The sequence below is a fragment of the Pseudomonas sp. LBUM1645 genome (assembly GCF_059716185.1).
In genome coordinates, this window is record NZ_CP166811.1 from 3,397,513 (window position 1) to 3,455,183 (window position 57,671).

General features: G+C 57.7%; 39 protein-coding genes and 2 pseudogenes (2 of these 41 only partly in view). 24 read left to right on the forward strand and 17 right to left on the reverse strand.

Annotated elements, in window-relative coordinates:
* Nucleotides 1–515: the 3' portion of a transporter suffix domain-containing protein gene (locus ACA079_RS15270; protein ID WP_497704172.1), read on the forward strand. The gene continues 10 nt to the left of window position 1, outside the view; only the last 515 of its 525 coding nucleotides appear in the window; its start codon lies off the left edge, out of view; it ends in the stop codon at nucleotides 513–515.
* An 82-nt stretch (nucleotides 516–597) separates the two neighbouring features.
* Here ACA079_RS15270 and ACA079_RS15275 read toward each other — a convergent pair whose 3' ends face one another.
* The gene (locus ACA079_RS15275) at nucleotides 598–1,233 is read right to left on the reverse strand and encodes a response regulator (RefSeq protein ID WP_497704173.1); all 636 of its coding nucleotides are present in this window, start codon (nucleotides 1,231–1,233) and stop codon (nucleotides 598–600) included.
* Nucleotides 1,234–1,403: 170 nt separating this feature from the next.
* Here ACA079_RS15275 and ACA079_RS15280 point away from each other — a divergent pair, with 170 nt between their 5' ends.
* Nucleotides 1,404–1,985: an OmpA family protein gene (locus tag ACA079_RS15280; RefSeq protein ID WP_497704174.1), complete on the forward strand. Its 582-nt coding sequence runs from the start codon at nucleotides 1,404–1,406 to the stop codon at nucleotides 1,983–1,985.
* Between the two features lie 30 nt (nucleotides 1,986–2,015).
* The gene (locus ACA079_RS15285; protein ID WP_497704175.1) at nucleotides 2,016–2,393 is read left to right on the forward strand and encodes a DUF4280 domain-containing protein; all 378 of its coding nucleotides are present in this window, start codon (nucleotides 2,016–2,018) and stop codon (nucleotides 2,391–2,393) included.
* 18 nt (nucleotides 2,394–2,411) lie between these two features.
* On the opposite strand, the gene ACA079_RS15290 is transcribed toward ACA079_RS15285, so the two are convergent.
* From ACA079_RS15290 to tssF, 6 genes are read right to left on the reverse strand one after another with little or no spacing between them, the layout of a single operon-like run.
* Nucleotides 2,412–3,911: a hypothetical protein gene (locus tag ACA079_RS15290; RefSeq protein ID WP_497704176.1), complete on the reverse strand. Its 1,500-nt coding sequence runs from the start codon at nucleotides 3,909–3,911 to the stop codon at nucleotides 2,412–2,414.
* 8 nt (nucleotides 3,912–3,919) lie between these two features.
* Entirely contained in the window at nucleotides 3,920–4,459 is a 540-nt protein-coding gene (locus tag ACA079_RS15295) for a DUF4123 domain-containing protein (protein WP_497704177.1), read from the reverse strand.
* An 11-nt stretch (nucleotides 4,460–4,470) separates the two neighbouring features.
* The gene (locus tag ACA079_RS15300) at nucleotides 4,471–6,627 is read right to left on the reverse strand and encodes a type VI secretion system Vgr family protein (RefSeq protein WP_497704178.1); all 2,157 of its coding nucleotides are present in this window, start codon (nucleotides 6,625–6,627) and stop codon (nucleotides 4,471–4,473) included.
* Nucleotides 6,628–6,643: 16 nt separating this feature from the next.
* Entirely contained in the window at nucleotides 6,644–9,295 is a 2,652-nt protein-coding gene (gene tssH / locus ACA079_RS15305; RefSeq protein WP_497704331.1) for a type VI secretion system ATPase TssH, read from the reverse strand.
* Nucleotides 9,292–10,302: a type VI secretion system baseplate subunit TssG gene (gene tssG, locus ACA079_RS15310; RefSeq protein ID WP_497704179.1), complete on the reverse strand. Its 1,011-nt coding sequence runs from the start codon at nucleotides 10,300–10,302 to the stop codon at nucleotides 9,292–9,294. Before tssG ends, tssH begins: the two co-directional genes overlap by 4 nt.
* 4 nt (nucleotides 10,303–10,306) lie before the next feature.
* Nucleotides 10,307–12,142, reverse strand: coding sequence for a type VI secretion system baseplate subunit TssF (gene tssF / locus ACA079_RS15315; protein ID WP_497704180.1), 1,836 nt, complete (start codon nucleotides 12,140–12,142; stop codon nucleotides 10,307–10,309).
* A gap of 416 nt (nucleotides 12,143–12,558) precedes the next feature.
* Between tssF and ACA079_RS15320 the strand changes: the two genes are divergently transcribed.
* The 8 genes from ACA079_RS15320 (at nucleotide 12,559) to ACA079_RS15355 (ending at nucleotide 19,787) form a co-directional block, all read left to right on the forward strand.
* Entirely contained in the window at nucleotides 12,559–14,442 is a 1,884-nt protein-coding gene (locus ACA079_RS15320; protein ID WP_497704181.1) for an ATP-binding response regulator, read from the forward strand.
* Nucleotides 14,443–14,594: 152 nt separating this feature from the next.
* Nucleotides 14,595–15,119 carry a type VI secretion system contractile sheath small subunit gene (gene tssB / locus ACA079_RS15325; RefSeq protein WP_497704182.1) on the forward strand — a complete coding sequence of 175 codons (525 nt, stop codon included), beginning with the start codon at nucleotides 14,595–14,597 and terminating at the stop codon, nucleotides 15,117–15,119.
* Nucleotides 15,120–15,169: 50 nt separating this feature from the next.
* On the forward strand, nucleotides 15,170–16,660 hold the full coding sequence (tssC, locus tag ACA079_RS15330) for a type VI secretion system contractile sheath large subunit (protein ID WP_497704183.1): 1,491 nt from the start codon (nucleotides 15,170–15,172) through the stop codon (nucleotides 16,658–16,660).
* Between the two features lie 22 nt (nucleotides 16,661–16,682).
* Nucleotides 16,683–17,183, forward strand: coding sequence for an Hcp family type VI secretion system effector (locus tag ACA079_RS15335; protein WP_497704184.1), 501 nt, complete (start codon nucleotides 16,683–16,685; stop codon nucleotides 17,181–17,183).
* A gap of 135 nt (nucleotides 17,184–17,318) precedes the next feature.
* The gene (tssE, locus tag ACA079_RS15340) at nucleotides 17,319–17,759 is read left to right on the forward strand and encodes a type VI secretion system baseplate subunit TssE (protein ID WP_497704185.1); all 441 of its coding nucleotides are present in this window, start codon (nucleotides 17,319–17,321) and stop codon (nucleotides 17,757–17,759) included.
* Nucleotides 17,760–18,079: 320 nt separating this feature from the next.
* Nucleotides 18,080–18,541: a papain-like cysteine protease family protein gene (locus tag ACA079_RS15345; protein WP_497704186.1), complete on the forward strand. Its 462-nt coding sequence runs from the start codon at nucleotides 18,080–18,082 to the stop codon at nucleotides 18,539–18,541.
* A gap of 121 nt (nucleotides 18,542–18,662) precedes the next feature.
* Nucleotides 18,663–19,136, forward strand: coding sequence for a M23 family metallopeptidase (locus ACA079_RS15350; RefSeq protein WP_497704187.1), 474 nt, complete (start codon nucleotides 18,663–18,665; stop codon nucleotides 19,134–19,136).
* A 129-nt stretch (nucleotides 19,137–19,265) separates the two neighbouring features.
* Nucleotides 19,266–19,787 carry a hypothetical protein gene (locus tag ACA079_RS15355; RefSeq protein WP_497704188.1) on the forward strand — a complete coding sequence of 174 codons (522 nt, stop codon included), beginning with the start codon at nucleotides 19,266–19,268 and terminating at the stop codon, nucleotides 19,785–19,787.
* Nucleotides 19,788–19,849: 62 nt separating this feature from the next.
* Here ACA079_RS15355 and tssA read toward each other — a convergent pair whose 3' ends face one another.
* Genes tssA through ACA079_RS15380 form a run of 5 tightly spaced genes read right to left on the reverse strand, consistent with a single transcriptional unit; the run spans nucleotide 19,850 to nucleotide 28,293 of the window.
* A complete protein-coding gene (tssA, locus tag ACA079_RS15360) occupies nucleotides 19,850–20,941 on the reverse strand; it encodes a type VI secretion system protein TssA (RefSeq protein ID WP_497704189.1) in 1,092 nt (363 codons plus the stop codon).
* 6 nt (nucleotides 20,942–20,947) lie between these two features.
* A complete protein-coding gene (locus ACA079_RS15365) occupies nucleotides 20,948–24,508 on the reverse strand; it encodes a type VI secretion protein IcmF/TssM N-terminal domain-containing protein (RefSeq protein ID WP_497704190.1) in 3,561 nt (1,186 codons plus the stop codon).
* Between the two features lie 7 nt (nucleotides 24,509–24,515).
* On the reverse strand, nucleotides 24,516–25,859 hold the full coding sequence (locus tag ACA079_RS15370) for a DotU family type IV/VI secretion system protein (protein WP_497704191.1): 1,344 nt from the start codon (nucleotides 25,857–25,859) through the stop codon (nucleotides 24,516–24,518).
* A gap of 2 nt (nucleotides 25,860–25,861) precedes the next feature.
* Nucleotides 25,862–27,292 (reverse strand): type VI secretion system baseplate subunit TssK, encoded by a 1,431-nt coding sequence (gene tssK, locus ACA079_RS15375; protein WP_497704192.1) that lies wholly within the window; start codon nucleotides 27,290–27,292, stop codon nucleotides 25,862–25,864.
* A 14-nt stretch (nucleotides 27,293–27,306) separates the two neighbouring features.
* Nucleotides 27,307–28,293 (reverse strand): TraB/GumN family protein, encoded by a 987-nt coding sequence (locus tag ACA079_RS15380; RefSeq protein WP_497704193.1) that lies wholly within the window; start codon nucleotides 28,291–28,293, stop codon nucleotides 27,307–27,309.
* Between the two features lie 149 nt (nucleotides 28,294–28,442).
* Here ACA079_RS15380 and ACA079_RS15385 point away from each other — a divergent pair, with 149 nt between their 5' ends.
* From ACA079_RS15385 to ACA079_RS15425, 9 genes are all read left to right on the forward strand, one after another.
* Complete coding sequence (locus ACA079_RS15385; RefSeq protein ID WP_497704194.1) at nucleotides 28,443–29,102, forward strand: LuxR C-terminal-related transcriptional regulator; 660 nt, start codon at nucleotides 28,443–28,445, stop codon at nucleotides 29,100–29,102.
* A 172-nt stretch (nucleotides 29,103–29,274) separates the two neighbouring features.
* Nucleotides 29,275–31,383, forward strand: a complete 2,109-nt coding sequence (locus tag ACA079_RS15390; protein WP_497704195.1) for a CHAT domain-containing protein — start codon at nucleotides 29,275–29,277, stop codon at nucleotides 31,381–31,383.
* A gap of 1 nt (nucleotide 31,384) precedes the next feature.
* Nucleotides 31,385–33,142, forward strand: a complete 1,758-nt coding sequence (locus ACA079_RS15395) for a ShlB/FhaC/HecB family hemolysin secretion/activation protein (RefSeq protein WP_497704196.1) — start codon at nucleotides 31,385–31,387, stop codon at nucleotides 33,140–33,142.
* A gap of 14 nt (nucleotides 33,143–33,156) precedes the next feature.
* Nucleotides 33,157–38,121: a beta strand repeat-containing protein gene (locus ACA079_RS15400; protein WP_497704197.1), complete on the forward strand. Its 4,965-nt coding sequence runs from the start codon at nucleotides 33,157–33,159 to the stop codon at nucleotides 38,119–38,121.
* A 589-nt stretch (nucleotides 38,122–38,710) separates the two neighbouring features.
* Entirely contained in the window at nucleotides 38,711–39,235 is a 525-nt protein-coding gene (locus ACA079_RS15405; RefSeq protein WP_497704198.1) for a cupin domain-containing protein, read from the forward strand.
* 695 nt (nucleotides 39,236–39,930) lie between these two features.
* Entirely contained in the window at nucleotides 39,931–40,548 is a 618-nt protein-coding gene (locus tag ACA079_RS15410; RefSeq protein ID WP_497704199.1) for a hypothetical protein, read from the forward strand.
* Complete coding sequence (locus tag ACA079_RS15415) at nucleotides 40,545–42,554, forward strand: hypothetical protein (protein ID WP_497704200.1); 2,010 nt, start codon at nucleotides 40,545–40,547, stop codon at nucleotides 42,552–42,554. The genes ACA079_RS15410 and ACA079_RS15415 overlap by 4 nt, the downstream gene beginning before the upstream one ends.
* On the forward strand, nucleotides 42,551–43,522 hold the full coding sequence (locus ACA079_RS15420; RefSeq protein WP_497704201.1) for an ATP-binding protein: 972 nt from the start codon (nucleotides 42,551–42,553) through the stop codon (nucleotides 43,520–43,522). The genes ACA079_RS15415 and ACA079_RS15420 overlap by 4 nt, the downstream gene beginning before the upstream one ends.
* On the forward strand, nucleotides 43,519–44,970 hold the full coding sequence (locus ACA079_RS15425; RefSeq protein WP_497704202.1) for a hypothetical protein: 1,452 nt from the start codon (nucleotides 43,519–43,521) through the stop codon (nucleotides 44,968–44,970). The genes ACA079_RS15420 and ACA079_RS15425 overlap by 4 nt, the downstream gene beginning before the upstream one ends.
* A gap of 416 nt (nucleotides 44,971–45,386) precedes the next feature.
* Here ACA079_RS15425 and ACA079_RS15430 read toward each other — a convergent pair whose 3' ends face one another.
* The gene (locus ACA079_RS15430) at nucleotides 45,387–45,824 is read right to left on the reverse strand and encodes a hypothetical protein (protein WP_497704203.1); all 438 of its coding nucleotides are present in this window, start codon (nucleotides 45,822–45,824) and stop codon (nucleotides 45,387–45,389) included.
* Nucleotides 45,825–45,910: 86 nt separating this feature from the next.
* Between ACA079_RS15430 and ACA079_RS15435 the strand changes: the two genes are divergently transcribed.
* Nucleotides 45,911–46,186, forward strand: coding sequence for a helix-turn-helix domain-containing protein (locus ACA079_RS15435; protein ID WP_259503049.1), 276 nt, complete (start codon nucleotides 45,911–45,913; stop codon nucleotides 46,184–46,186).
* A 251-nt stretch (nucleotides 46,187–46,437) separates the two neighbouring features.
* On the opposite strand, the gene ACA079_RS15440 is transcribed toward ACA079_RS15435, so the two are convergent.
* Nucleotides 46,438–47,586 carry a site-specific integrase gene (locus tag ACA079_RS15440; protein WP_497704204.1) on the reverse strand — a complete coding sequence of 383 codons (1,149 nt, stop codon included), beginning with the start codon at nucleotides 47,584–47,586 and terminating at the stop codon, nucleotides 46,438–46,440.
* A 78-nt stretch (nucleotides 47,587–47,664) separates the two neighbouring features.
* Here ACA079_RS15440 and ACA079_RS15445 point away from each other — a divergent pair, with 78 nt between their 5' ends.
* Nucleotides 47,665–48,537 carry a DNA-binding protein gene (locus ACA079_RS15445; RefSeq protein ID WP_497704205.1) on the forward strand — a complete coding sequence of 291 codons (873 nt, stop codon included), beginning with the start codon at nucleotides 47,665–47,667 and terminating at the stop codon, nucleotides 48,535–48,537.
* Nucleotides 48,538–48,890: 353 nt separating this feature from the next.
* On the opposite strand, the pseudogene ACA079_RS15450 reads toward ACA079_RS15445, so the two are convergent.
* Nucleotides 48,891–50,313: pseudogene (locus ACA079_RS15450) on the reverse strand (IS1182 family transposase).
* Nucleotides 50,314–50,635: 322 nt separating this feature from the next.
* On the opposite strand from ACA079_RS15450, the gene ACA079_RS15455 reads away from it, so the two are divergent.
* Nucleotides 50,636–50,881: a hypothetical protein gene (locus tag ACA079_RS15455; protein WP_497704206.1), complete on the forward strand. Its 246-nt coding sequence runs from the start codon at nucleotides 50,636–50,638 to the stop codon at nucleotides 50,879–50,881.
* Between the two features lie 1,056 nt (nucleotides 50,882–51,937).
* A pseudogene (locus tag ACA079_RS15460) lies at nucleotides 51,938–52,075 on the forward strand (carbon-nitrogen hydrolase); the annotation flags it as partial.
* Between the two features lie 511 nt (nucleotides 52,076–52,586).
* Here the strand turns inward: ACA079_RS15460 and ACA079_RS15465 are convergent.
* Nucleotides 52,587–53,312: a Crp/Fnr family transcriptional regulator gene (locus ACA079_RS15465; protein ID WP_497704207.1), complete on the reverse strand. Its 726-nt coding sequence runs from the start codon at nucleotides 53,310–53,312 to the stop codon at nucleotides 52,587–52,589.
* A gap of 76 nt (nucleotides 53,313–53,388) precedes the next feature.
* On the reverse strand, nucleotides 53,389–57,671 hold the end of the coding sequence (locus tag ACA079_RS15470) for a GH36-type glycosyl hydrolase domain-containing protein (RefSeq protein WP_497704208.1). The gene runs 4,366 nt beyond the window's last position; 4,283 of the gene's 8,649 nt are visible here — the last part of the coding sequence; its start codon lies off the right edge, out of view; it ends in the stop codon at nucleotides 53,389–53,391.

Consider the following 57,671-nt stretch of genomic DNA (forward strand, 5'->3'; position numbering starts at 1 on the left):
CCCCAGGTGTTGTTGAACCCCATTCAGCCGGTTGGCGCTTCAAGGCGGGAATAGTCATTATCTGCTTGATGCTGGGTTCCTGGCTGTTAGTGCCTCTCGCGGCGGCAGCCGATGTGTCTGGATCAAAGATCGCTGCACTGACTGGCGTGCTGTTCATCAGCAATAAAATCCTGCTGATTCTGGCCATTGCCATCATGGGCAAGTCCGGATTCCAACAGTTAAAGCGCAGCCTGTTCGGTTATGTGTCCTCACTTGCACCCAGCACGGAGGTAGAAGTGGGCCCATTGCGCCATAGAATTGGCATCGTGATGTTCTTTGTGCCGCTGATTTCCTCCTTTCTTGAACCCTACATCGACAGCATTTGGCCGGGGCTCAGACCCAACCTCTGGCAAGCTCAAGCGCTGGGTGACCTCATGCTGATCGGTAGCTTTTTCGTATTAGGGGGGAATTTCTGGGAGAAAGTGCGCGCCTTGTTTATTCGCACCGCTCGTGTCGCAAACACAAGTGCGGCGTGAATAACAATAATGGGCGAGGGTAGTGAGTGCACTTGGCACTCCGGCAGCGTAGGGGATAGGGGGGCAGGGTTGCTTGAGCCTTTCAAAGTCGCAGCCTGCTGGCCAACAGACAGGCGCGTAATTTGGCGGGTGCCAAGGGGCGGAGCAGGCGCGTAGGCTCGACGGCTTCAGGGGCGCAGACCACCGAGAGCATCTCGACAACGATCGGTAGTGCCTTGGGCTGCAAGCGATGCACCTGCTCCAGTAGCGAAAGCAATAAACGTTGATCCTGGTGATACAGGTCACAGAGCACCACTTCGTAACGGTGGTTACTGTTCAGCAATGCCGACGCTTCACCGGCTGGCGCTGCACCCTGCGCCTCACATCCCCATGCCTGCAAGAGCCTGACCGTGGATTGCACCGCCTCAGGGTTATCACTGACGACCAGGCAGTTCATGCCAAGCAGCCCCAGTGGAGGTAGATTCGATGGCAATCTGGCAACTTTCACGGGCGTGTCATTCAAATCATTAAGCAGGGTTCCAAGGCTCAGTACGCTGTCTTGCAGATAACTGAGCACGGGCTTTTGCATGATCGTCGCACGGGCTTGCAGGCTGTCCAGGTATAACCCCATGGCATGCAGAATCTGGCGCATTTCCTGGGGGGCACGCTGAGACGTTTCCGCATCATCGGGGTGAGCGGCGTAACGCTGTGGCGGCGCGAGTGGGGGGGCTGGTTTCATGGCGAAAATGTAGATAACGCTGCTGGTGCATGTCGATACCCCGTAGGTTCTATGCGCGCCACCCGATAGTCTGAAGCCTGTGCGACCGGACTATGCCCTATGGTGTATCGCCAAGTACGTCCTTCGCGCTCAGTATCATCGATCAGGAAGCTCTAACAGGAGTCTTGATCATGTTTGCATTTTTGATATCTCGTGAGCGGGTGCTGGTGATGTTGGGCTCACTCATGGGGCTACTCATCGCCAGCAGTGCCTGGAGCCAGAATGCCAACAGTTTTTCGGTCGACGAGATGGTGCAACAGCTGAAGGGCGAGGGTGGCAGCGACGTGGGCGACACGCGCACCCGCTCATTGCGCCCGGGGGCTGCCGCCAAGGCGACTACGCTGCCCACCACGGCCAATGAAGATCCGGCAGGAGGCTTGTTGTCGTTGCAGGTGCAATTCGATTTTGGTTCGGCGCAACTGTCCCAATCGTCCTATGCGGTCTTGCAGAAGCTGGCTAAGGCACTGGCTTCCGGCGAGCTGAAAAACTACTCGTTCAGTGTGGTCGGACATACTGATGCAGTAGGCTCCGCGGACTACAACCTGGCGCTTTCCAGGCAACGGGCTGGTTCAGTCAAGGCGTACCTGGTCAACCAGGGCGTGCAGGCTTCGCGGATCACGTCGGATGGAAAGGGGTTCAGCCAGTTACTGGATGCCAACAGTCCGAAAAATCCAATCAACCGTCGCGTTGAAGTAACCGCCAAACCTTCGTGAGTGCAGGCGGCGCTCAAGAGAGGTTCGACCATGTCTTTACAGGTGGTTCACGGGGCCTTGTTGCGCTGCCCCTTTGCTCTGCCACCCGGGATGACCAGCCTCGTCGTCCTGCCGACCCAGCGGCTGTCGTCATCAGGTGTACCGGTGGCAACGATTCTGGATCACAAGCCGCTGTTGAACATTCCCAGTTTCGGCATGTGCTCCAGCCCTTCGAACCCGGGGGTGATTGCGGCCCTGGGCTCACCGGTGCCGTGCCTGCCGATTACGCCTGCGCCCTGGGTGCCGGGTTCTCCAACCGTGTTACTGACCAATATCCCCCAGCTCAACGATTGCAGCTGCTGCACCTGTGTGAACGGCGGCGTAATCAGCATTGTCTATGCAGGACAATGCACCGTACAGATCCCCTGAACTACTGCAAAAAGCCATTCACGGGGTGGACAATGTCGCCAGCAGCGCTGCGGATTCGCGCAGGTTCCGACTCAGCAAGCTAGCGCAACGATGAAAAGCCTCCCCTGCATTCGAGGGCTGTGCTTGCGCGGGCTCAAACGTCTGCAAGAGTTGAATCAGCGACTGCAATGACTGCTGCACATCGTCCAGAGTATTGGCCAGTGTCGGTTCTGGCTCGTCGCTTTGATCCAGCTCCACAATCAATCTGTTCAGCGTGGCGATGTGTTCGTCCAGTTGCAACATGGCATTTGTCAGTGCATTGCCAGACTGATTCAGGGTAGGCGAAGGGGGATGGCCAGGGCCGGGCCGCGCCGCGATCTGCTCGATCAGTGCTTCAGCAGACGGCTTGAGCATGCTTTCCAGGGCTTGCACGGTATTGAACAGGGTGGCCTGGGCCAAGGCGCTCCCTAGTGAAGTGCGGCTTTGCAGCGGATCGACGTGCTTGTTCAGTGGTTCTACCGCCAGTCCGGCGCGAGTGGGGAAGTCGTCGGGCAAGCGCCACAGGGCTGCGTACCAGGCACGGCTGGCGCCATCGATATCGGCATCAGGTGCGCTCAGATTTTGTTGGAGCAGTGTCAGACGTAGCGCTTCCAGCGCAGGCAGACAACCTCGCTCTAGCAACAGACAGGCGATTCGTACGCATGCTATCGCGCCGGCACAGGCTGATGGCAGACACGCCACAAAATAATCTATCCGTGCCAGCAGCACCTGAGCCTGTTCAAGCGCTACTGCGGCGCTCAGTGCCAACCGCTCTTGGGCGTTTTCCAGGCTTGACTGCAGAGCCAGGATCAAACCTGGCAAGGTATGTCGGGTTTGGCTGTCCAGCGTTTGCCAGCAAGCGTCCAGAGACTGTGCCGCGTGCCCCGCGCGATTGTCTGCGCAGGCCTGGTCCAGATTCGTGCGGCCGTCACGCAGGGACTGGATCAGTAAAGGCAAACCGTCCAGCAGCGCAACGGCGTGCTGTAGCAGCGCGGTCTCGGTTCCGCCAGGCAGTGCCGCACGCAGTGCCGACATCGCCTGTTCCAAGGGGTGAACCACGCAGTCGCAGGTCATTTGCCACGCCCTGGCCGCCTCTTGCAGTGCCTGCTGGCTACGTGTGCGGGCGTCGCTGCCGCTTAAACACTGACCAAGGGCTGCGTGCAGGCCAGGTTGCCCGGTCGAGGATCTGCCGAAATGACTTGTGCAGAGCCAGATTTCCAGCAGCAATGTTCGCTCCAGGGAACCAATGGAGGGGGTCGCGAGCCAGCCGTCCAGACACTGCTGGGCTTGCGGATCAGTATCATGCTCGAACCCTAGCAGGCTCCAGGCGGCGATACCGCGTTGGCTGGGCACGCCATGATGGCGAGCCGCCTTGGCCAGGGCGGGGAATTGGGCGGTACTGAAGGACGTCTGCAGCAGGTGCTTTTGCTGCCATGAAAGCAGCTGTTGGCAGAGATGGTCGGTACCTATCGAGACAAGTTGCTGGCGGTCGAATTGCATAGTCTGCCTCATTGGGAAAGCTGTAGCTCACGGCCCTCGGCTCCTTGCCCTGGCTCAAAACACAGCGCGGTGTCGATGCTGTTGCCCTCCATCAGCCAGGCGCTGATGGGGCCGAACAAGGCATTGCGTTGTCGTTGACTCAGGTGCGGCAGCACGGCTTTGAACGCGCGCGGGTCATAGAAACGGAACAAGGCATGGCGCCCGCCTGGCAGGTCAACCATCAGCAGGCTGCGCAAATGCTGGCGCAAGGCGCTGATATCAATTCGCGCCGGTGTCAGCAAAATGACTCCCCATTGCTTGTTCCAGCCCTCGCGAAGGATCGCTTCAGTCATCGGCTGGTCGCCCGCGAGTGTGACAATTTGTGGGGCCGCCGCTTCCAGCATCGGATCAAGCGGGCCGTCAAACAGGCATGCGCAGACGACTTGGCTGCTTTTGAGCCACGCCGGCAGGTCTTCGATCTGGCAGCCATCGAGGATGGCGTAAACCTTTCGGCTGGGGTCGGCAAAGAGATGATGGCGCAATGTGCGCAACAGCGAATCGGTAGACATGCCTTGGCCTGCTAGTGCTCAACGAAGGGTTGACCGCTGCGTGCTGCATTGCGCAGGGCTTGGGATTGCACTTGCTGCTCAGCACTGCCTTGGCTCTGAGCCACTGTGGTTGTCTCGGGCGAAGCGCCACCGGCGCGAGCGTCGACATAGGCGTTGGGGTCCTGTTTCAGCCGCTCGATGGCGTTCAACGGGGCGGTGGTGCTTTGGTAGTCTGGAGTGCGGTCGCTACCCTCGATGTGAGTGACATCTCCGAAGGCCGCCGTCAGTTGTGGAAACAGCTGTTTGAGCGCGGCTTGCGCCGTTGTCGTCACGGCGCTCGGACTGCCTCCGCTATTGATGCGTACCAACGGGCCGCTGATGTCGATACCCGCAGGCGACAAAACGATGAAGCTGGCGCCGACCTTCAGGCTGATACTGGTTTTCGCTTCGATAGTGACAGAGCTGTCCGAGCCGATTTCGATACCGGCCTGTCCCAGCAGCGTCAGATTTGCCTGGCTGGCCTGGACAATGTCCTGACGGGCGTTGAGGTTGTAGGCGTCCTCACAGGTGATCTGGGTTTTGCCTTTGGTTTCCAGCGTCCAGCTACCGCCGGTGCTGGTGCTGTGATTGGCAATGATCTTCACGGCCCGTTCATTGGCTTGCTCGTTGATGGTCTGCTTGACCAGTACATTGAGATCACGCTCGCCGTGAATGAAAATCTCTTCTTCTCCCTTGCGGTCTTCGAAGTGTAATTCGTTGCCGCCACCGCCGCCCGGTGTGCTCAAGGTTTTCAGGGTGCTGCGGCTCTGGTGTTGTGGCAAGGCATAGGGCGGCAGGTTGACGCCGTTGAAGAGGCAGCCGGTGATGATGGGGCGGTCAGGATCCCCTTCCAGGAAACTGACCAGCACTTCCTGACCCACCCTGGGCAAAAAGAACGCGCCCCAGCCATTGCCAGCCCAGGCCTGGGCCACCCGAGCCCAGCAGGAGCTGCGCTCATCGAAGTGGCCGCGCCGATCCCAATGAAACTGCACCCTGACCCGGCCGTACGCGTCGGTGTGGATTTCTTCGCCCTTGGGGCCGACCACGAAGGCAGTCTGAGGCCCGTGGATTCGTTGTTTGCGGGTCGCCAGGGGCGAGCGGAAGGGGACCTTCAAGGGAATCACACTGAAGCTGTTGCTGTAGCGCGCTGCACTGTCGTCATCAAGGTTGTTGCAACCCTGGTGCTCGACGCTGGTAATCAGGTATTCGGTGTTCATCTGATCCACCGGATGGTCGATCAGGGTGCAGCGATAACCCGGTGTGAGCAGGCGCACGTTGCTTTCCCCGAAGAGCGTTTCGTGGCGTGTCTCTTCGGCTTCCATCATCAAGCGGGCCAAGCGTTCACCGTCTTCTCGCTTGTCGTAACCGGTGGCATACAGGAAGCGCTCGAAAGGTTGGTTGTCGCCTTTATGGGAAAGGGTATCGACCGAGACCTGCATGTCGTTGTGCGGCCGCTCGAAGTTGAAGTCGCGCATGACGATACGCCCTGTACGCAGGCTGTGCCGGCGTTGCAAGGCGCTGATGCAGTCGTCTTCCTGGATCACATCGCTGTAGTGAAAGCGCACAGGCGATGCCAACAGGGGTTGATAGTGATCGGCGTTGTCGCAAAGGATCAGCTTGCAGCGGGTTTTCTCGTATTCGAAAAAGTAGTGGATGCCATCCTGCTCCATCAGGCGTGCCAGAAAATCCGCGCTGGTCTCCTGGAATTGAGTGCAGTACTCCAGTGCCTTGTGCGGGTTGCCAAGCCGGGTTTCGTAATCGTGGAAAGAGAACTCGGCGAACACCTGATTGATGATGTCCGGCACACTCAGCTGCTGGAAGTGCCGTGTGTCCTGATGGTGCAGCAGAAACCAGAGAGGCGGCACCAGCTCGCAGCGGTAATGGGTGAAACGCTGCGACTGCCCACTGCGAGTAAAACTGGCGATTTCGCCTGACCAGTAACGCTCTTCACCATTGTCCAGATCGAGGCTGAGCGTGGCTTTCTGCCTCAGCAATTCCACCACGTCGATATCGTCGCGTTCAGAGCGCAGTTCCAGGGTGAAGCTGAACAGCTCCGACAACGCCTCGCGACCGCTGAAACTCTGCAGCATCAGGTCGGCACCCAGGGGGGAGGAGAAGATATAGGGGCGCGATTGCTGTGAGTAGGGCATGGGGCCTCCGACTGCTTCAGGTTTCGACCCGGGTTACAAATTGATCGTCTGCACCCATGTCGACCATGACCTGGCTGAAGGCAACGCCATCCCCCATCTTTACAAGGATCTGTTCGGCGATGGCGGGCAACAGGTTGCCAGTGAGGATGTGATCGATATTGCGCGCTCCCGCATCTACCTCCTTGCAGCGTGCGGCCACTGCATCGGCCAGTGCGGGAGTCCAGGTAAAGTCCGCATGGTGATTGTCAGCGATCCTGCGGGCGATTTTTTTCAGCTTCAACTCCACGATCAATCGCAGTTCGGCATCGGCCAGCGGGTAATAGGGAATGACCGTGCAACGACCCAGGAAGGCCGGTTTGAACTGGGCATTGAGCTCGGGCCTGATCAAATCGTTCAGTTCGTCCACCGACGGCGGTGTCTGCGCATGTCGGCAGGCCTGCATGATCAGGTCGGTGGCCGCGTTGGAGGTGAGGATGATCAGGCTGTTGCGAAAGTCGATCTCGCGCCCTTCACCGTCTTCCATGGTGCCTTTGTCGAAGACCTGAAAGAACAGCTCGAGTACGTCAGGGTGGGCTTTCTCGATTTCATCCAGCAGAACGACGCTATAGGGCCGCCGCCGCACGGCCTCGGTAAGTACGCCGCCCTCGCCATAGCCAACGTAGCCCGGGGGGGAACCCTTGAGGCTGGAGACGGTATGGGCCTCCTGGTATTCGGACAGGTTGATCACGACCATATTGCGTTCACCGCCGTACAGCGCATCAGCCAGGGCAATGGCGGTTTCGGTCTTGCCGACACCCGAGGTGCCGACCAGCAGGAAGACACCCTTGGGCTTGTTCGGATCTTCCAGATTGGCCCGGGAGGTACGCACCCGTCGAGCGATGGCCGAAAGCGCGTGAGGTTGGCCGATGACGCGCTGCTGCAGTTGTTGTTCGAGGGCCAGGACCGCATCGATTTCGTCGGCGACCATGCGCCCGACCGGAATGCCCGTCCAACCGGCAATGACATCCGCCACGGCGCTGGCATCCACCAGGGCATGCAGCATGGGCGAGTCAGCCTGCAGTTCGCTCAGTTGCTGGCGCAGCAGGCTGATCTGCTCGGAGCTGGTCTTGCCGTCGGTTATGTTGGCGGCCGAGTCGTCCGGATTCTCCACCGCGTCGAGCAGGGCGATGAGTTGATTGACCAGTTCGCGCTCACGCTCCCAACGCTGTTCAAGCTGCACCAGTTCCGTTTCGCCTTGGCAGCGCTGTTCATCCAGCTCTTCAAGGCGGGTTTGATGCAGACCGCCACTGGCAGTTTCGCGCAGTAGCTGGTCGCGTTCGACCGCCAGACTGTCCATCAGGTGGCGCAGTCGTTCTATGTCACTTGGGGTGGAGTTCTGGCTGATGGCAATGCGTGCACAGGCAGTGTCGAGCACGCTGACGGCTTTGTCTGGCAGTTGACGACCGGCCAGATAGCGCGAAGAAAGACGCACGGCACCTTGTACCGCCTCGTCGAGAATGCGCACCTTATGGTGCGCTGCCATAGACCGGGCGACACCGCGCAGCATATCGATAGCGAGGTTTTCATCGGGCTCTTCGACGCGCACGACCTGGAAGCGCCTGGCCAAGGCCGCGTCCTTCTCGAAGTATTTCTTGTATTCGCTCCAGGTGGTCGCCGCGATGGTGCGCATCTCGCCACGCGCCAGCGCAGGCTTGAGCAGATTGGCGGCATCATTCTGGCCTGCGGCGCCCCCGGCGCCGATCAGGGTATGGGCCTCGTCGATAAACACAATGATCGGTCGGGCGCTACGTTTGACTTCGTCCACCACGCCCTTGAGCCGGCTTTCGAACTCGCCTTTGACACTCGCACCCGCCTGCAACAGACCCAGGTCCAGGGCCAGCAGGCTGACCTTGGCCAGACTTGGCGGTACGTCACCGGATGCGATGCGCAGGGCCAGGCCTTCGACCACCGCCGTTTTGCCGACTCCGGGCTCACCGGTAAGGATCGGGTTGTTTTGCCGCCGGCGGCCGAGGATGTCAATCATCTGGCGAATCTCGCCGTCACGTCCGAGCACCGGGTCCAGCTTGCCACTGAGGGCTTGTTGGGTCAGGTCAACACAGTAACGGTCCAGATTGGGCGTGGCGCTGGGGCGCCCGTCGCCGGGGCTTTGCTCATTGCTTCCTGGTGTCGCGGTATCGGAAAGGGCCAGGGCCTGTTGCGCTTCGGCGGATTGTCCGGTGATGGCGTGCAGATCACGGCGCAGTGCCTCTTTGTCTATTCCTGCAAGCGTCTTGAGCCAGGCACCGGCCTGGCGGCGCAGGTCTTCGCTACCCAGCAAGGCTGTCAGCAAATGGCCGCTGCGCAGGCGCGCTTCACCAAAATCGATCGAGGCGCAGAGCCAGGCCGCCTCAAGCAGGGCTGGCAGTTGCGGCGACAGGGCCGGGGTGCGGTTGTTGCCGCTTTTGAAACTGTTCAAGGTGCGCTCGAGTTCGCGTTCCAGCGCCGCCGGGGCGACGCCGAAATGCTTGAGGATCCGTGTCAGGTCGGTGTCCGTGGCATCGAGCAGCTTGAGCAACAGGTGCTCGACCTCGACATCGTAGTGGGTGCGCGCCAGGCACAATCCGGCGGCAGCCTCCATGGCGTTCTTGCAGATCGGGTCAAGACGCGCCACCAATGCACTCAGATTCACCGCCATGATTGCTCTCCAGTCGCGTTGAAACGGAACTCACAATGTTCGGCGGCAGCAAGGCGAGGCTTGCCGCCAGGTTGGCCGGCGAGCCAGGTGCTCCAGCCAAGGTGGGTTGTTCGGCCCAGTCGAATCGGGGCGACCTGGTCCGCCGCCAGTGCCAGGCGAATCCGCAAATCGATGGCCAGGCCTGTAATGAAGCGCGCAAGTTCCACGGCACCGGTCAGCCTGGCACCATGTCCTGATGCACAGGGCAATAGCGCCTCGAAGGCCTGTTGCGACAGTGGGCCAACGATCAGTCGAAGGGTGCTCTGGCGATCCCAGTAATGGCTGCCGAGTTGGCAGTCATCCGCCAGCCGGGCCGAGGTTTTGCCCAGGCGCGTGCGCCTTTGTGGCGGTATGCGTTGCCAGGTGCCGACACAAGACTGGACCACCACCTGTGCCTGTAGCCAGTGGCTCATGATCTGGGCAATCGTGCCCGGCCCATGGGGGCGCTGGGCGATGAGCCCGCTGTAGTAACCCAGTGCCGCGGCGGGCAGCCCGGCCGACGAGCGAGTGCCCGGTCGCAACAGCGGCGTGCCCAGGCCAATAAAGTCATAGACATGGCCAAGCGCTCCGGGACCTCGGTTCAACTCCACGCCGACCTCGGCGCGGTGATGGGCCCAAGCGCGCCAGAACAGGTCCAGCAGTCGTTGGTTGAACAGATCGAAAAAATCGCTGACAGCGTGTTCGTTGCGCCTTTCCAGCGCCAATTGCCATTCGCTGTAATGACGTGGCAGCACGCCGTTGGGGCCGCATAGCCCGAGAAAGTTGACGCGCAGACACCAGGCGCCGGAAGGCGCGCGTTCCAGGCTGGAAATTTCACCCGGTGCAAAGGTCAATCCTGACTGACTGCTGCAGTAGCCCTGCGTTTCGCTGCGCTGCAACAGTCGAACCGCCTGGAAAAAGGCAAACCGCCAGGGCTGCTCGTGCAAGCGTGAGAGTGGGGCATGCAGGTCGTTAGGTTTCATGGTCTCAGGCCAGAGGGTGGGCGCCGGCTCTCGCCGGAAACATCACAACCCGCTCTTCGCGCTGGCGGCTGTGCACACTCAGGCGAGTCCAGGAGTTGACCGTACAGTAGAGGCCGAAAAACAGATCCAGGACCCTGGCCAACAGGTAGATGCCGCTGCCCACATACAAGTCCTCATCAAAGGTCACGGTAATTTCAGTGCCGCGAACCCAGGCTCGCCGCGGTGCCTGGCCGATCAGTTCGAGGCCTGGAGTCGAGTGGATGCTGACGATTCCGGCGATCTGTCGACGCAGGCTCGCCGAGTCAGCGAAGTTGTACAGGCTGAGGATTTCCAGCAGCGGCTCGCGCCCACCTTCCACGATCGACAGATGATTGAGCGCCAGGTGTGAGATCAGGCGCCATTGATTCGCCAGGCGCATGGGCGCTCGCCAGGTCGCAGAGGGCTTTTTCAGCAAGCGCGCGCAGCCCACCGCGCCGCCATCCTCGCGTTGCAGCAAACTGTCATCACCGCCAAACGGCAGTAGCGAGGGCAGGTCACGATTGGTGCAGGTGAGGCTGATCGAGAGGCTCTCCGCTGCCGGCAGGCGGGGATCCATCTGGCGATCGACCAAGGCAATTCGCAGATCGCTGGCGTCATCGCCATGCACCGAGGGCACGCGCCGGGCGATCCACCAGGTGTCGCGGTCGCCCTGATTGTCTTCGCCGGCAGTGCCGTGGAACACCGAGTAGAAAGGCAGGTAGTGAGTCAGGGTTTCCTGCCGGGCCGTTCGCGTATGACGGCACAGGTTGTCGATGCTGTACACCTCAAGCCCCAACGGCCGGCGTACATCGGGTATCACCGGATACTCGTGCAGTTCATGGCTCAGGCGGATGGGCTCGGCTTGTTGCTTGAACAGGTTGACCACCGGCGTGCAATGCAGGCGGAACGTCTCGACCCCAACCCCTTGGACAAGGCGTGCCAGCCGCTCGGGGCGCCCGAACGGACGTAATTCGATATGAATGTCGACGGCACGGGCGAAGCGACTCAGGTCCAGGTTGAGCAAGTCGATGAAAAGGAATTTTTCCGGCAGGGTGAAGTATTCCTGGATCAGCCGGTAACCGATAAACGAGCGGGGGTCGTAATCGAGGATCCCCTCATCCGCGGCGAAGCCGACAGCCTGCAAGGCATCGGCCCGCAGTATCAACGAATCAGCGGCGGGTTCGCCTTCAGCCGGGCTGATCACGATGCGCTCTACGCTGTTGAGCAATAGCTCGTGGAGGCAGTGCACTAAGGCGCTTTCACCGTCCAGGTACAGTCGCAGTCGAGTTGGCTTGAGCTGGCCAAGGCTCAACTGGCCGCTGGCTTGTAAGCGCAGGCTGATTCTCGCGACGCTCCCGGCGGACACCTTGCTGCGCTGCGCCGAAGTGCAGCTGGCTTGGGTGATGCTTATCGGCCAGACCTCCACGGGCCAGGCACAACGGTACTTCACTGCCATTCCTTGCACCGGGCGGGTCAACAGAAGCGTACCGCAAGGCACGGGCTGCATGGCGTTGAGGGTCACCCCGGCCGTGGGCAACAGTTGCGCAATGGACATCGACGGTACTGGACGCAGGAAGTGTGGATAGAGCACCGAGAGCAACGCTTCGCTGATTTGCGGGAAGTCATCGTCGAGTTTTTTGTTGATACGCGCAGTGAGAAAGGCAAAAGACTCAAGCAGACGCTCGACATGGGGGTCTTCGCAAGCGTCACCATCGAGCAGCAGTCGGCTGGCAATTTTCGGGTAGCGCTCGGCGAAGTCGCGCGACAGTTTGCGCAGCGCGAGCAGTTCTTCCTCGTAATAGGGCAACAGCGTGTCGAGCATCGTGCGAACTCCAGCAGGCAGCGCTTGACCAGTTCACACAGTCTAGAGAGGCGTCATGGCATGGCCTATTTGCCGAATGGCCTATGCCAGTGAGCGGGTGGGGGGAGGGCGCAAGCCTGGGGCAAGGTTCTCCGACAGACGGTGAGCAAAGCCGGGGCAAGCGGGCGGCAACCCCCGAATTTATTGCATATATTGCTAATGGCCTGTTGCTATCAAACAAGGTTGAGTGCCCCAGCCATCATGCTAGTGATCTGTCAGCAATCGGGGTTCAAGGAAACTGTCTTTTACCGTGGAGCGTTGTAATTCGCATGGTTGCCAAATCAGTGAAGGAGTCACAGTCTGCACCCCGCCGCCCGGATAAAGTGGCGTCCCCGCGCTGGCTGAGCAGACAATCGCTGCGCATCTGGCTGCTGTCTATGCCCTTGTTCATGCGCCTGGCGTTGCTCGCGGTGGTGCCGTCGTTTATCGCGACCTTTGTGGCCATGCTGGTCTTGGGCAGCTATTCAAGGCAGGAGCTGACCCAGCTGTTGGTGGAGCAGGGTAGGCTGGAAGCAACACTTTTCGCCATTCACATGCAAGCACCCATGGCGCTGGGTGACAGGTCGCGTCTGGCGCAACTGATCGAAGCCGCCGTCAACCACCCGCCGTTGCAGGGTATCAAGGTGCTTTCTTCATCAGGAGAAGTGTTGGCGCAAACCCGGCGCGCCGATGCCAGCGAACAGGAGCTGGAAGTGGAAATCCCGGTGGTCAATACCCTGGGTTCCTCGCAGGGCCAAGTGGTGCTGCAGTACAGCAAGGACACCATTGAACTGATATGCCGCAAGCAGGATCAGCTGATTTTTGCTCTGCTCGTGGGGTGGTTGCTGCTGATTGGTGGCGTCAGTTGGTGGGTGGCGCGCACGGTCAGCAAGCCGATTCACATCCTGGCCGATGCCATGGATCAATTGGGCCAGGGCGTTCTGGCCCAGGTCGACGTCAACGATGAAGCAGATATCGGTCGGCTCCAGCGTGGTTTCAACAGTACCGCGCAATCGCTGCTGGAGCGTAGGCAGAACCTGCAGGCGCGGATCGATGCGGCGACGACACAGCTGATCTTTCAGAATGCGCAACTGCAGGCATTGAGCGAGTCGAAGACCCGGCTGTTGGCAATGGCCAGCCATGACTTGCGCCAGCCGTTGCACGCGCTCACCCTGTTTATCGATGCCCTGAAGGACGACGAAACCGATCCGGTGCGGCGTGAACATGTCAAACGCATGCAGGAATGCGTCGAAGCGCTGGATCGCTTGTTCTCTGAATTGCTGGACCTCTCACGGCTGGATTCGGGAGTGGTGCTGCCGCAGTGGTCGGACCAACCGCTCGATACGCTGTTCGATGAAGCCAGTCGCAACTTCAGGCCGATTGCAGAATCGCAGGGGTTGCGGTTGATCGTGCGCAAGACCGATCTACACGTTCGCAGTGACTACGGCATGTTGGCGCGAACGATCAACAACCTGGTCTCCAATGCCTTGCACCATACCCTGCAGGGTGGCGTTCTGCTGGGGGCACGCAAGTCCGATGGAAAGATCCGCATCGACATCTGGGATACCGGCGTCGGCATAGCGGCGGAGCATCAGGAACGGGTGTTCGAGGACTTTTATCAGGTACCCATGATGACCAAGGCCGCCAACGGTGCCGAGCGTGGAGCACGTACCAGCCGGGGCATGGGCCTGGGACTGGCAACGGTGCGGCGGCTATGCGAGTTAATGTCGGTTCCCATTCGGCTGCGATCAGTCTGGGGCCGGGGAACAGTCATCAGCCTCTGGCTTGAAGATGCCAGTCAATCTGTCCGGGAGGACGAACGCTTGCCGGTGGATGCCGCGCACCCATTACCGGTGAATGGACTGCGGATTCTGATCGTGGACGACGAGCCGGTGATCCTCGAGAGCTTGAGCATGGTATTGAACAACTGGGGCATGATCGTCGAGGTGGCGTCCAGCGTGGGCGAAGCCCTGGAGCTGGCCAGGGCCTGGGAGGAGCCAGTCGATATCGTGTTGACCGATTTATTGCTCGGTGACGGCGACGGTCTTGATGTGCTGCGCGGCATCCATGAACTGGACAATGTTCGCGAGCGACCACCGGCAGGGCTGATGGTCACCGGTGAAACCAAGCCTGAACGCTTGCATGCAGTGGCCCAGGCCGGTATCCCGGTCTTGCACAAACCGGTCTCGCCGCGGGTGTTGAGGGAGGCCATCGTCGCCTCGCTGTTTCACCATCGCGGTAACCTCGCCGTGCAAGTGTTTGGCGAACGACGCAAGGGTTGAATACGCATCGCCTGTTGTTCGCCGAGTCGCGCTCATAGAGCGAATTGCCTATATCCAACTGGCCGTCCGGCCAATACCCCCGCCAGTCACCACGACCTAAATTGAGGCAAATGCTCCGGCGCACCGACCGGGCGTTCGTGGAGATTGCCCGCATGGCAAAGGAAAGTACGCAGCATAAGCTCGACCGGGTCCGTGCACCGCGTGTGCAACTGACCTATGACGTGGAAATTGGCGACGCCATCGAAAAGAAAGAGCTTCCGTTCGTGGCTGGGGTGTTCGGCGATTTCAGCGGTCAGCCTGAAGAACCCTTGCCCAAGCTCAAGGAACGCAAGTTCGTCAACCTCGACAAAGACAACTTCGACGATGTGCTCAAAGGCATGAAACCGCGCCTGCAGTTCCAGGTGGACAATCGCTTGGCCAATGACAACAGCCGTATCGGCGTGGAGTTGCATTTCTCCAGCCTGGCCGACTTCGAGCCCCAAGGCGTGGTGCAGCAGATCGAGCCGTTGCGCAAGCTGTTGGAGGCGCGGCAGAAGCTGGCGGACCTACGCAACAAAATGGCCGGCAACGATCGATTCGAAGAGTTGCTGGGTGAGGTATTGAACAATACCGATCAGATCGCCCGCCTGACCCGCGAAATGGGCCATCAAGCACCTGCCAAACCCGAAGAAAGCTGACGCTGGCCACGCAACCGCCCGCAGGACTGAACCTCACAGGAGAGCACGAGATGGCCGATACTCAGACTGAACCTGGCAGCGCCGCATCCACGGAGGCTGCCAGCGAGGCGCCGACATTACTGGACAGCATCCTGGCGCAGAGCCGAGTGGCCCGCACCGACACCGAAAAAGCCCGCGCCCGCGATCTGATCGCCGAGTTGGTGGCGCAGGTGAGCGAGGGCGAGATGAGCATCTCCAAAGATGCCATCGCCTCCATCGATGCGCGAATAGCCCAGCTCGACGGCCTGCTCTCCGAGCAACTGTCGACGGTGATGCACGCCCCCGAGTTCCAGAAACTGGAGGCCAGTTGGCGTGGGCTCAAGTACCTGGTGGACAGCAGCGAAACCAGCACCAGCCTGAAGATCAAGGTGCTCAATGCCAGCAAGAAGGACCTGGTGCGCGACCTCAAGAGCGCCTCGGACTTCGACCAGTCGGCGCTGTTCAAGAAGATCTACGAGGAAGAGTACGGCACCTTTGGTGGTTTGCCCTTTGCCGAGTTGATTGGTGACTTTGAGTTTGGCCGTCACCCTGAAGACCTTTACCTGCTGGAGCAAATCTCGCATGTCGCAGCCGCTGCCCATGCGCCGTTCCTTTCTGCGGCCTCGGCAGAAATGTTTGGTTTCGACAGCCACACCGAATTGTCCGGCCCACGGGATCTGGCAAAAATCTTCGACACGGTGGAATACAACAAATGGCAATCCTTCCGCGCTTCTGAAGACTCCCGCTATGTCGGGCTGGCCATGCCCCATGTGCTCGGCCGTTTACCTTATGGTCCGGAGACGGCACCGGTGGATGCGTTCAACTTTCAGGAGGACGTTTCGGGCAAGGACCACAGCAAGTACCTGTGGACCAATGCGGCCTATGCAATTGGGGCCCGCGTCACAGATGCATTCGCACGCTATGGATGGTGCGCAGCGATCCGCGGTGTTGAAGGCGGAGGCTTGGTTGAAGGCCTGCCGACCCACACCTTTGGTACTGACGACGGTGAGGTGGCGCTCAAATGTCCCACTGAAATCGCTATTACCGACCGCCGAGAAAAGGAACTGGCCGACCTCGGTTTCATCCCGTTGGTGCACTGCAAGGATACCGACTATGCGGCGTTCTTTTCCGCGCAGTCGGCGCAAAAGGCCAAGAAGTACGACAGTGATGCGGCCAATGCCAATTCCCGGTTGTCCACTCAGTTGCCGTACATATTTGCGGTGAGTCGTATTGCTCATTATCTGAAGGCGATGATGCGCGACAAAATCGGCAGCTTCGCCTCCAAGGCCAGTGTGGAAACCTTTCTTAATCAGTGGGTTACCCAACACGTATTACTGGACGACTCCGCTTCACAGGAAATGAAAGCGCAATACCCGCTACGCGAGGCGCGTATCGAGGTGGCAGATGTTCCCGGCAAGCCCGGGGCGTACAAGGCAGTCGCTTTTCTGCGACCGCACTATCAGCTGGATGAGTTGAGCGTTTCGCTGCGAATGGTTGCCGAGCTTCCCAAGTCGGCGCGTTGAGAACCTTGCGAGGGCATGATCCATGACAACAGACTTTTTTATGAAGATCGACGGCATCCCCGGCGAATCCACAGACGATAAACACAAGGGCGAGATCGATATCGAGTCCTGGTCATGCCAGGCGAGCCAGTTGGGCACGATGGGACATGGCGGTGGCGGTGGTTCTGGGAAGGCTGAGTTTTCCGATATCAGCATTACCAAGCATGCCGACAAGTCCACACCGAAACTGCTCAAGGCGGTTGCCGAAGGACAGCACATCAAGAACATCGTTTTGAGCTGCCGCAAGGCAAGTGGGAGTGGCGGTCAGGTCGAGTACCTGAAGGTCACGCTGGACGACGTATTGATCTCCAATTATCACATCAGCGCCGCGAACGGAAATGGGAACGGGAGTTCGATTCCGTATGAGTCGCTCAGTCTCAACTATGCCAAGATCAAGTACGAGTACGCGCCGCAAAAAAGCGACGGTTCACTGGAGGGATTTATCCTTGCCGGCTACGACCGCCACCTCAACAAGGCCATCTGAGTGCCAAAAGAAAGCAGCAAGTGACCAGCCGGCGAGTTCGACATTGACGGCTAGTCGCTTGGAGTAGAAGAAGTACGTAGACCGTGTCACGCCGCATTCACGCGATCAGTACGGTGCAATGAGGAGAAGAAGCCAATGCGCTCGATCTTCGATCGATTTACCGAAAAGGCCGTGCCAGAAGACAGCGGCCGCGGGATGCCACTGCACGAAAGCCGTGAACTGCTCGCGCGCGATCTCGAAGTGCTGCTCAATACCCGCTCTGAAGCGGCGCGGCGGGTGCCGGCGGCTTTCGTCGAGAGCCGCAAATCTTCATTGACCTTTGGCATACCCGACTTCTCCACCTTGAGCCTGCGCAACCCGCAAGACTGCGAAGACATTCGCCGCGCCCTGGAACGGGCCATCGCCTTGCACGAAAAGCGCCTATCGCGGATTCGGGTAACACTCGATCCACTGTTCGACCCTCAGCGTAGCCTTCGCTTTAAAGTCGAGGGGTTGCTATCACTGGGTAAAGAGCGGCAGCAGGTGCAGTTTGATACTGAGTTGCAGTTGCATACTCAGACTTATGCGGTATTTTGAGGTGCTGGCTAAGTTGACCGTATTCGATTGTTAACAGAAGTATTTGTTCTAGAATTGTTGGAAGTGGTCAAGTCGCAGTGTTGGACGGATACCGGCCGAATCGAGTCTTGTTACTGACATAGAGCGATTACCAGGCTGTTTGACAGCTAGCACAGTATTGCTGTTGGTATTGCTAGTAGCCTGCTTGGTTAATTCGTTGATTTATTTGAATTGATCGACCGCCGGCATCTCGCTATTTTGGTTGATGAAATGATCATCCACACTACTAGTGGGCAGCTCATTTAAGTTATGAGCCATTCGATACCTTACTGGAGAAACGTATGAGCATTCAGCTAACCGTCCCAGTAGTAGCACAACATCGTCCTTACGAGTGCTGGTACGCAGCTGTCTGTATGGTCGCTTACTATTTTTTTCCGGGACCACGACTCGGCGCTCCCGTTGTCTGGGAACAATCAAAAAGCAGGGGAATCATGCCGGCAGAGTTCGCGCTACTCGCCCAGAACGAGGGGCTTAAACCAATCAATATGTTACCAAATTGGGACGCGAAGCAATTAGAGTTGCTTTTGAGACTACATGGCCCGATTTGGTGTGCCGGATTTTGGTTTGGCCCTGGCCATGTGGTTGTGCTAACAGGTGCGGATTCAGAAAATGTGTATTTCAATGATCCAAACGGAGGGATGAAAAAAGCGGGTACCATAAACTGGTTCAACTCACGACTGGCAAGATCGGTGTCCGGCTGTATGCTTTACAAAGCAAGGATTACTGATGATGGCAGGTATTAAGCGCTCCGAACAAGTTGTTGCAGATTCTGGTTCTGGTGTGATGGATTCTGGCTATCTTTCCATTTTAATCGATAGTTGTGCTGTTGGCTAAGTTAGCTTGATATAGATCGAGGTGCCAAAAATGAAAACCCCGCTAGTATTGATGAAGATTCGACCAAGTCAGTATGGTGCCTACAATCCAATCAGTAATACATTCGGAGTTGTAAGGAAGAATCACTCTCAAGTGCATCAAGGTTGGGATCTGTTGGCCAAACCTGGCACACCTGCTTTTGCAATATCCGATGGTGAGCTCACGCATGGAGTCAGCAAGACCTACGGTAATTGGTTGTCTCTCCAATTTAACTTTCATGGGGATGTCTATTACGCCTTTTATGCTCACCTGGGAGAAAGGATATTTAAAAATGGCTTTGTTTCTGAAGGCGCAATGATTGCCTATACAGGCCGAACCGGAGTTGATCCCGAGATTCCTAATTCTGAGTCACACCTTCATTTTGAAATTAGGACGATAAAAAATCCTGCTCCCGGTCTCGGTCTTGCGGGGCGTGTCGATCCAGGTAAAATTCTTGGCTACTATGTATATAGCTGCTACCACTAAACCAAATACAGTTCTAGCCAGTTGAAGCCTAATACCTCCAAAAAAACCGACTTTAAAAAATGTTATATCTGAAAGATTAACGACGATTAAGAAGGTTATGGTGAGAAAGTCGGTCGTTGAGGAATTGATATGTCACTGCATAAGTTGACTAAAGAGCTTCTAGGGTACTTGCAACAGAGTCCAGCGTTACGTGAACAGATCCGGGCGGCGCCTGGAAAAACACTACTGTATGCAGGAAATTTCTTTAAGCCTGTTTGGCAGGAGCTGTCAGATTTAAAACGCACCAATGCCAATTTCGCCGACAAAGAAATTCTTCCCGATGTCCTCGCCCGAATACGCTGTCCCGGGCAACCATGCTCGGATCTGCTCGCCTGGGCCAAGCACCTGGACCACCTGACCCCCTGGAAGGAAAACGGCTTCATCGTCTGGCGCGCGCTTTCGGGTATCTATGCAGCCAATGCGGTGGGGGCGGTCTCTTTCTACATTGGTTCCAATGTATCGAAGGATAACAAGGTCTTCGCGGCGACCGAGATGTCTGTGCTTACGCGCAATCCAAATATTGACAGCGTTACCCGAGACATCCTGGCCTATTACCAACGGTGTATTCAGACAAAGCAAACCAACATGAACTTTGGATTTATCTCCGGCTGACAATATCTGTCCTTCGGCGTCCAAAGAATTGTTTAATCAAAGAGGCCGGTCACCGAGTGGCCTCATGATCGTTGCACCCCAATCATCTCCCTGATCCGCCCCAACATCCCGTCATCATCGATCACTTCGCCCAACCATTGATCCAGCGGCATATCTGCCCAGCTCACGGCGCGTTCGAGCAAGAATGCTACGGGACTATGGGGTTCGCTACGGCGGAAGTATTCGGCGATTTCCTTCAACTGACGCAATGCGTCTTGCTTTGTGGCTGGTGGGGGGGCGGCGAAGCTACGGCTGGGGGCAACGCCAGGTTGCATATCGGAGCTAGGGGCTTGTTTCGCAGAAGGGGCGGGATCATCCGGCGCTCTGACGGGGGCGGGGCTCGGAGCGCTGACGTTCAGGCCCAGTGTTTGCGCTGCGCGGCCCATGACTTTTTGGGTTTGTTCCAGAACCTGACCGATCTCGTCGAAGCTTGGGGCTTGACGCGCAAAACAAGACTGGATTCGGTCACTGAGTCGCTGAAAGGCAAGTTGAGCGGCCTCAATAGTGGCAAGGGTATTGACGATAAAGTCGCGGCCGCTCTTGTTGATTGCCTGGTCGAACGTTTCGCCATCCAACTTCCCTTCATCAATCGCGGCTTGCCAGGCTTCCCGGTTTATCCTGGCCAGGTTGTCGACTTCGCGAGAACTATGCCAGTGGCCGAGGTTCATGGCGGGTTCAGTGCTGTTCAGTCGGGTCATGCGCAACGCTCGGCTGGCGTACTGATCAAACCACGCCAGCCGCGAGGCGCGCTCGTCCAGGTCATCGCCTTCGGCAGGCGGGTAGAGGCCGCCCCAGAAATGCTCCAGCAAACCGTCGAGCAGATTGCAGGCATCGGCCGCGCCTTCGAAGCCATGTCGGGCAATCAACGCTTCCCCAAGCCAGACCGCCGCTTGCAGGTCCTTGCTCTGGCTACTCAGCACCCGACTACTGAGATCGACGACACTACGCCAGTTGGCCGTTTTCAGTTCAGTTTTCCATTCCCCTTGCGACAAACTCGGATCATCCGCACGCCGCTCTTCGCGGATGCGGTCGTAAACCTCGGAAAAACTCACGTCTTCGCCACAAGGCGCCGATTCGCTCAAGGGTTGTAGCAGCGCGTCGATGTCGATGGCCATGGCGTCTTACTCCAGGATAGAGGTGGGCACGCTGGTGGGCGTGTTGCGTGCGCTGAGAAAGCGCTTCAATTCGTCCGAGGGCTGGATACTCAAATACACCCGCACGTTGGCCAGCCCCGCCAGTTGTGGTTGCAGGTTCTGCCATTGGGCGGCGCTGTAGGCTCCGCGAAAGTCGGCAATGCGCAGACTGCGCGAGCCGTCGCGAAATTCGTCGAGCAATCGTACAAATCCATCGGTGCCACTGTAGACCCGGGTCAACCGGGCACCAGGCGCGGGCGAGGTGGATGGCGACGGCACGGAGCTGACGGCACTCGCCGGTTCCGTCGAGGTAGCGGCGGTGGGAAGCGGAGCCGGTTCCGGCTGGGGCAGGGCGATACGCAGCCGCGCTTCCGGGCATTGTTCGGGGGACCAGTACACTCGCGTGCGTGCATCGGCCAGGGATTCGGCTTTGCTGGTGGCGCTGTACACGCGGTCTTTGCAATCCACCTCCAGTTGGGTGCCTTGCGGACCTTCGTCGAGGCTGCCGAACTGGCTGGCACGGGTGAACTGAAAGTTACCGGCCGGGAAGGGCGCGCGGTTGTTGAGCAAGGGTTGCAGGCGCTGTTCGCTGGCAATCATTGCGCTGTAGGACGGGCTCAACGGCAGGGCAAGGCCAGCCACTTGCAGGGGCGCTCGCTCACCTTCGCTGACGAAGGGTGCCAGCCAGTCGTGAACAAAGGCGGCGAGCTTGCCCTTTTCGCCGTAGAGCGCATCGAGCTGCTGCGCGAGTGGCAGGTTGTGCAAGGCGCCGAGCACGCTGTCCTGCCAGCGTTGCTCGATAAACTCGCCGGTACGGCGCAGGGTCAGAAACAGCAGCAGGCGCGCCGGGCCACTCATCACTTGCCAGGCGTCCAGGTCGGCGGCGGAAAAGTGCCTGGCATAGGTCTCGTCGGGCTTGTCGAAGCGTTGCAACAGAGTGGCGTACTCACCTTGTTGGCCGTCGTTGCGAAACAGTTCGGCTGCGACCCGATACAGCTCCTGATCGTTACCTTGTTGCTGCAAGCGCAGGTAGGCGCTGGCGTACAGGCTGTCCTGATCGCGTAATTGAGGGAATGCGTGTTGTTGCGCCAGCCACCAGGGCGGGGCGTCCACCAGCTTGGCACTGCCAAACCATCCGCTGAATGTCTCGCCCACGAACGCACCGAGCGGGCGCCAGGCATCCAGCCAGTCCAGTCGAGCGCTGGCCCAGGCCTGCTGCCAACGTGCCGACATCGGCTGACGCAATGGCAAGGTGGCGAGGTGGCGCTGGCTTTCGCGAAACAACAGTCGATAAGGGTTTTCGTGCGTGGCCGCGCGGCGGGTCAACGCTTCGTAGCGACCGCGCCACAGCTCGACCCCTGAAAAGAACTGGCTCTCGAAGCGCGACCACTCCAGCAGGTAGTCGCCGAGATAAGCGTTGCGAAAGCCCTCCAGCTGTGCGGCAGCCGTCGGGGCGTATGCTTCGCTGGTGTTCAGCATGGGCGCCAGCGCATCGTTCCAGACCGTGCCGGTAAATGCCGCCGCCACTTTCGGCAGGCTGTCCTCGTCAACCCCGACCACCTGATCGGCGGGCAGCCAGAAGCCGGTCAGCAGCAAGGCGTCATGACGCTTGCTGGCCCATTGGCGGGCATCGTCCGGGGTCGGCTGGTAGAGCGTCAGTACCCGCGTCAGCAAGGTTTTGAGGCGGTCGGCTTCGGCATCGAGTACATCCGGTTGTTGCCAACGCAGGTAGCCCAGGTAGGTGGTGAGCAGGTCCGCCGCGTGCGTGCGGTCGGCCTGGGGGTCCTGCTCACCCGAAACGAAAGGGCCGAAGAGCCGTCCCTGTGCATCGAACGTCACATTACCGGCCAACTCGTCCATGCACGCTGCGCTTCGTCGCCGGCAGTGATCCAGCAAGCGCAGGCGCTGGCTGAGTGCCAACAGGTGCTCAAGGCCAACCTGACCACGGCTCAGATCGGACTCGAGCAACTGATCGTAGGGCGCAAGGATCAGGTTGGAAAACTCCTTGATCACTTGGCTCTTCAAGCGGCTGATATCCGAATCCGCCTGACGCAGGCCAAGTCCGATGCCGGTGGCAGCATCGCTTTCCAGATGCTCGATGGTACGCCCGCACCTTGCCAACCAACCAATGCGCGCTGCAGCGCCGTGGCTGCTTTGTTCCTGGCAAGCCTGGCGGGTTTGTTGCAGCAGGCGACCATCGTCCTTGTGCACATCAGACAGCCCGGCACTGAAGATCACCGACAGCCCGAGCAGCGCCAGCACGCCGACGGCGGCGCTGGTCATTCTACGGGTGTTGCCGCGCAGGCTCGGGCTGGCCAGAGGCTGGTCCGCCGGGAGCAGGCGGGTAAAGAGGTCGCTGATAAAGGCGCCTTGCGCCGGCAGGCCGCTTTCGGGGGTTCCAGAGGCGGTGAAGTACAGCCCGCGCCATTGCGGCGTACGCTGGAACGGATTGTCTTCGAGCATCAGCGTCACCAGGCTGTGCAGTCCAGTCCCGAGACGGCTCAAACTGTCGACGAAGGACCAAGTGGCGTAGCGCCCGTGCGGTTCCTGCTGCTCGCGCAGCACGCTCATGCGCAACGCTTGCAAGCGTTGAACGATGGGACCGTAGAGCTCATCGAATTGCTGACTGGTGGCTGCACTGATCGGGGCATTGGCGGGCAGGCGATGGCCGAGCGCTCGATCTAGTGCCTGAGCCGGTAGCGCCGCACAAAACTCCCGACACCCGGGCAGTTGTTCCAGGCCTGTGACCACCAGGTAGATGGGCATCTGTATCTGCAGGTGTTCCAGGGCCTCGTCGGTCAGTCGGCGCAGGCGCATGGCGACTGCCCGTATCGCGTCCGGCTCTTGCAGCAACGTGGTCGCGCCGACGCAGACCACCAAGCCGTTCAACGGCAATCGGTCGCGGTCATTGGCCAGCAGTTGCAGGGCCTGGTACCACAGGCCTCGCTCCAGGCGCTGGTGTGGATCGCTGACCAGGCACCAATGGCTTTCGATGGCGATCATGGATTTGAAGAACCACCAGTACCAATGCTGATCATCGGCATTCGGCTCACGTTTCGGGGCGGGAAAAGGTGAAACCTTGCAGGCGCTGGCGAGCAATGCGGCGACCTGGCTCTGCTGGTCGCCGACAAACAGGAACCAGGGAGTGCGATAGAGCGGGTTGCGCCCGCGGGCGATATCGGGTGAACGGGCAATGATGTGCCGGGCATGGGCCAGTTCCTGCTGCATGCGCTGTAGCGGCAGGCGCTCGTCTTCAGGGTTGCCAGGGCCCAGGTCGCCCAATTGGCGACGAGTTCGCCCGTGCTGCGAGAATCGCCGGGCCCCGCGCAAGAACCACCACAGCACAGCCAGTGCCGTCAGGCAGAACGCGCACAGCCGCCAGAAACCAACCGGCAGTACCGGCACGGTGTAGCGCGCAAACAGGTAGAGCCCGACCAGCCCAGCAATCACTAACAGCAAGGCTGCACCCCGGTAGACAGGGGGGCGGCTCAAGCCCGGCACCCGAGCCAGGCGGGCGGCATTGCGCTCAAGTTGGTGGGCAATGTTCATGTCAGGGTCACCGCTTGGCTTCAGTTTGCAGGAACAGGAAGTCGGAGAGCAGGTTTGCATCGTCGCGCCGTGCTTCCAGCAATCCACGCAGGTAAGGTAAATAGTCCGAGGCGGGCTCGAATTCCGGTCGCTCGGCGGGGTAGAGCGGCTTGTCCACGGCGATCACGCTGATCATTTCCTGCCCGAACGGAGGTCCGACTTCCCAGCCTTCGGCAATCCGCTCGCCGACCGTGAAGGCTTCACCGGCATTGATCCGCCGGCCGCTGTCGGGCTCGCGCCGATTGGGGTAGAGGTGGATGACCTGGCCATCGACGGTGTAATAGTCGACGTACAGGTAACCGTCGTAATTGGCTTGATGCAGCTTGACGATCACCCGTTCACCCTCACTGAACATCGCAGCGTGACCGGCCCGGGGAGTGACCGAAAGGCCGCGATGATCGGCCTGGTTGCGTTCACGCCAAGGCTTGAGCAAGGCGACGGCTTCACAATGCGGCCATATGTGCACGGCGAGGTCGAAGGTGGCCTGCTTCACGCCTTCAAGCGCCTGGATTTCCTGGCTGAGCCGTGTCACGTCCTCACTGCGCGGCAGATAGCCGGTCACGCGCGTGGTACCGTTTTCGGCGACCTGGGCCGAGAGGTCGGCGCACTGATAGCCTTGAAGTTGGCGTTCGACGCGCTCGGCCAGTGTCGGCCCCCGCTCCTGTGGCGTGGCCAGCAGCAACCAGCCCAGATAACCCAACGGGATGATCAGGGCGAGCAACGCCGCGCCCTTAAGCAGCAACTGGTCCCACTGCCGTGGATAGCGTGGTCCTGAGGGGTCCTTTTCGACATAAGGCTGGGCGGTGATGCCGTCTTCGCCCAAGGAGTGCAGCGCCACCGGGGCCAGTGGCAACTGCCGTGCATGCAACTCCTTAAGCTTGGCCAGCTCGCCGTGCTCGCTCGTTTCGTAATAGTACTGACCGACGAAACCCAGCAGCAGGACGTGATAGTAAAGCTCGCGCACTTCATCTTCTTCGCTGCGCAAGGAGGAGAGTTTCTCGAAGAACTCATTGCCGGCATTGTTGGTGTTGAACAGCGTCACTTGTAACGGCGTGACGGTATGCAACCAGCGCGGGTTGCGGGTCAGCACTTCGTCGAACCAGGCCACCACGGCAAAGGCTGCGCGTTCTACCTGCTCGGGTAGTTTGCCCGCGGCCAACGCACGGCTGCGCGCCTGGCTGAGCATTTCACGCAGGCTTTGCTGCAACTCGTTGGCCTGTTCCTTGACGGTGCCCTCGGCAATGCGCTCATCCAGGTCCAGCCCGAATGACAGGGTTTGAGAAAACAGGTCGAGCAATCTAGGGCGGGCCATGGTCACTCCTGTGCCTGCACCGGAAACAGCTTGATGACCAGCGAGTCCGGTGACAGGTCGGTGAAGACGGCGATGCTGCGACGCTCACGAATCAGCTGCCAGAAGGGGTGGTGGGTATCGATCATGAAGTAGGTGGTGTTGGAGCTGCGTTGTGGCAACTCTTCAGGCGCCACCGCCAGCAAGTCGATCTTCAGGCCAAACAGCGCCGCTTGCAGCAGGCGCGGCATTTCATCCAGAGACGCGATCTTGCCGGTGCGTTGCAGCCGATCGGCCAACTCCACGCCTCGCAGGTCGCATTCAAAGGCCAGATAAAAGCGGGTCTTGTCCGATTCGAACAACGCAGGTGAAAGGTCGGCTTTGTAGTAGTGGCCGTCGTGCGCCAACGTGATGCCGACCTCGGCACCCACGGTCAGCGCCTTGATCAGGCTCTCGGCCCTGGCGAAGACATTGGCAAAACAATGCCGCAGATCGTTATGGTCGTAGGCCGGTAGCTCGCTGTCGCTGCGCCCGCGCAGTTCTCCGCAATAGCCGACGTCTTCGGAGAATACCGAGAACTCGGCCACTAACCGACGTAGATCCAGATACAGCACCCACGGGCAGACTGACTCCAGGCGTACCAGCTCGCCAAGCAGGGGAACGTATCGGGCGAACGTTTGCATCATCAGTACGCGCATGACCTCCTGCGCACTGGTAGAGGCTGCACGGATACCACGCTGGCGTTTCAAGGCGGCAAAATCATTGCCGCGCGAGAGCAGCAGATCATGCAGATTGCGGGTCCAGCGGCTGAGCACGCTGGAAGCACCCAGGGCGGTACAGGCCGGGATGAAATCATTGGACAGTCGAAAACGGCCAGGCCCGTTCGGCACGATTTCGGCCACCTTGAACGCCTCGCAATGGCGCAACAGACTTTCGGCGTTTTCATCCAGGCTGGTGACGATGCGCAGCTGGTAAACCAGGTAATCGACGTCGGCTTCGGCGGCTTGAACGTCATAAGGGTCGATCACCCGATCGCTGCGCAATGCATGCCTGGCCGGCAGTCCGCTGTCGCCAGCGGCCGGAGATGACGAGGTCTGCAAACCCGCGAGCTGTTTCTCCTGGGCGAGCACCAGGTACAGGCTGATCGGCTCGACCGAGCTGATGACCAGGCTGCTCAGGGAACGCTCCGGCAGGTGGGCATTGCCCGGTTCGCCAGTGTTCTGCGAGCCGCCGGTGATCCATTCGCCGCTGCGGCTGAGCAGACTGAATCCGGGAATGTCGAAGACGCCGCTGTCGAGCCCTTCGGTGTTCAGGCGCAAGGTGCAAAAGCCAGTGGGGTAGGGGCTGAACTGGCGATGCAAGCGCAGGCTGTAGTCTTGAAGCCAGGCGTCCTGTTGCTGCAGGTGCTGAGGGGTGAGGAAGGCACCTTGACCCCAGAAGACTTGAGCGTTCGCCATCATATTCTCCCGGCTTACAGCATTTCTGGGTAGACGGAGTAGCCTTGCTGGCGCAGCCCTTCGAGCAAGCCCTGGGGGCCTGTCAAATGCAGCGCGCCGACCGCAACGAACACCCCTCCTGACCGTAGCTGCACCGACAGTTGACGTAGCCAGCGGGCGTTGCGGGTTTCCAGAAGGCACTGGCGCGCGCGTCTTTCCAGGGCGACGCCATGGCTATCCAGACCCTCGGGGGAGTTGACCTCGTCGAGCCAGGCCGGCAGGTTTCGCGCTCGGTAGTACCCCAACACTCGCGCAGCCTGGGCATGGAAATCATCCGTTTGATCCAGGCGTTGGCGCAGTACCAGGGCCTGCTCCAGCGGGGGGACACAATCGAGCGCGGCAAATTGCTGCTCAAGGGTTTCCAGGGCGTGGATCTGTAAACGTGCGTGCCGCGCCCAGTCTTGCAGCTTGTCATCGAGCGAGGCTTTTGTCGGGCTTTCACCGCGGCCCTCGAGCAAGGCCAGCACCACCCAAGGGCGCAAATGTTCGAGTTGATCGCGCGAAATCCGTGGCAACAGCTTGCACAGATTCGCAAAGCGCTGGGGGCCGATGAGGTCGGACAACGCCATGTTGCCATCGAGCAGACGATAGCGTTGCAAGGCTTGCCGCCAGGGTTCGGTCGTGTCGACTTCGGCGACAAAGGTGTGCATCTGGCGGACCTTCTGCTGCAGTCGTTTGGGGACCAGGTCAAGCTCTTGGGGCGAGCCGAAGTGCAGAGTGCCGAACAGCAGACTGTATGCCGGGGCAGCTTTTGCTTGAGCCCCGTCTTGCCCCGACACCGGGCCAGGTACGATGCGAAACAAGATGCCCTTGTCCTCGCGCCAACCATTGCCCGGTGTCTGGGCAGGGGCGGTGCCCGGGCGCACGATCGCCGCCAGGGCGTGACCGTCGTCAATCAGGTGTCCGCCATACCCCAGACCGGCTATGAGTGCCCAAAAGGCCAGGCGCTGGCGTCTGTCCATGCTCAGCGATTCCAAAAGTGACTGCTGGCATTCTTTCAGGCGGCTAAGGCCACTTGCTATATTCCAGATGGCGTAGGTGGGGTGGCCTATGCTGTCAGTCGGACGTACGAGTTAAAGTGAGCATTAACAGTCAACGAAGGTCACCGACGATGAAGATCTTGATTGCTGATGATCATGCTCTGGTGGTTTCAGCCGTTCAGGCCAAGCTGGCTCAGTTGGAAGGTGAGATCGAGTTTCGCTGTGCGTCTCGTGTCGATGAATTGTTCCAGGTGGCCAGCGACGACCTGGACCTTGCCTTGGTCGATCTGGCGATGCCGGGTGCACAGGGCTATGCGCATATTGCGCAGTTACGTCGACAGTTTCCCGCATTGCCCTTGATTGTTCTTTCAGGGTCCGACGATGTGCGGGTGATGCGTGCGGTACTGGACCTTGGGGTGCTGGGCTTTATCCCTAAGGCTTACAGTGCCGACGTTCTGTTGTCGGCGGTGCGCCTGGTGCTGGTCGGGGGCATCTATATTCCGCCGATGCTGCTCGGTGCGCCGGGCACCTATAGCACTTCCACACCCATGTCTCCCAGCGCCCATATGCAGGTCAGTACTTCGTTGGAAACCTTGAGCCAGCTGCTGACCGAGCGCCAGGTGGACGTGCTGCGGCTGCTCTCTCAAGGCAAGCCCAACAAGCTGATCGCACGCGAATTGGGCATCAGTGAAGGCACGGTGAAGATTCATCTTGCGGCGGTCTTTCGGGCACTCAACGTACGCAATCGCACCGAGGCGGTGGTCACCGCCAGCAGCCTCGAAGGTATCTGACACTCCGCTTTCGATGGTAAAGCGCGTAGCGCACCATTCGTTCTACCCCCTTTAGCCAGTGGGCTTGGTTGGATCCACCCCCTAGACTTCCTCAGCATACCGGGGCCGGCAATTTGCCTGGCTCAGCGGCACACGTCAGCGCGTGCCCCGTGCACTGAGAGATGAGCGACAAATGGACAGGACCCTTGGCTTGCAAACGGTGTGCATCTCCCTGACGTTGCTGGTAATGGTCTGGGCCCCACTTTCAGACGCCGCTGACAAGCCTGGTGCCGAATCGGCGGTAGCCGCGGTCTCCGCTTCATCCCTTGCAGATGCCGACACCATGCTGGGCCTGACGGAGGAGGGCGCCGTGCTCTATCAGCAGGACCCGTTGAAGCTCAGTGGTTATCAGTATTGCAGTCAGGCGGTGGCCCTGGCCGAGAGCGGCGAGTTGCGCCTGAGCGCGCGGGCTTCGGGTAAAGCGCTGTACCTGGCCAAGACCAATAACGACCCCAACCTTCAAGCCGTGGCCAGTCGCGATTTGGCGATTGCCTTCAGCTATGCCGGGCAACTGGACAAGGCCGAATCGTTCGCCCGTGAAGCGCTGCGCCTGCCCGCCAAGGATCCGCAGAAGGTCGTCGGCCCTGCCTACAAAGTCATCGGCGACGTGCAAGCCCGAAGAGGCGACTATCGCGCCGCGATCGCCAGCTACGAGCAAGCGTTGGCGGGGGCATCGGAACGTTACAAACCCTTGATCCAGGCATCGCTGGTCAATGCATTGATCGACTCGGGCGATCTGCCTCGAGCCCGCCAGCTATTCAACTCGTTGAACAAACCCGGGGAACCTGCCCAGGCCGCGCAGCTGCAACGCACCGAGGCGCGGCTGCTCCTGGCCGAGGGGCAGCCGCGTCAGGCCAGCGCGCTCTATCGGCAACTGGCCGAACACCCGCCCAGCACGGATAGCGCTTATTACCGCGTCTGGGCCTGGGACGGCGTAGCCCGCAGCGAGGCCGCGCTAGGCAACAAACAGGCGACCGCCGAGGCTTATGGCAAGGCGCTGGAAGAGCTCGATGGCATGCGCGCCAGTTTCCATAGCGACGAATTCAAGATGGGCTTGTTCTCGGATGTGCAAAGTATTTTCGAGCGGGCCATCGGCTTTTATGCCGACCAGGGTGACGATGCCAGCGCCTTTCAGACCAGTGAGCGCAGCCGCGCCAGGGCGTTGCGCGATGCGGTGCGCGAGCGCTCGCCAGTGCCCGAGGACATGACCCGCACACAGAGCCTAGCGCAAATGCAGGCAGCCTTGGCGGCGGATGAGCGGGTGGTGCAGTTTCATGTGCTGCCCGATCGGCTGTTGAGCTGGACCGTGGGCCCCACGATGCTGGAAAGCCACAGCCTGGCGATCGATTCGAAGAGCTTGACGCAGTTGGTCGAAGCCTTTCGCGACGCCTTGGCCAACGGGCGCCAGAGTGCGGTGGCGGTGGCCGACAAACTGGGTGGGGCGCTGCTCGGGCCAATGCAGCTCAAGTCGGGCCAGCGTTTGATCATCGTCCCCCATGGCCCGTTGCACTACTTGCCGTTCCAGGCACTGCGTGTCGATGGGGCCTGGTTGATCGAGCGCCATCCGCTGTCGCTGGCGCCCTCGACGAACATTGCCCTGGGCCTGGCCCAGCGCACCCCGAAAGTCCACGCCAGCCTCACCGCGTTCGGCAACCCGCGCGTGGAAGACAGCCTGGACTTGCCTGGCGCCTCGCGGGAAGTCAAGCAATTGGCCCAACTGTTCCCGCGCAATCAGTTGTTCATCGGCGCGTCGGCCACCAAGACTGCGTTTCGCGCCAAGGCCGATGGCTCACCGCTGCTGCACATGGCCGCGCACGCCCAGGCGGATCGTCTCGACCCCTTGCACTCGCGCATTCTGCTGGCCAACGAAGGCGGGCAGCGCAGCTTCCTGGAAGTCAGCGAACTCAGTGGCATGAACCTCTCCAATACTGCGCTTGTCACGCTGTCGGCCTGCGAGTCGGGCCTGGGGCGGGTCGATCGCGGCGATGAAGTGCAAGGCTTTCCCCGAGGCTTCCTGATGGCCGGGTCTTCGGCACTGATCGTCTCGCTTTGGCCGGTCTCCGATGATGCCGCCGAGCTGCTGATGCGCACCCTGTACCGCGAGCTTGCACGCGGCACGGACTTGCAACGGGCCATGCAGGCCGGGCAGCTGGCGGTACTGCATCAACCGCGCACGGCCCATCCGTTCTTCTGGGCACCGTTCAACCTGATCGGTAACTGGCGACTGACAGTAGGAGAGTGATATGCACAAGCGTGTGAATCAAACACGTGGCGCTTGGCAAAGCTGGGCCTCACTGTGGTCGCTGGCCAGACCGCAAGGGCGCTGGACGACTGTTGCCTGTATGGGTCTGCTCAGCTGTCACCCGGCCTGGGCTGCCGAACTCGCGCCCAACACCGGTGATCTGCAACTCCTGCCCGGTGCAAATAGCAACCTGTGTGCATCGTGCAACCCCGGTGAGAAATTGGAGGCGCCGACTCCCAAAGCAGCGCCGTCGGCAAACACGGTCAGCACGGGGCCGACGGTGGTATTACGGGAAATACGCTTCAATGGCGCTCGGCAGTTCCCCCCACAACGGCTGCAGGCACTGGCTGCCAACTATGTCGGGCGTCCTGTCGGATTGGCGCAGTTGGAGCAGTTGGCGCAACAGGTGACCAACCTGTATCACAGCGAAGGGTATTTTCTTGCCCAGGCCATCGTGCCGGCGCAGAAGGTAAGCGACGGTGTGGTGGAAATCACTGTGCTCGAAGGGCGCCTGGGTAAAGTGCTACTCCAGGTGGACCCCAGTGCCCCCCTGTCCGAAGAATGGGTTCGCAAATATATGGCACCGCTTGAGCCGGGCCAGCCATTGCGTGCGGACAGTTACGAGCGGGCGATGCTGCTGCTTTCCGACCAGCCCGGGGTCAAGGTTCAATCGGGATTGCAGGAGGGTGTGGAGCCTGGCACCACGGACCTGGTGGTCGAAGTCACAGCCGCTCCTCGCTGGTCGTTTGCACTGAATGCCGACAACAACGGTACCAAGGAAAGCGGCAGAGCACGCGCCGGTGGTTCGGCGCGTTGGGCGAGCCCGACAGGCGTGGGCGACAACCTCGATCTGAATGCACTGTTTTCCAACGGCAACGGCGTCAATTACGGGCGGGTCGCCTACGACCGCCCCCTGAATGGCGACGGCCTGCGCGCCGGGGTGGGTTTTTCACGGGTCGAATATGACCTGGGCGGCGCTTTCTCTGAGCTCGGCGCCACTGGTACAGCCTACGTCACTGAAGCGCTGCTGAGTTGGCCGCTGATGCGCCAACGTTCGCAGAACCTGCTGCTGCGCACGCGCCTGGAACAGCGGCGCCTGGAAGATCGCTTCGACGAGTTTGACTGGAAAAGCCGCAAGGAAATCTACGGCATCGGCCAGGGCTGGGGTTGGGAGCGCCGCGACAACTGGCTCGGTGGCGGCTATTGGTCCAGCAACGGGGAACTCTACTACGGACATTTGCGCTTCAAGGATGACGAGGCCGAAGAACTCGACAGTGGCCCGTTCGGCCTGCATACCGCCGGTGACTTCTTCAAGCTCAGCGGTAGCCTGGCGCGGCTGCAGGGGGTGACGTCCACCCAGAGCCTGTACTTGTCCGTGGGTGGCCAAATGGCCAGCCGTAACCTGGACTCCTCGGAAAAGCTCGCCCTGGGCGGTGCCCATGCGGTACGCGGCTATGCCACCAGTGAAGTGCTGGTCGACGACGGCATGCTCAGCACAGTCGAATGGCGCTGGTCGGCCAGCGAGTTATTGACCCCGTACCTGTTCTACGACTTCGGGCGCGGCCGGCAGCTGCATGATGCGCCAGTGGCCGTGGAGAACTGGCAGACCCTCAGCGCCACCGGTATAGGCCTGGTCATCGCCAAGCCCGCCGACTTTCTGATCAACATGTCACTGGCCTGGGGCTTGAATGGCCCAGGGGTAACCGACGGCGGCGACCGGCAGCCGAGGTTTTTCGTGGAATTACAAAAGTGGTTCTGAATGTGGAGGCGATCATGAACGCAAGTCTCGGTGGTGACGTGCACGTTGACCCTGGCCATTCCCGGCGCGTGAACAGTAACTTCGCGCTGCATCCACTGGTCTTGGCGTTAGCTTGCCTGGCTATGCCGGGGTTGGCATTGGCCTTGCCGGAGGGATTCAACCCGGTGAGTGGGTCGGTGACCCAGAGTCTGGCTACGCCCGGGGTTATGAACCTGCAACAGGGCACCGACCGCGCGATTGTTAACTGGAACTCGTTTTCCATAGACCAAGGGCAAGGCGTAAATATCAGTCAGCCGGGTGTCAGCAGCATCATGCTCAACCGCGTCAACGGCGGCTTGCCATCGACCATTGCCGGTAGCCTTACGGCCAACGGTCGGGTGTTTCTGGTCAACCCCAGCGGCATGGTGTTTGGCGCAAGTTCCAGGGTGAGTACAGGTGGGTTGGTAGCTTCGACCCTGAACATTTCAGATGATGATTTTAATGCCGGTCGCTGGAATTTCAGCCGGGCAGTCGGTAACAACGCCGCAGTCATCAACAGTGGCAATTTACAGGCTGGACCTGGTGGCACGATTGCCTTGCTCGGCGCAGTGGTGCGTAACGAAGGCAGTATCAAGGCTGATGGCGGGACTGCTGCACTGGTGTCCGCGCGGCAAGTGACACTGGATTTCCAAGGTGATGGGCTGACGAATTTCAACATTCCTGGCACCGAACTAGACCAACTGGCCCTGGTGGAGAACACTGAGACTGGCCTGGTGCAGGCTGATGGCGGGCGCGTAAAGGTATTCGCGAACAGCAATGCAGTAGCGCCGCTGGTGGTCAACCAGAGGGGCATACTGCGGGCGCATTCGTTGGAGAATCATGGAGGAGAAATTATTCTGGCAGTTGCCACCAAGACAGACAATGACCCTGTTCCGCTCGGTGGCAACCGTGTCGAGATTGGTGGCACGCTGGATGCCAGTGGTGTCGGCGGCGCACCCGGTGGTCATATTCGCATTGGTGGTGCGGGTCTCTACCTCAACAACACGGCTGTACTGGATGTCAGTGGTGCGTCTGGCGGTGGTCGTATCGATATCGTGGCCAAAGAGTCGGCGGCACTGGCCATCGGTTCCAGTCTGAACGCCAATGCCCTTGGCGATGGCAATGGCGGTACGTTGAACCTGCAGGGTGGGAGAAGCTTGACAGCCCATGGGAGCCTGCAAGCGCGTGGTGCAGGCAGTGGAATCGGTGGCTCTGTCGAAACTTCTGCGCAGGCTGTAAACCTTGCCAGAGTGAGGGTGGATGCAGCCGGTGCTGCCGGGCAACCAGCGGGTACCTGGTCGATTGACCCTGTCAACATCCGGGTATCGCACGATTCTGGTGACGGTTGCTGCGCCTTGGAAAATCCCTTTGATCTAGTGACAGCAGCGAACTCGGTGGTTTTGGATAGTGCTATTAATGTATCGCTGAATAGTGGCAGCAATGTGCGAGTTCATACCGAGCCGGCGACCGCTTCGAACGTGGGAGGCCGGATTACAATTGAGGATGGCGTCTATATAAGACGGAGTGCAGGGAGCAATCCCTTGGAACTGCGCTTTGATGCAAACGAAGATATTCTAGGGCGTAACTTTTTTATCGTCTCTGAAGCAGGTCCTTTGGATGTGGCATTCAACGCCAATGCTAATGGTTTTCGTCCGACTGCGGGAGATATAGACTTTTCATTTGTCAGCGGTGGCCTCAATGATGTTGATATAGATGATAACGGAGTTGTGGATACCCGATCTGTAATAAGAACTAACGGTGGGAACGTTACTTTTCTCGGAGGAGGAGCAGGTCCGGTTTCGACTTCACCGCTTGGAGACATCCCCGCTATTATTCTCAGCGACTTGCAGATAGACACATCCTCAGGAAACGGCTCGGTCGTGATGGGGAGCCATACAGCGGGCGATACGGTTGTAAATCTTTTTGGTGTGGATATACGCACGTCGACCGGAGGCATAGCGATTCAAGGGCAACGACCTGAGGCAAATGCTATTGGGGTCATAGTCAATAACAGCTCACTTGAGTCCGATACCGGCACTATTGCCCTATTGGGCAGCAGCTTCGTAGATTCTGGCGTGAGGATTGAAAATGACAGCCGGATTTTTTCAAGCGCTGGGAACGTTTCAATTTTCGGTAGTACAAACCAGGGTTTGTCTGGCCTGGCGGTCGTCGACAGCGAAGTGGGCAGTGTTGCAGGAAACGTAGCGCTGGCAGGTATTTCTGTAAGTACCCTCGGCGTGCAGTTGTCAGGTAGCAGCCTGAATAACTCCAGTGGAGATATCAGCGTAAGTGGACGTTCTAATGAATCCACGGGTGTCGAGGTATCAGACAGTATCATCAGTGGTGAGAGTGGACGCTTTGCCTTGAGTGGAGTTTCAGTGGCTGCCACCGGCGTAGACTGGTCCGAGACTGAGTTGAATGTACTCAGCGGGGATGTGGTCGTAGCGGGGAGGTCATCAGGTTCCCAAGGTGTACTGTTGACGGACAGTGATTTCATTTCGAACAATGGAAGCGTAACGATCAGTGGTCATTCAGATGACTCTGTTGGCGTGCAGACATCGGGCGGCCGGTTTGAATCAGTGGGTGGCAACATAGCGATTAGCGGCAGTTCGGTAAACTCCACTGCGCTGCTGTCGTCGGGCACTGATGTCGTATCCGACAGCGGAAATGTAAGTTTGTTTGGCAGCTCATCCCATGAAGTCGGTGTTTCACTTGAGGACGACAGTCTTGTTTCGACTGCTAGTGGAGCGGTACTGCTACAAGGCTTCACTCCAGACGGGGTGATGGGAGTTAACATACTTGATAGTACGATTGAAACGCAGAGTGGCATTATTACTCTGTTGGGTCAGGCAGGGGAAGTTGGTGATGAACTTGAAGACCGAGTAGCCCTGCAGATAGTGGGTAGTAGTATCACGACCGATCAGGGGAACATTGATGTACGGGGGCGAGTGGCTGCGTCATCCGCCGGCGCAGCAGTAATTTTCGATAGCTCATCGCTGGACAGTGTGGTTAGTTCTCAGCGCGGCAATGTAAGTCTCGCAGGTGAAGCAGTTGGAAACACGAATGCCATGGGACTGCAGATCAATGCCACAGCGATTTCCGCCGGGAATCTACTACAGCTGCGAGCTGCCACGGACAATCCGGACCAGATCGCTTTGGCCATCGACAACAGTACGCTTGGAGGGACGGTGGCGGTTAATTTTCGCCCAGGCGGCGTGACCTCTGACGGTGAATTAACGGATCACGTTTCAACCCCTATCCAGCTGGGTGGCGGATTTGACGGGGACGCCCCCGTCAGCAATTTCCGGATCAGCCAGGACATCATCGACCAGGTAACTACCCCCTTGTTGATCCTTGGCAGCGATATTCAAACCGGTTCGATTGTCGTGGCCAGCGATATATCTATCGGCGATGGCACCCAGCTGACCCTGCAAGCCGAAGGCAGTGGCGGCTCCATTGATGTTCGCGCACCGTTGAATATGGCCGACGGTACGCTCGCGTTATTGGCCGATGGCCCCGTGAGCCAAAGTGAGACCGGCATTATTACTACGGGGCAACTCGTGGCGAGCTCACGTAATGCCAGCGTTCTATTGAACCTCAGTAATGATATTGGTCGGTTTGCCGGCAGCGCTGGCACGGAGCTTCGCGTCACTGATCGAACCGACGATCTATTGCTTGATGACCTGGCATTCGGATCAATGTCCGGGGATGCCTCGATTCAGCGGCAATTGGCGGGCACCCGTGCGGGTACAAATACCGTGCTGACAGTGGAAGAGGGCGATCTCTTGCAATCGTCTGCCGCTAATGTCGTCACCGACGGCCTGCTGGCGATCAGCACCAGGGGAAGTGTTCAATTGAACAATGCCGGCAACGCTTCGCGTGTGGTGGCAGGTCAGTCCGCGCAGACATTCAGCTACACCAATGGTACCGGCCTTACCTTGGGTAATGTCGCTGGTGCTGCCGGTGTTCGTGCCAACCAGGTGGTGTTGCGCGCATCGAGCGGTGACGTCACACAGATAGCCGGAGCAGATATCAATTCCGAAAGCCTGTTGGTGGAAAGTGCAGCTGGCAACGTACTGCTCAACAATTCTGGCAACGCCCCTCACGTTCTAGCCGGTCACGCCGCTCAAGCATTTTCCTTTACTAACCGGGACAACCTCAGCATCGGCACCGTCGATGGCGTTTCCGGCGTCCAGGCCGGGAGTGTGTTCATACGCAATCTGCAAGGTGACCTGACCCTGGATCAACCTGTCACGGCCACCGCTGGCAGCGCCGTGTTGGTAACCGGTGGCCGCCTGCAGAACCCCACTGGGCAGACCATTTCAGCCAGCAGTTTCTGGCAAATATGGGCAAACACCTGGATTGGCGAGAACCGTGGTGCACTGGCCGGCTCCGGCAGCCTGCCGAACCTTTATGGCTGCGCTTTCGGCGGCGCCTGTGCCAGTGCTGCGGGGCTTGCGGCGACGGCGGGTGACAATCACTTCATCTACCTGCAGCAGCCCACGGCGCAGATCACGATCGGCTCCGGCGCCGGGCCATTTGGCTTAACACCGAGGTTTCGCACTAGTATCAGCGGGTTAGTACTGGGAGACACCGGCAATGGCATCAACGGTTCGCCCGACAGCGAGTTCTCGCAGATTGCTCGCCCCGGGACCTTTTCCGTAGGCGGCACGTTCACTTCGGCAGAGGGCTACCTGCTGACAGTGGTGCCCGGCACCTGGACCAATTACCTGACGGCGGCTGTGGAAGCCCGTCCCGATTGGACCCGCGAGCGCCCGGACACCTGGCTGTACGACCACAACATGGGTGGCGCCGCGATGTGCGCTGCGCCCGGCGTCACCATCGCCAGTGCGGTGCAGGAAGGCGATGTTCTGGCGCGTGAGTGGTCACTGGTCAAGTCGCGACCCAAGCTGAGCTCCTGCGTGGCCAGTGATAAACAGAATGGATGCTCTGATTTCTAGAGCGCTGGCAAACAGTGCGCCCAAGGCGTTTTTAAGCCTTGGGTATGGGGGCTGTGCACCTCTGGTAGCTGTAGAAGGCGACGGAAAGGTTGTGCCAATCCTCGATTTTGTACCGGGATCAATATGCAAAGGCCGGCTTTGTGCTGTCGCAATTTTGCTCACCGAGCAGCTATTAATCTGATTTGTTCGCTCCCACACCTCGGCGTATCCAGAGCGGCAATGTCGAACTCTATCAGCACACAAACGATTTCGCTCCGCGAGTATCTGCGTGAGGGAGGTTCTAAGCGCTGGATCGTCTTTCAACCTTAGGAGTTCGTTGTCCGATGGAGTCTTCTGATTTCTGCCGACAGGGCTCACAGGCTTCTTCATCGTAGCCCCGACGCTCGCAGCCCATGCTTCAAGTAACACAGGCCTGTTTTATTTATATAACAATAGTGGGCGAGGGTAGTTATTACCCGTGCGTTCAACCTCTAATGGCTAGCTCTACTAAAGAGCTATTTAGCATAGTTATTATTAATCATATTGATATCTATAATAGGGCTAGTGCATTGGCCGCACTCTATTTCAAAGGCTGGAGGGCTCAATCAACATGACTACCAATCCCTTTGATAAACACATTCCCAGCGCTGAGGCTGTGATCGCAGCACTGAACCTGGAACCCCACATGGAAGGCGGTTTCTACCGCAGAACCTTTCAAACCGATCACCACGCGATGGTTGAGACCGCTGGGGGCCGGCGCTACCTGATGACATCCATTTACTACTTGCTGACCAAGGATTCGCCGATAGGTCATTTTCATCTGAACCAATCGGACATCGTGCATTACTACCATGCGGGAGATGCGATTCAGTACAGCCTGATTTTTCCGGACGGCACATTAAAAACGGTTGTGATGGGCAGCGATATAATCGCCGGACAATGTTTGCAGTTGCATGTACCGGGTGGCGTCTGGAAAGCTTCGCAGCTTACAAATGGACTGGCGGGATACGGCCTGATCAGTGAAGCGGTTTCACCAGGGTTTGATTTTGCAGATATGGAGTTGGGTATTCAGCAGCAGCTTACTGAGCAATTTCCCGAACACACGAAGCTGTTTGAGAAGCTGATGGGAGCATGAGGGCTGAGGTGAATTGATCGCTTCAAAAGTCCTCGGAACTAAAGTACTTACATTCCTTTGCAAATAAAATAGCAATAAATACAAGTTGCTAGCTGCATTCGGCATCATAGCATACGACGTTTTGAAAAATAATTACCTCTAGCTTGAGAGCTAAAGTTTTTCCCAAGATAGCGCTGGAAGTATTTTCTTTGCTAAGCGGTAGCGACAATTTTTCGGATATGACTTGCACAGAGTTAGACCGAACAATGGGTGAACGCGTGTTGACTTGGCTTTAAGCCATCACATCAACATAGTTCAAAAAAAGGCACTGACACTGAGACCCCAAAGCCACTAGATTTATCTACATTTCAACCAAGTCGTCCTATCAAAGCGATTGTGTAGCTCGGCTGTTTTAAGGGGTGGCTCATGAAGTATTGTTGCGGGTTGGAACGCCCTCATGCCAGACGGCTACGGCGGATAATACTCTACAAGTATGTGTATGCAGTTCGCGGTAATTAACGCGGGATTTCGATGCTAGACTCGTACCTATAAACAGCAAGCAAATCATTAGTCGAACAACGTTGTTGTGCGGTGCTGGTAAATGTACTGCGTCATTTCTATCTGGCAATTAGTTGGAGTCAGCATATGATTATTTGATATAACGAAAAATATTTTCTGAGGTACATTCAAAATGTACAACAGACAGAGATGAGCTCATGAGCGTGGATCATCGTTCTCTAAAACAAGAGCATAGAAGGCGCATTCTTCGAGAGGTAAGAGCGCGCGGCCATAGCAATAGCAACCTCTGGTATGTGTATAGCGTCAAACTGGATAAAGACCTCGTGTTTCCCTCTGACTTAGCTTTAATTTACTGGTTAGTATTTATTGAGATTAATTTTGATGTGGTGACATTCAAGCAACCTGAAAGGGGGGATAGTTTTGATTTTTTAGTGCAAAAGCAATCAGGAAGTCTATCTGAGGTGGTTTTCTCAGATCAGCATGAAGCAATACTCAGCGAGGGGCAAAACACTTGTCGCGTTTCACGGATGGAGATTTTGGCGTCAGCACCTTTGGCTATCAAGACTATGAAAGCCTTGGCATATGCTGCAGCAATCAGAAGACTTGACTGTACGGCAGCCTCGAATGCTATACGTGCAATCGAAGTTTCGCTTGGGGCGGGAGATGTTCAGGCACTGTTTAAATACGCCCCGCTTATTGCACCATCTGTAATATGTGGAGTTTTAGTACGTCATTTTATCGCCGGATTAGTTGAGATTGATCTGGTGAGCAAGTCCTCATTCGGGCACTACACCCCTTGGAAGTGCCGGTCATGACGACGAAAAATGACGAATCGAACGATTGGGTCGGAGTTTTAAGTAAGAGGGCAGTTGCGTTAGGCACCTTTCATGACTGGTCGAAACCAGAATTAATTGGGCTAACAGATCAAGAACTAAAAGACTATCAAGTAAAGTTTCTAGCAATGAAGTTCTATTGCGAGGGGTTGCCTATTAAGGATATCGTCGTTGCGACGGGAATAAGTAGACAATGCATAAATTATTATGCCGCGCGGTGCATGCAGTTGGCGCCGGATGGCGTTTGGTGGGGGTGCCGCGCGCTGTTACCGCACTTGCACATAAAAGACTACTGCAGAACCAAGGTTGTGGGGCCAAAGCTTCCAGAAGCCCAAGGGGGGCATGCAGGAGCACTGGGCGCGGTTTTTTCAAAATATCCAGAATTAGAGAAACGTTTCAATAGAAAAATCCTTTCGTATCACGACCCCGATACTAAAAATGAATACAGAATTAGGTCAAAGACACTGCATAAGATCTTTCTTGATCTGCTGGAGGAATTTGGTATTAAAGAGAATGAATGGCCGTACAATACAAAGTGCTTGGGGCAGCATTCGATAGGCGATCACATTAGAAATGTTCGAGATGGTAACTTCGGTCGCATCGTGTGCAACGAAGGAGAGCGCGAGGCAAAGGCTCACATGGCAGTCGGAAAAGGCCAGAGGCCTGGACTAATTTATACCGAACCCTACGACGCTGTTGAGATTGATGCTTACAAATTTGACTGTCATTCCTCAGTACAAATGAAAGCTCCGAATGGTACCTATATCGACATAAGAATCAGCAGGATATGGGTTGTTCTGATGTGTGACTGCGCATCTGGCGCAACATTAGCGTACAAGTGCGTTTTCAGAAGTGAGGTCTCATCCACCGACGTGGTCGATGTCATGCGTTATTCGATAGTAGGACAGTCCAAGCCTGAGCCAGTTATTAAAGGGTTGATATATCCCGAAGGCAGTGGATTACCAAGCGAAGTCATTCCGGAATGTAAAGGCGCTTTGTTTACAGTCGTCAAATTTGATGGGGCGTTGGCGCATTTATCGGAGAAAATCACGAATGAAGCCAGAAAGGAGTTGGGCTATTTTTGGACAGTCGGCCCTCCGGGACACTTTGAAAGAAGACCATGTGTAGAACATTTGTTTGGCCTTCTCTCTAACAATGTATTCTGCCGTCTTTTAAGCACAACCGGTCATGGCCCGAACAATGGCCGCGCAGCTAATTGCGAAAAAATTGCCACGCAAGCTCCAATTCTCGCGGAGCACCTGCTTCATCTTCTTGATATTGAGGTCGCGCAGTACAACGCAAGAATCAGTGAAGGCTTATTTTTCTTGTCGCCTTTGGAATATATCAGGCAAAAGCTTGAGAAGGATCAACGGCATTTCCTAGTAAGAACGCTGCCGGATAGTAATAGCAGGGGAGTCACGATATTGCAGTTAAAGAAAATCGTTACTGTTCGCGGTAACAAAGCTAGTGGTCGCCACCCCTACGTCCAGTTCTTGAGAGTGCATTACACTTCAGGTTACTTGCATGAAGCGTGGGCTATGATTGGGGAAAAGATTGTTCTACATATTGATGAAAATGACTTGAGGCTGGTAACGGCATTCACGCTGGAAGGTTTCTCACTCGGTAATCTGATTGCTGTGGGTAAATGGGCCGATACTAAGCACGATATGCGAACACGTAAAGCCATTAATTCTAAGATGATGGACAGAACCTTGCAGGTCAGTTTTGAGCAAGACCCGGTTCTAGTCTATCTAGCTTTTCTAAGCACCTCGAAGAGTAAGAAATCCATAGATATTCCCGCCGACGCGGCAACCGAGGCGAAGCGAGTAGCGGATGAAGGGGGGGTGCCGTTGGTAGTTTCCATCCCTCGTAGCGAACAGGCAACGTATCTAGAAGGAAAGCCATTGGAGTTTTCGGACTCATTAATTATTGGTAAGAAAAATCCAGATCTGAACGAACTGCTAAAACAAAAAAGGTTAAAGTCGTGAGCTCTAATGAAGATAGCATTGATAGGGAAGCCTGCTTAGAGAGTCATCCGGTTGTAAGTACCGCTTATATTTTAATTACGCCGATGATCGCCAAGGTCTATTCGATTCTTCGTGAGAGAGTATTCTCAAGGCACACGGGTACGTTTTTGTATGCGACGTCTCGAAAGGGTAAAACCAAATGTGCTACAACTATTACAGATCTACTAACGATCGAGTTTCCAAGAAAATATATTTTGTATCACTCTGCTGATGGGCATAAATCGGCGCACTTAGTTCGAGACTTAATTACGGGGCTGGGTCTGTCAAGCGGATCAAAAGACCATAGTGATTTACTGGAAAGGTTTATTGTTCATGTGCGTATCAAGGTGGAATCCTTGGGTGGTAGTCATTTTGTGCTGATCATTGACGAAAATCAATTGCTATCAACGGACAGTTGGACTGACCTGCTTGTTATTCATAATCGTTTAGAAGGCCACGGTGTCAGCATGACAACGTTGGGGTTCGGTCAAGAACAAATACTTCAGAAAATAGAATTTTTATTTAAAGTGAAAGCTACCAATTTAGTCGCTCGTTTTTTGTGTGAGCCGATTCGGTTTGATGGTTGTGTATCGGAGGCTGATTTGGAATCTATTCTTAATGAATATGACGTAAATAAAGAATTTCCACTAGATTCCGGTTGTACGTATACCGAGTTTTTCTTACCGAAAGCTTTTGCTGCAAATTTTCGAATGGCTAGTTGCAATAAGAAAATATGGAGTGAGCTGATGAGCGTTGCCGGAGAAGATGGTCCTGGCATTCTACCGCTTGAGCATATATTTCGCGTCATTGAAAGGATTTTGATCAGGTGTCGTCATATGGACTGCTCGGAATTTGAAGTGACGGAAGGAATCGTAAAAGAGGCGGTGGCTGCTAGTCTGATTGCACAATTCGTAGCGATGATCCGTCAATCTGTGAAAAATGATATATGAATATTTCTTATGGTCGATTCAACTATATCCCATTCGAGTCATCTTGGGCGGTGTTGCTAAAAGCGAGTGCGTTAAACCTGGTGCCACCAAAAAAACTACTCCGCAAACTTGCAAGAGTCCCGCAATGCAATAATTCTGTACAGTATTGGAAGGCTTGCGAGATTGACGACTTGGAGATGGCGGCAGCACTTACTCTACCGTATCCTGCAATCAAGAGAGCCTTTATCGATAATCTGGTTGACTGCACACCGTGCACTTCGCAGGTGGTTATTCGGCACTGTTCAAAATGTATAGCTGCGGGGTATCATTCGGTTTTCTTTTTACTTCAGATGATTAAACGATGTCCTTGGCATGGTGAGCCACTTGAGGCGTGCAGGCATTGTAGCAATGTCATTGAGCGAGGATTGCTTTTTGCTCATGCACAGGATGGTTTCACTGCGAAGACGCGCTGTGATCACTTTTTGTTCGATTCTACAGGATCTATACGTTTAAGCGGTGTGACTGCCGAACAGTGGAAAAAGTATGAGGAGTTGGGCTTAAGGATAGAAAAATGGCTCAATGCTGCTAGAGCTATGAAAAGCCCTTTAGTCAACTATGCCATTTCTTTATTGGATGTCGCCTGGGTCAAGAACGAGAGCTTTAGTAATGACGAGAAGTTGATCAACATCGGTCTTACTTTGACCGCACCCGAACTAGGAGAATTCCCGGCTCCAGACGCCATTTCGACATGGGCTGTCCCACCTTTCGAGATTGCGTTGGCAGCGTATAGTCCTCACGAAGCTGCTGAATTTGAGTTTGGTGCGAAGGAAATCTTCACACTGTACCGCTACGTACGCCGTTATCTCTTTAACGCGTATGTAAAACCCCATGGCGCCTGCTTCAGATACCTAATGAGTCTAAGCAGGCGTTGTCGACACGGCCTCGATTGCCAGCGTACCTGCGCAGTGTCCGCCGCGTTTTTGGTATGGTGTGAAGCTTTAAGCTACAAATTTCGTGAGGGGGGGCCAATTAATCTTGTTATGCCGAGTTGGCATGTTCGTCCGGCAACGCCGCGTCAAATAATGGTTCTCTGGATAATGCATTTTTACGGAATATGGACCGGTATCGAAGAGAAATGCACGAGTAGTAATCAAGCGTTAGACCGTTTTTCAGTTGCATTATCGGGCAACGCTTGTCTCGTTTTAGGCGTCGAGGTCATCAGTATCTCCGGCGTTGATCACCAATTGACTTCTGACCTGGCCTGTTTACACGTCTGTCCCGCCTGGTTATCTCGTCAAACGAACAAGCGATGCTGGGCGAGATTGCATGTTAGCGATCAGAGTAACTTTCGCGCGTATGAAACAGTTGAATACTGGACCTACGTACCCGATCCGGCGACCTTTTTACGCTTTTGGTATGGCAATTTCATAAAAAGAGCACGTTCATCGCCATTTGTCGCCGCTGGCTGATGAGCTTTGAGCTCGCGCTGTAGTACACATTGTCGCTAACTTAAGGAGAATGGTGCCCTCGCTTTTTTCATACCTCTCGCCGGTTGTGAGTGTGCTGGTTGCGAACGATCGACCATTGTTGACGTGAGGGGCGGAAGCGAGCTATCGGAACCATCGACCAAAAACCTGCGCCATCTCGGTTGACGCGCCATGCTGTCCGGACCGAGATTCCGCCAGCCGACATCTTCTCGGTACCAGTAACCTTCCGATAAAACGGCATAAACTCTGCCTGAAGATGGTTGTAGTGTGGATAGCAAAGATCGGGCTCCATTGCCGATAACTCGACTGACATAATCGAACATTCAAGCGGTGCGCCCTTGTCGAAAATCAGCGCTTGTCGGTGCTGTGCCTCCTTGGTGTCATGCGGTGAGCTGCTATTAGAGCGGTGAGGCGGAGTAGATACATTGTGATCTTGCATCCGTCTGCTGGGCAGTCTTGCCACTGAGTAGATCGTAGGTTTTACCATGCTCCACGGTCAGGCGAACGTGGGCTTGCCCAGAGGACTCATCAGGCACTGTGTCGATGGTCAGTACCTGCTCCATCCGCCAGTGTGACGATGCATTCATATGCGGTGGGACCATGACCATTACCGAACACACCGCGCCGAAGGGGGAGACTTCATTGAGCACTCGCTCCAGGTACGTCACGTCGGAGACCAGCAGAGTGCGACCGAACTCCATTTCTTCTTCCGTCATCTTGATACATACATGAAACCACGGGTCGTTGAGATCCCGTTCGATGACGCTCCAGCGCTTGATTTTTAGATCAAACGGCACGGGAGAGCGGAGTTCCGCAGCTGGCTGGGTAAAAAACATGATGATGCCCTCACAAAACGAACCCTATAGATTGTAGCCCTAAAGTATTCAAAAAGGCTTCATCGTTCCTTTTGTGAGCGATGCAAATGGAACTGAAGCAGGCCTTTGGAACGGCTTTAAAGGCGCGTCGTCTGGAGCGCAAGCTGACGCAGGAGGATTTTTCCGACGTGAGCAGCAGGACCTACCTCAGTACTCTGGAGCGGGGTCAGAAATGCCCCACACTCGAGAAGGTGGTGGAACTGGCCTCGGTGCTGCAGATTCACCCGCTGACGTTGATTGCCGAGAGTTTCCTGGCCCTTGAGCCAGGCCAGACACTTGAGGCATTGCTGGAGGTCGTCCAGCGGGAAGCGCAGCAGGCCTGAGTTCTCCCGCGCTCCAATATGAGTGGCGAGTTAGCGAGCCGCCTCCCTCGAGGGTGAGGCCGCACTAAATCAGAGGGGCGATGGGCCGTGGGGCCAGACCGAGCCGCTCTAACCAGAGGTGGCTTAATGACTCGCACGGCCTAGTGCGGCGTTGCAATTGCCAGCGTCAGTACCTGTTGATGGCAAAACCACCCCGGCGGAGTACGCGTAACAAACCATCTGTCCGGTAATACCGACGAATCCCAGGAGTGTCATTCTTCGCCTAAGTCGGTTTCGGTAGTTTCAGCCTTCGACGGACCGCCTTGCGTGAGCGCTTCGCTATCCACCAGCAATGACGTGGCACGGCTGCTGAGCAACGAACCCGCCTGGAAGTAACCCATCACCGTGGTCACGCTGCGGTGTTCGGTCATGGCCATCACTTCACCCAGCGGCACGCCCTGGCGCCCGGCTTCGGTGACAAACCCCGAGCGCAAGCTGTGCGCGGCCCAATCCCCCTCCAGCCCGGCCAGCTTGGCACGACGCTGAACGATGCGTGCCACCTGATCGGCTGACAATCCCGTACTACCAACCTTGTTGCCTTTATACAGCCGGCGAAACAGCGGGCCAGTCTTCGCGGGCGCGGCGGCCAGCCAGGCGGCAAGCGCCTGCGCTGCCGGCCCACGTAGCGGCTTCTCCCGACGCACACCGCCAGTGTCGGTCTTGGTCGTACCCAAGGCATACAGCCAGGTGTCGGCATCCAGTTCGCGCACATCATTGACTTGCAGGCCGACCACTTCCGAACGGCGCCGGCCGCCACCGCTCCAGGCCAGCAGGAGCAGGGCGCGGTCACGAATGCCGCGCATACCGTCGTCGCAGGTGGCGAGCAGCGCCTGCAACGGCTCGAGCACGATGGCGGTTTTCTTGCGCACGTTCACGCCCTGGCGCGACTGGGCTTTGCGCGCTTCGCGCAGCAGGGTCTTTAGCGCCGATGCTTCGGTAGGGCTGTCCCACTCGTTGAGCCGGTGCCATTTGCCGAGCACCGCCAGGCGATGACTCACCGTGTTGAACGCCAATGGCCCCGGTTTGCTTTTGATCCGCGCCTTGACCAAGGCGGCGTCGATTGACGGCGGCAACAGGTGGGCCCAGCTGCCATCGGCCAACGGTCGGGCCAGGTGATCGAGGACAAACTGCACCGCCACCGTGGTCGGTAGCGGCGCATCACCGAGTATCTGGCCATAACGCAACTGCAGCCAGGCCGACCAGTAGGCGAGGGCGCTGCGGTAGCTGCGCAGGGTGTTGGCCGCGGTGCCGGCAGCGATAAAGGCCGCCGCGGCGGCCTGGGCGTTGCTCGCGAGAAAATGCAGGTCCAGCGGGGTTTCGTCGACTAAGGGCAGTTGGTCTGTAATATTCAATACGTTCAACGTAAGATAAATCCACTATTCAGAAAATAACGTCGGATAATCTTTCATTATCAGACCTAATATAGCCGGAGATGAGCCATGGCAGTAGGGGTGCCGGAAAACGACGTATTTGCCGCCGCGGATGCGGTGTTAGCCCGCGGCGAGCGGCCGACGGTGGAACGCGTACGCCTGGAGCTCGGGCGCGGCAGTCCGGCGCGGGTTGGCGGCCTATTGGACCAATGGTGGTCACGCCTCGCCGAGCGGTTGAGCGGCGAGACCCGCCTGCCGGCGTTGCCAAGTGAGGTGGCGCAAGCGTTCGTGATGATCTGGCAGCAGGCTATTCACCTGGCGCAGGGCACCGCCGAGCAGGCACTCGCCGAACAACGCCAGGTGCTGGACGCAGAGCGTGAACGAGTAGCGACGGTCGAGGACCAGGCGCGTCAGGATGTGGCGCAGTTTCGCCAGCAGGCGGCGGAGGCCTTGGTTGGGCGCCAATCAGCCGAATCACGCCTGGCAGATCTAGAACTGCTGCTGTCCCAGCGCCAGTTGCAGATCGAGGATCTGCAACAGCAGCGTGAGAGCTTGCTGTACGAGCGCCATCAAGCTCAGCAGCACAACCAGACGTTGCAGCAGGATCTGCAGGCGCTGCGCCGCGGGGCCGAGCAGGAGCGCGTCGCGCAGGAGATCTACGTGCGCGGAGTTGAGGATCGCGCGCACCGCGAGGTCGACCGCGCCCGGGAGGAGGGCAAGGCTTCGGCGACCCAACTAAAGGAAGTCGGGCGCCATGTCGAGCAGTTGCAACGACGGCTGGAGTCGATCCAAGCCGAGCTTAGCCAAACCCAGCAACGTGCCGCAGCGCAGCATGCCCGTGCTGAAACATTGGAGCAGCAACTGCTGCAGGTCCGCCAAGTTCCTATAGCCAAGCGTAAGCCGCGGAGTCGAAAACCCACGGCGTCGAAGAGTGATCCCTGAAATTAATGATTGCGACATCCGCTGCCGATGCGGCGCTAAGGGCACCGAGCTACAAAGGGTAACGGTAGGCACACGCTTCGAAAAAAGACTACAGGCCGACCGTCAATGCAGGTTTCCGGGCGCTCCCCACTAAGGGCAGCTTTCGAATGCAGCTCTTCGCGACAGGCAGCAATCGACCCAGGCCGTGTGAAAACGCACTGAATACGTCGAAAGTTGAGAGCTACGGGCGTTGCCTGCGAAACCAGCAGACTGAAGCGCGAATTGCCCTCGTCAGCTACATAGGCGTTCGTAAATGCTGTTTGGGCCGCGTCAGCGGCCCAAACAGCCACTCACGGACGATCAAACGGCTGGATTCACGCCCTGATCGCCTCAAGTAGTCCTGCGATGCCGAAAATGCTCATCATTCGTTTGAGGTTGTAGGCGAGCACATGAAGGCTCATTTCGGTGCTTACCCTTGGTAGGGTTTTGGTCAGGAAGTGGGTGGCTCCCATCCAATATTTGAGCGTTCCAAAAGGATGTTCAACGGTCTGTCGGCGACGCCTCATCATCGTTGGATCATTTTCCAGCCGTACCTGCATCGCATCGATTACGGCTTCATGTTCCCAGCGCTTTACCCGGCGCTCCTTACCCGTCGTACATTGCTTGTGCATTGCGCAGGACTGGCAGCCCGAGAACCAATAACAGTGCAGTAGCATGCCGTCTTCCACCGAAGAATGCCGCCGGGTCAGTAACTGTCCCGCAGGGCATCGATACTCGTCCGATGCAGCAAGGTAGATGAAGTCCTGCTTACCAAATCGGCCTTCGGCTTTGCTGCCCGATGTGAGGGGTTTCGGTACGAAGGTAGTGATGCCGGCTTGCTCGCAAGCAAGGATTTCCAGACCTTTGTAATAGCCTCGGTCGGCCACCACCGTTAGCGATTCAGCCTTGATTTCTTCACGCGCTTGGTTCGCCATATTGCTCAGTTGCCCACGATCATTACCAACGTTGGTCACCTCATGGGCAACGATCAGATGGTGTTTGTCGTCGACCGCTGTTTGTACGTTGTAGCCCACCGTTCCGGTGCCTCGGCCGCTCGTGGCCATTGAGCGTGCATCTGGGTCTGTGAGGGAGATCTGCTGGTCTGGACTTTCGTGGAGCTGCGCCTCGATGTCCTTGAGTTTCTGCATCTGCTTTTTCAGTGTTTCTATCTTTTCTTTAAGCCGCTCTGCTTTGGCCTCGGCCACTTCGGGCGTTGCCCGATCCGCCGAATCCATCGCCGCCAGATATCGATCAATGCTCTGCTCGATCTGCTGCATGCGTGCCTTCACCTTCCCCTGAGTGAAGTTGCGGTCGCGATTATTGACGGCTTTGAATTTGCTGCCGTCGATGGCGATGATCGATTGGGAGAAGAGATTGAGGTTGCGGCAAAGAACTACGAACTGGCGGCATACGCTGCGAATGGCTTTGCCGTTGTCTTTGCGAAAGTCGGCAATGGTTTTGAAGTCCGGAGCCAAACGCCCCGTTAGCCACATCAACTCGACGTTGCGCTCGGCCTCACGCTCAAGCCTGCGGCTGGACTGAATCCGATTGAGGTAGCCGTAGATATAGATCTTCAGTAAGACCGCTGGGTGGTAGGCCGGACGACCAGTTGCGGCAGGATCGACGCCCTCAAAACCAAGTGCGCCCAGGTCGAGTTCATCGACGAAAACATCGACCACGCGCACTGGATTTTCTTCGGCTACGTAATCGTCCAGACACTCTGGCAGCCCGAGCCTCACCTTCAATAAATCGCTTCATGATCGCCCCCGATACGATCTAGACGATCAGAAGGTTAGACAATCACTGGCGTTTTCACACAGCCTGGACCCATAGCTGCCAGTCAGCATCGGCAGAAATTGGCCGATTACTGCCGAGTGCGAAGGTCTGCCAACCCATAGCGGACACTCAGTCTTTGCGCAATCGTGAGAAGGGGGCAGGCGTTCGGCTCGTGTGGAAGCGAGCCATACGACGAAGCCGATTGTCTTGCGAACTAACGCCATCATGGAACTGGTGTCACACTGAACCGATAGGAACAGCGACTCGTAATTCCGAGTCAGGCCTATGATGGATGTCCGCTCCGATGAGCAACGCAGACGATTATCGCTTCCGGTCCCACGAGCTTTTGCTTGAGCTAGATGCAGCTACCACCAGTCTGATGATGCTTGTATCGGCACGGCAATTAGAGGGGGCCCCCTGGATTGACGCTACCAAACGCCAGAAGCTGGCGTATGAGGCGTGGGCTGCTTTTCTTTATGCACCAAAAATTGATCCGATGCCTATTCTGGATGGGCGGGCGGCAGGTAGTTACGGACCATTGGCAGACTGAAGGGTCTTCAAGTATTCAAGGTGTCTCGGTGATCACTTTCGACCCACAGTGAACATTACAACTTCGCTCAGAAAGCGTTACTTGCAGGTGTGAGCCTAGGAGTTGCCATCGATCTTTTTACAGATGGAGTCCAAGTCATCCCAGGGGTTGCGCCGTTGTCCTGCATAACCACAGCCTGAGGAATGTACAAACGCTGCACTACGATCAATCTCTTTCTGCTGTGCTTGACAGATTCGGCATGACACTACGCCGTTAGTGATATGCCAGCGGCCATTCCAATCAATCAAATCCTCGTTCGCCGTCATAGGTCACCATTCAGATCTTTACGCCCATACTAGATCGATTGGCAGGTTGCGGTTGAAGTTCCAGAATTTGTGCGCTGGGCTATGAAGGTCCCACGGTGGTCGCAGTCAGGACATTGAGCTGAATAGCTGCTCTGAGTTTTTCAATTCGCACGCAGCCTCCGCTTCCTCTCGCGTCGGAAATGACACGTCAAGACGACACTTTCCCTTGTTGTCGTAGATGCTGTAGCCGCAAGGCGCCATGCTGGAGTAGAAGCGGGCACCATTACGTACCGATCTCGTCTCAGTAGGTATCGCCGGAACGACAACAAATCTCGATACCATTTCATCACCTATATTTTTATCCTCGCTTAAGTTCTAGCGGCATATGGCTAGTACATCAAACCTTTCTTAATTGGAATCGACGGGTGGGTGGCTTGCCCTGCTAGGTGGTGTATCCCCCTGAGTAACCCCGACGTGAAACGCCAAGGGCTTGCATCGCTCCCTTGGCGACCGGCGCACACCGACCCACAGCAGCCATTCCTAATATGGACGTAGAGTCCAGCAGGGCGACTGAACCAATCAGAAACTGGGGCGATCCCCCGTCTGGATTAGCGGGCGCTCACTTAATTCCGCCCCCATCCTGCAATGTCGCTCTCACATCACTACTCATTCGTGGTTAACCCTGGGGGTAATTACGTGTCGCTCTACCGCGCTCCATACTCTGGCCAACCCTGGCTGGTTGGGCACCTACTTAACTGTGCAAGGAACAGAGATGAAGATTGAATTGGTGCAACTGGCTGGCCGTGACGGTGATGTCGTTCACAACCTCGGGCGTACCTTGGAGGCCATCGCTACCTGTGCGGCTGACACGGATCTGTTGATCTTCCCGGAAACCCACCTGACGGGATTTGTCGATGCCAGCGGTCGCGAACAGCAACGGCGAACTCGCAATGAGCATCGCCTTCGTACGCCCCGTAACGCGCGGTACCGATTTCAATGAGCTGGCTGCCTTCGTATGCCAGAGCTATGTAAGCCATGCGATTGGCAGATTAATGTCCGTGAGCTGGTCGTGGGGTTCTACCAGATTGCTGAACGAGGCTAAAAAAAGATAAAAATGCGGTTTGCCTTTGCCCAGCTCGCTGAAAAAGGCCAGGTCCCGGCCTCGATCAGACTCTGCCAACTCTCGAATAAGGGGGAGTGCCATCCGCCAAGGATTCCACCCAGTACTCGCCGGCCAGCCCATCGGTTTCATCCTTGAAACGTGTGGTGATGCTTGCGTCATAAGACATGCGATGAACTCCGGCTCATTTATGGGACTGCTCCTTCACCCTAGTCTTATGCGCGGTTAGCGGGAGTAATATCCGCTCGTTTAAAGGTTTAAGGGACAGCCGGTATTGCCGCCGGCAATCCATTCGAAAGTATCACTCGTCCTGACGACGGGTGTACTGCAATAGCCGATCGGTTTCGGTCTTGACCACCAGGTAGCACTCGCAGCTGAGCCGTTCAAGGCGCGCTCTATCTAGAACCGTGATCTGGCCCCGGCTGTACTCGATGACGCCTTGACGCTGCAGTTTGCCCGCCGCTTCCGTGACGCCTTCGCGGCGCACGCCCAGCATGTTAGCGATTAGCTCCTGGGTCATGTTTAGGCGATTGCCGTGCAGGCGATCCAGCGACAACAACAGCCATCGACACAATTGCTGATCGATCGAATGGTGGCGATTGCACAAGGCGGTCTGTGACATCTGAGTGATCAGCGCCTGGGTGTAACGCAGCATCAGCAGGAGCAGATCGCCATGACGGTTGAACTCTTTCTTGAGTTTTTGCCCCGGCAGGCGAAATGCACCACCGGCACTTTGCACCACTGCCCGACTGGAGGTGCTTTCGCCGCCCATGAACAGCGCAATGCCGATCAAACCCTCGTTTCCGACCACGGCGATTTCTGCTGACGAGCCGTTTTCCGTGACATGCAGCAGGGAAACGATGGAGTCGGTCGGGAAGTAAACATGCCGCAAGGTGTCCCCCGGCTCATACAGCACATCGCCCAGCGCCAGACTGACCTGCTCCAGGTGCGGAACAAGGCGCTGGAGGTCGACGGCCGGGAGCGCCGCCAGCAAATGATTGTGGCTTGGATCGGGGGAGGCATGCATGACAGAGCATCCGTGGCGGAACAGGGGCGTGCCCGCTCAGGGTACTCCCATGCACGCCATGGCTGGTGATCAATGTCTATTCATCGGCGGCATGCTCGAATTCCAGCGCCTGAGGCCTGGGTGACCGGGCGCGACAATCTACCCGGACCCAATGCTCCAGACCTCCGTCATCCAGTGTCAGCGCAGCGTCACTCAATGGCTGGCCATCGAGGGTCATGGAGGTGAAGGTCGAACTGCCCTGACGCACATCAAAGTGGTAGAGGGTTTTGCCGAAGCGGTAGTGCAAGATGAAGCCCGGCCAGTCGACGGGTATCAGCGGTTCGATTCTGAGCGTGCGGCCACTGCGTTGTACGCCCAGCAATGACTCGACAATCAGCCGATACATCCAGCCCGCAGAACCGGTGTACCAGGTCCAGCCACCTCGGCCTGCATGGGGCGCGGCGCCGTAGACATCCGCGGCCATGACATAGGGCTCGACCTTATAGGTGTCGATTTGAGCGTTGTTGGCAGGGGAGGCGGGGTTGATCAGATTCAGCAGTTCCCAGGCTTTTCCGGCTTCACCCAGCAGCGCAAACGCCATGCCCGCCCAAACGGCAGCATGGGTGTACTGACCTCCGTTCTCGCGCACGCCTGGCACGTAGCCTTTGATGTAGCCGGGGTCCAGGGTGCCCTTGTCAAACGGGGGATCCAGCAGCAACACGGCGCGGATGTCATGTTTGATCAGATGCTCATCCAATGACTGCATGGCCTTGATCTGGCGGACGGCAGAGCCGGCCCCCGATAGCACTGACCAGCTTTGAGCAATGGAGTCGATACGACATTCTTCATTGCTCGCCGAGCCGAGCATTTGTCCGTCATCGAACCAGGCGCGGCGATACCAGGCGCCGTCCCAGGCCGTTTTATCGAGGTTGCGTTGCAGTGTCACCGCGCTGTCGCTGCAGCGTTTGGCAAATGCGTGATCACCGTGCAGGCGAGCGGTCACCGCAAATTGCTCCAGCACCTGATAGCTGAAGAAGCCCAGCCAGACACTTTCACCTGCACCCAGGTGGCCGACGCGATTCATGCCGTCGTTCCAGTCACCGGAGCCCATCAGCGGCAACCCATGATGACCGCGGCGCAGGCTGTGTTCGATGGCCCGCACGCAGTGTTGATACAGGGACTCTCGCAGGGGCGATACACCGGGGAGGTCATAGTAGGACTCTTCGCCGGCCACAAGTTGGCGTCCTTCCAGGTATCCGGCGACCTCTTCCAGCACACCCACGTCTGCGGTCATTTCGACATAGCGGTTGGTGGCGGTCACCAGCCACAAAAAGTCATCGGAGCAGGCGGTGCGGACCCCTCGATTCATCGGCGGGTGCCACCAGTGTTGCACATCGCCCTCCACATACTGATGGCCGGCGCACAGCAACAGATGCGCGCGCACGGCTGCCGGATCGGCATGGATCATCGCCATGCTGTCCTGCAGCTGATCGCGAAAACCGATGGCGCCACCTGACTGGTAGTAGCCGCTTCGGGCCTGGAATCGGCACGCCATGACCTGATACATCAACCAGCCGTTGACCATGACGTCGACCTCAGGCGCGCCCGTTTCAATACGAATCGCCCCGAGCAATGAGCGCCAGTGTTCCCGTACTTTATGCAATTCCTCGGCGGCCACCAGGCTGCCCCGATAACGCTGCACCAGCTGGGTGGCGGCGTTACTGGAAGACGCCGCCCCCAGACGCAGGATGACTTCCCGGGTATCGCCCTCGCCGAGTTCGATCGACACTTGCAGGGCTGCACAAGGGTCCAGACCGCCGCCCATGCGCCCGGACAGACCGGCGTGCTGCATCGCTGCCGGTGAGGCGAGGGTGCCATTGCGGCCAATGAATTCAGTACGGTCACCGCTGACACCGTGATCGATTGTGTCGGTGTCAAAGAACGCCACCCGCTCGGAAAACTCCACCGAATAGGCGTTGCGGGCGAAGAAAGCCCCGCTGGCGGGATCCGATTGGGTGACCACATGCATCGCCGATTTGCTGCGCAGATCGCCCAGCACCCATTCCACATACCCTGTGACCGACAATGACCGGCGGCGTCCCGAGCGGTTGCTCAACACTAGCCTCGAGAATTTGATCGGCGCATCCAGTGCCACGTACATCCACAGCTCGCTGTAAATGCCGTCTTCTTCATGTTCGAACACGCTGTAACCGAAACCGTGACGGGTCTGGTACGGGCCTTGTCCAGGGCAGGGTTGAGGCGCTGCAGACCAGAAGTGCCCGGTCTCTTCATCACGCAGGTAAATGGCTTCGCCGCTGCGATCGGTGACCGGATCGTTGTGCCAGGGCGTCAGGCGAAATTCATGGGCGTTTTCGGCCCAGGTATAGGCACTGCCGGCTTCCGAGACCACCGTGCCGAGATGTGCATTGGCGATCACGTTGACCCAGGGCGCGGGTGTCGGATCGGGCGCGAGCCCGGTGATGATGTACTCACCGCCATCGGCGCTGAAGCCGCCATATTCGTTGCTCAACAGCAGGAAGGGACGGTTCGGTCGTACCGATGCCGGCCGAGCCTGAAAATGCCGGGTCGCCACAAACGGCGCGTGCAACGGTGATACTTTGCGCCGATGAATCTGTTCGGCCAGGCTGCCCAGATCTTCGCTCAGCACCAGCCTGGCAACCGAGAGGAACAGCACGCGATCCTCATTCGACATCTGCTGCGCGGGGCGCACAAAAATACCGCCCGGGCGATCCAGCAGAGTGGCTTCACTGCCTGAGGTGATAAGGCCGAGGATCGCGTCTTGCAGTTGCTGGCGATAACCCGCCTGATCTTCGTTCCAGATCAGCAAATCGACCACCAACCCCTTTTGCCGCCAGTAGGCGTGGGCCTGAATCAATTGCTGCACCAGGGCGATGTTGTCCAGGCTCTGGATTTGCAGCAACACGATGGGCAGGTCGCCGGAGATGGCCTGACCCCAAAGCCCCGGCTGATTGCGGCGATTGGCAATCAGCACCGCATGGTTGGCGCGCATCGAAGCGTTCGCGTAAAGCAACGACGAGGCCATCTGCTCGAACAGACGGGCATCGGACAACGAGGCGTTGAGTTGTCGCAAAAGCACCTGGCTATGGGTCCAGGACAGGTCGAACACGCGGTCGGCGAGGTGGCGGTCGCGGTATTTGTTGATGAGGTAAAGGCAGTCATCACGGCTGTCGGCGACACCGGTGACCAGGTCGATGGTGGCCTGTTGGCCGGGTTGCAGGGTAATCCTGCAGCGAATCGCGATCACCGGATCGAGCACCGGGCCTGCACTGCCTGACAAGCGCTGGCAATCGGCATCAAGGGCGGCAGGTGACACAAGGCTGCGTCCTCGGCCGATGAACCGGGCGCGATCGGTTTCGTACGAGATCGCATCGATGTCCACCCCGTGTGCCGCCAGTAAATGGCACATCCACGGCGTCGGTTCATCGCTGGCCCGGGGGCGGCGGCTACAGATAATGGCCTGAAGCGCAGGCAGTAATTCGGTCTGCACGAACAGCTTGCTGAACGCCGGGTGCATCGCGTCGTTGACCGGGGTTGTCAGCACGACTTCGGCGTAGGTGGTGATCTCCAGTGTCTTGGCCGAAGACGCTCGGTTGGTGACATGCAGGCGGCGCAGTTCGATGTCGTCCTCAGGCGAGACAACAATCTCCAGGTGCGTGTCGAAATCCAGGTTGCGCGCACGGAACTCTGCACGGGAATCGCAGAAGATCGCCTCGTGGCTCTCGGGTTGATGCATCGTCGGTTGATGCGCAGCCGACCAGACCGTGTTGCTCTGGACATCGCGCAGGTAGCAGAACATCCCCCAGTTGTCCTGTGAGGTGTCCTCCTGCCAACGGGTGATCGCCATTTCATTACGACGGCTGTAACCACCGCCGCCGCTGGTCAGCATGACGTGGTAGCGACCGTTGGAAAGCAACTGCACGGCCGGACGCTTGCGTCCCGGATCGGAGAACACCCGAAGCCCCGTATCCTGGCCTTGACCGACATCGCCGAGTACCGGCGACTGCGCGGTTTGCAGGTACGGCGCGGCGGATTTCGGCACCCGTTCCTGTAGCAGCAGCAGGGCTGATCGCAGCGCCGGGTCGGCCTCGAAACGCTGTTGCATGGGTTGATCGAGCAGTCGGCCGGTCAAGGCCAGCAAGCTCATGCCTTGGTGGTGAGCCATGAACGACCGGACCACGACGAAGTGTTGGCCGCGTGGTAAGCGGGCCTCGGTGTAATCCACGGCTTCATACAGACCGAAACGTCCGGCGGAGCCCTGCAGGGCGAGGCGTTGCAGGTTCTTGCAGGCCGCATCGGCATCGACCATCAACGCCAGGGCGCTAGCGTAGGGCGCTATCA

Coding starts and splice junctions, on each gene's coding strand:
- ACA079_RS15455 (WP_497704206.1), top strand. CDS start 50,636: ATGAGCAACGCAGACGATTATCGCTTCCGGTCCCACGAGCTTTTGCTT.
- tssE (WP_497704185.1), top strand. CDS start 17,319: ATGCGCTCGATCTTCGATCGATTTACCGAAAAGGCCGTGCCAGAAGAC.
- ACA079_RS15335 (WP_497704184.1), top strand. CDS start 16,683: ATGACAACAGACTTTTTTATGAAGATCGACGGCATCCCCGGCGAATCC.
- ACA079_RS15285 (WP_497704175.1), top strand. CDS start 2,016: ATGTCTTTACAGGTGGTTCACGGGGCCTTGTTGCGCTGCCCCTTTGCT.
- ACA079_RS15400 (WP_497704197.1), top strand. CDS start 33,157: ATGAACGCAAGTCTCGGTGGTGACGTGCACGTTGACCCTGGCCATTCC.
- ACA079_RS15365 (WP_497704190.1), bottom strand. CDS start 24,508: ATGAACATTGCCCACCAACTTGAGCGCAATGCCGCCCGCCTGGCTCGG.
- tssA (WP_497704189.1), bottom strand. CDS start 20,941: ATGGCCATCGACATCGACGCGCTGCTACAACCCTTGAGCGAATCGGCG.
- ACA079_RS15355 (WP_497704188.1), top strand. CDS start 19,266: ATGTCACTGCATAAGTTGACTAAAGAGCTTCTAGGGTACTTGCAACAG.
- ACA079_RS15465 (WP_497704207.1), bottom strand. CDS start 53,312: ATGCATGCCTCCCCCGATCCAAGCCACAATCATTTGCTGGCGGCGCTC.
- tssK (WP_497704192.1), bottom strand. CDS start 27,292: ATGGCGAACGCTCAAGTCTTCTGGGGTCAAGGTGCCTTCCTCACCCCT.
- ACA079_RS15370 (WP_497704191.1), bottom strand. CDS start 25,859: ATGGCCCGCCCTAGATTGCTCGACCTGTTTTCTCAAACCCTGTCATTC.
- ACA079_RS15350 (WP_497704187.1), top strand. CDS start 18,663: ATGAAAACCCCGCTAGTATTGATGAAGATTCGACCAAGTCAGTATGGT.
- ACA079_RS15405 (WP_497704198.1), top strand. CDS start 38,711: ATGACTACCAATCCCTTTGATAAACACATTCCCAGCGCTGAGGCTGTG.
- ACA079_RS15290 (WP_497704176.1), bottom strand. CDS start 3,911: ATGCAATTCGACCGCCAGCAACTTGTCTCGATAGGTACCGACCATCTC.
- ACA079_RS15345 (WP_497704186.1), top strand. CDS start 18,080: ATGAGCATTCAGCTAACCGTCCCAGTAGTAGCACAACATCGTCCTTAC.
- ACA079_RS15280 (WP_497704174.1), top strand. CDS start 1,404: ATGTTTGCATTTTTGATATCTCGTGAGCGGGTGCTGGTGATGTTGGGC.
- ACA079_RS15320 (WP_497704181.1), top strand. CDS start 12,559: ATGCCCTTGTTCATGCGCCTGGCGTTGCTCGCGGTGGTGCCGTCGTTT.
- ACA079_RS15390 (WP_497704195.1), top strand. CDS start 29,275: ATGGACAGGACCCTTGGCTTGCAAACGGTGTGCATCTCCCTGACGTTG.
- ACA079_RS15445 (WP_497704205.1), top strand. CDS start 47,665: ATGGCAGTAGGGGTGCCGGAAAACGACGTATTTGCCGCCGCGGATGCG.
- ACA079_RS15395 (WP_497704196.1), top strand. CDS start 31,385: ATGCACAAGCGTGTGAATCAAACACGTGGCGCTTGGCAAAGCTGGGCC.
- ACA079_RS15425 (WP_497704202.1), top strand. CDS start 43,519: ATGAATATTTCTTATGGTCGATTCAACTATATCCCATTCGAGTCATCT.
- ACA079_RS15300 (WP_497704178.1), bottom strand. CDS start 6,627: ATGCCCTACTCACAGCAATCGCGCCCCTATATCTTCTCCTCCCCCCTG.
- ACA079_RS15295 (WP_497704177.1), bottom strand. CDS start 4,459: ATGTCTACCGATTCGCTGTTGCGCACATTGCGCCATCATCTCTTTGCC.
- ACA079_RS15415 (WP_497704200.1), top strand. CDS start 40,545: ATGACGACGAAAAATGACGAATCGAACGATTGGGTCGGAGTTTTAAGT.
- tssF (WP_497704180.1), bottom strand. CDS start 12,142: ATGCTCGACACGCTGTTGCCCTATTACGAGGAAGAACTGCTCGCGCTG.
- ACA079_RS15385 (WP_497704194.1), top strand. CDS start 28,443: ATGAAGATCTTGATTGCTGATGATCATGCTCTGGTGGTTTCAGCCGTT.
- ACA079_RS15410 (WP_497704199.1), top strand. CDS start 39,931: ATGAGCGTGGATCATCGTTCTCTAAAACAAGAGCATAGAAGGCGCATT.
- tssB (WP_497704182.1), top strand. CDS start 14,595: ATGGCAAAGGAAAGTACGCAGCATAAGCTCGACCGGGTCCGTGCACCG.
- ACA079_RS15430 (WP_497704203.1), bottom strand. CDS start 45,824: ATGTTTTTTACCCAGCCAGCTGCGGAACTCCGCTCTCCCGTGCCGTTT.
- tssG (WP_497704179.1), bottom strand. CDS start 10,302: ATGAAACCTAACGACCTGCATGCCCCACTCTCACGCTTGCACGAGCAG.
- ACA079_RS15275 (WP_497704173.1), bottom strand. CDS start 1,233: ATGAAACCAGCCCCCCCACTCGCGCCGCCACAGCGTTACGCCGCTCAC.
- ACA079_RS15435 (WP_259503049.1), top strand. CDS start 45,911: ATGGAACTGAAGCAGGCCTTTGGAACGGCTTTAAAGGCGCGTCGTCTG.
- ACA079_RS15380 (WP_497704193.1), bottom strand. CDS start 28,293: ATGGACAGACGCCAGCGCCTGGCCTTTTGGGCACTCATAGCCGGTCTG.
- tssC (WP_497704183.1), top strand. CDS start 15,170: ATGGCCGATACTCAGACTGAACCTGGCAGCGCCGCATCCACGGAGGCT.